This window comes from Bacteroidales bacterium, from assembly GCA_023229505.1.
Classification (GTDB): domain Bacteria; phylum Bacteroidota; class Bacteroidia; order Bacteroidales; family JAGOPY01; genus JAGOPY01.
Window position 1 is genome coordinate 1 of record JALNZD010000028.1, and the last position, 55,180, is coordinate 55,180.

At 42.9% G+C, this 55,180-nt stretch carries 43 protein-coding genes and 1 CRISPR repeat array; of the genes, 18 read left to right on the top strand and 25 right to left on the bottom strand.

Features of this window, described 5'->3' with window-relative positions; translation table 11 throughout:
* The first annotated feature begins 349 nt into the window (after positions 1–349).
* The 5 genes from M0Q51_10750 to cas2 are packed head-to-tail and all read left to right on the top strand — an operon-like array spanning position 350 to position 4,165.
* The gene (locus M0Q51_10750; protein ID MCK9400455.1) at positions 350–571 is read left to right on the top strand and encodes a hypothetical protein; all 222 of its coding nucleotides are present in this window, start codon (positions 350–352) and stop codon (positions 569–571) included.
* Positions 572–626: 55 nt separating this feature from the next.
* On the top strand, positions 627–2,369 hold the full coding sequence (locus M0Q51_10755) for a hypothetical protein (GenBank protein MCK9400456.1): 1,743 nt from the start codon (positions 627–629) through the stop codon (positions 2,367–2,369).
* A complete protein-coding gene (gene cas4, locus M0Q51_10760; GenBank protein MCK9400457.1) occupies positions 2,362–2,901 on the top strand; it encodes a CRISPR-associated protein Cas4 in 540 nt (179 codons plus the stop codon). Before M0Q51_10755 ends, cas4 begins: the two co-directional genes overlap by 8 nt.
* A complete protein-coding gene (gene cas1b, locus M0Q51_10765; protein MCK9400458.1) occupies positions 2,898–3,902 on the top strand; it encodes a type I-B CRISPR-associated endonuclease Cas1b in 1,005 nt (334 codons plus the stop codon). Before cas4 ends, cas1b begins: the two co-directional genes overlap by 4 nt.
* The gene (cas2, locus tag M0Q51_10770) at positions 3,902–4,165 is read left to right on the top strand and encodes a CRISPR-associated endonuclease Cas2 (protein MCK9400459.1); all 264 of its coding nucleotides are present in this window, start codon (positions 3,902–3,904) and stop codon (positions 4,163–4,165) included. Before cas1b ends, cas2 begins: the two co-directional genes overlap by 1 nt.
* Before the next feature lie 208 nt (positions 4,166–4,373).
* Positions 4,374–6,824: a CRISPR direct-repeat array (repeat unit 30 nt; unit sequence CTTTTAATCGAACCATAATGGAATTGAAAC).
* A gap of 159 nt (positions 6,825–6,983) precedes the next feature.
* Here cas2 and pdxH read toward each other — a convergent pair.
* From pdxH to M0Q51_10795, 5 genes are all read right to left on the bottom strand, one after another.
* Positions 6,984–7,625 (bottom strand): pyridoxamine 5'-phosphate oxidase, encoded by a 642-nt coding sequence (gene pdxH / locus M0Q51_10775; GenBank protein ID MCK9400460.1) that lies wholly within the window; start codon positions 7,623–7,625, stop codon positions 6,984–6,986.
* Positions 7,626–7,698: 73 nt separating this feature from the next.
* Positions 7,699–10,968, bottom strand: a complete 3,270-nt coding sequence (locus tag M0Q51_10780) for a PDZ domain-containing protein (protein MCK9400461.1) — start codon at positions 10,966–10,968, stop codon at positions 7,699–7,701.
* A gap of 28 nt (positions 10,969–10,996) precedes the next feature.
* Complete coding sequence (locus tag M0Q51_10785) at positions 10,997–14,194, bottom strand: UvrD-helicase domain-containing protein (GenBank protein MCK9400462.1); 3,198 nt, start codon at positions 14,192–14,194, stop codon at positions 10,997–10,999.
* An 18-nt stretch (positions 14,195–14,212) separates the two neighbouring features.
* Positions 14,213–15,307: a T9SS type A sorting domain-containing protein gene (locus M0Q51_10790; protein MCK9400463.1), complete on the bottom strand. Its 1,095-nt coding sequence runs from the start codon at positions 15,305–15,307 to the stop codon at positions 14,213–14,215.
* A gap of 35 nt (positions 15,308–15,342) precedes the next feature.
* A complete protein-coding gene (locus M0Q51_10795; GenBank protein ID MCK9400464.1) occupies positions 15,343–19,731 on the bottom strand; it encodes a translocation/assembly module TamB in 4,389 nt (1,462 codons plus the stop codon).
* A gap of 62 nt (positions 19,732–19,793) precedes the next feature.
* Between M0Q51_10795 and tsaD the strand changes: the two genes are divergently transcribed.
* Together tsaD and M0Q51_10805 are read left to right on the top strand one after the other, a co-directional pair.
* On the top strand, positions 19,794–20,822 hold the full coding sequence (tsaD, locus tag M0Q51_10800) for a tRNA (adenosine(37)-N6)-threonylcarbamoyltransferase complex transferase subunit TsaD (GenBank protein ID MCK9400465.1): 1,029 nt from the start codon (positions 19,794–19,796) through the stop codon (positions 20,820–20,822).
* A gap of 68 nt (positions 20,823–20,890) precedes the next feature.
* A complete protein-coding gene (locus tag M0Q51_10805; GenBank protein MCK9400466.1) occupies positions 20,891–21,895 on the top strand; it encodes a zinc-binding dehydrogenase in 1,005 nt (334 codons plus the stop codon).
* A 5-nt stretch (positions 21,896–21,900) separates the two neighbouring features.
* On the opposite strand, the gene M0Q51_10810 is transcribed toward M0Q51_10805, so the two are convergent.
* The 5 genes from M0Q51_10810 to M0Q51_10830 all read right to left on the bottom strand — a co-directional run bounded on the left by M0Q51_10810 (position 21,901) and on the right by M0Q51_10830 (position 29,509).
* The gene (locus tag M0Q51_10810; protein ID MCK9400467.1) at positions 21,901–22,752 is read right to left on the bottom strand and encodes a hypothetical protein; all 852 of its coding nucleotides are present in this window, start codon (positions 22,750–22,752) and stop codon (positions 21,901–21,903) included.
* Between the two features lie 2 nt (positions 22,753–22,754).
* Positions 22,755–23,969, bottom strand: a complete 1,215-nt coding sequence (locus M0Q51_10815) for an FprA family A-type flavoprotein (GenBank protein ID MCK9400468.1) — start codon at positions 23,967–23,969, stop codon at positions 22,755–22,757.
* 56 nt (positions 23,970–24,025) lie between these two features.
* Positions 24,026–26,797, bottom strand: coding sequence for a DNA gyrase/topoisomerase IV subunit A (locus tag M0Q51_10820; GenBank protein ID MCK9400469.1), 2,772 nt, complete (start codon positions 26,795–26,797; stop codon positions 24,026–24,028).
* An 18-nt stretch (positions 26,798–26,815) separates the two neighbouring features.
* On the bottom strand, positions 26,816–27,358 hold the full coding sequence (locus M0Q51_10825; protein ID MCK9400470.1) for a hydrolase: 543 nt from the start codon (positions 27,356–27,358) through the stop codon (positions 26,816–26,818).
* A 78-nt stretch (positions 27,359–27,436) separates the two neighbouring features.
* Complete coding sequence (locus M0Q51_10830) at positions 27,437–29,509, bottom strand: BatA domain-containing protein (protein MCK9400471.1); 2,073 nt, start codon at positions 29,507–29,509, stop codon at positions 27,437–27,439.
* A 178-nt stretch (positions 29,510–29,687) separates the two neighbouring features.
* On the opposite strand from M0Q51_10830, the gene M0Q51_10835 reads away from it, so the two are divergent.
* Genes M0Q51_10835 through mscL form a run of 3 tightly spaced genes read left to right on the top strand, consistent with a single transcriptional unit; the run spans position 29,688 to position 31,635 of the window.
* Positions 29,688–30,077: a hypothetical protein gene (locus tag M0Q51_10835; GenBank protein MCK9400472.1), complete on the top strand. Its 390-nt coding sequence runs from the start codon at positions 29,688–29,690 to the stop codon at positions 30,075–30,077.
* Between the two features lie 39 nt (positions 30,078–30,116).
* Positions 30,117–31,217, top strand: a complete 1,101-nt coding sequence (corA, locus tag M0Q51_10840) for a magnesium/cobalt transporter CorA (GenBank protein MCK9400473.1) — start codon at positions 30,117–30,119, stop codon at positions 31,215–31,217.
* 10 nt (positions 31,218–31,227) lie between these two features.
* Positions 31,228–31,635, top strand: coding sequence for a large-conductance mechanosensitive channel protein MscL (gene mscL / locus M0Q51_10845; protein ID MCK9400474.1), 408 nt, complete (start codon positions 31,228–31,230; stop codon positions 31,633–31,635).
* 23 nt (positions 31,636–31,658) lie between these two features.
* Here the strand turns inward: mscL and M0Q51_10850 are convergent, their stop codons facing one another.
* Positions 31,659–32,855 (bottom strand): class I SAM-dependent methyltransferase, encoded by a 1,197-nt coding sequence (locus M0Q51_10850; GenBank protein ID MCK9400475.1) that lies wholly within the window; start codon positions 32,853–32,855, stop codon positions 31,659–31,661.
* A 54-nt stretch (positions 32,856–32,909) separates the two neighbouring features.
* Between M0Q51_10850 and M0Q51_10855 the strand changes: the two genes are divergently transcribed.
* Entirely contained in the window at positions 32,910–33,494 is a 585-nt protein-coding gene (locus tag M0Q51_10855) for a Mut7-C ubiquitin/RNAse domain-containing protein (protein ID MCK9400476.1), read from the top strand.
* On the opposite strand, the gene M0Q51_10860 is transcribed toward M0Q51_10855, so the two are convergent.
* The 3 genes from M0Q51_10860 to crtI are packed head-to-tail and all read right to left on the bottom strand — an operon-like array spanning position 33,484 to position 36,287.
* Positions 33,484–34,155 carry a fatty acid desaturase gene (locus M0Q51_10860; GenBank protein ID MCK9400477.1) on the bottom strand — a complete coding sequence of 224 codons (672 nt, stop codon included), beginning with the start codon at positions 34,153–34,155 and terminating at the stop codon, positions 33,484–33,486. The two genes, M0Q51_10855 and M0Q51_10860, sit on opposite strands and share 11 nt — an antisense overlap.
* The gene (locus M0Q51_10865) at positions 34,156–34,806 is read right to left on the bottom strand and encodes a carotenoid biosynthesis protein (GenBank protein MCK9400478.1); all 651 of its coding nucleotides are present in this window, start codon (positions 34,804–34,806) and stop codon (positions 34,156–34,158) included. It abuts the gene before it with no gap.
* A complete protein-coding gene (crtI, locus tag M0Q51_10870) occupies positions 34,806–36,287 on the bottom strand; it encodes a phytoene desaturase family protein (GenBank protein MCK9400479.1) in 1,482 nt (493 codons plus the stop codon). Before crtI ends, M0Q51_10865 begins: the two co-directional genes overlap by 1 nt.
* A 72-nt stretch (positions 36,288–36,359) precedes the next feature.
* Between crtI and M0Q51_10875 the strand changes: the two genes are divergently transcribed.
* From M0Q51_10875 to M0Q51_10885, 3 genes are read left to right on the top strand one after another with little or no spacing between them, the layout of a single operon-like run.
* Positions 36,360–37,844, top strand: a complete 1,485-nt coding sequence (locus tag M0Q51_10875) for an NAD(P)/FAD-dependent oxidoreductase (GenBank protein MCK9400480.1) — start codon at positions 36,360–36,362, stop codon at positions 37,842–37,844.
* Positions 37,825–38,661, top strand: a complete 837-nt coding sequence (locus M0Q51_10880; protein ID MCK9400481.1) for a phytoene/squalene synthase family protein — start codon at positions 37,825–37,827, stop codon at positions 38,659–38,661. Before M0Q51_10875 ends, M0Q51_10880 begins: the two co-directional genes overlap by 20 nt.
* Positions 38,662–38,666: 5 nt before the next feature.
* Positions 38,667–39,350 carry a lycopene cyclase domain-containing protein gene (locus M0Q51_10885; protein MCK9400482.1) on the top strand — a complete coding sequence of 228 codons (684 nt, stop codon included), beginning with the start codon at positions 38,667–38,669 and terminating at the stop codon, positions 39,348–39,350.
* 98 nt (positions 39,351–39,448) lie between these two features.
* Here M0Q51_10885 and gdhA read toward each other — a convergent pair whose 3' ends face one another.
* The 11 genes from gdhA to M0Q51_10940 all read right to left on the bottom strand — a co-directional run bounded on the left by gdhA (position 39,449) and on the right by M0Q51_10940 (position 51,357).
* Positions 39,449–40,786, bottom strand: coding sequence for an NADP-specific glutamate dehydrogenase (gene gdhA, locus M0Q51_10890; protein ID MCK9400483.1), 1,338 nt, complete (start codon positions 40,784–40,786; stop codon positions 39,449–39,451).
* 135 nt (positions 40,787–40,921) lie between these two features.
* Positions 40,922–41,674: a toxin-antitoxin system YwqK family antitoxin gene (locus M0Q51_10895; GenBank protein ID MCK9400484.1), complete on the bottom strand. Its 753-nt coding sequence runs from the start codon at positions 41,672–41,674 to the stop codon at positions 40,922–40,924.
* On the bottom strand, positions 41,616–42,995 hold the full coding sequence (locus M0Q51_10900; GenBank protein MCK9400485.1) for an ABC transporter substrate-binding protein: 1,380 nt from the start codon (positions 42,993–42,995) through the stop codon (positions 41,616–41,618). Before M0Q51_10900 ends, M0Q51_10895 begins: the two co-directional genes overlap by 59 nt.
* Positions 42,996–43,026: 31 nt before the next feature.
* Positions 43,027–44,556 carry a glutamine-hydrolyzing GMP synthase gene (gene guaA / locus M0Q51_10905; protein ID MCK9400486.1) on the bottom strand — a complete coding sequence of 510 codons (1,530 nt, stop codon included), beginning with the start codon at positions 44,554–44,556 and terminating at the stop codon, positions 43,027–43,029.
* A gap of 25 nt (positions 44,557–44,581) precedes the next feature.
* Complete coding sequence (locus M0Q51_10910; GenBank protein MCK9400487.1) at positions 44,582–45,427, bottom strand: hypothetical protein; 846 nt, start codon at positions 45,425–45,427, stop codon at positions 44,582–44,584.
* Positions 45,428–45,496: 69 nt separating this feature from the next.
* Complete coding sequence (locus M0Q51_10915) at positions 45,497–46,012, bottom strand: hypothetical protein (GenBank protein ID MCK9400488.1); 516 nt, start codon at positions 46,010–46,012, stop codon at positions 45,497–45,499.
* Positions 46,013–46,031: 19 nt separating this feature from the next.
* Positions 46,032–47,777 (bottom strand): M23 family metallopeptidase, encoded by a 1,746-nt coding sequence (locus M0Q51_10920; GenBank protein MCK9400489.1) that lies wholly within the window; start codon positions 47,775–47,777, stop codon positions 46,032–46,034.
* 135 nt (positions 47,778–47,912) lie between these two features.
* Positions 47,913–49,643 (bottom strand): hypothetical protein, encoded by a 1,731-nt coding sequence (locus M0Q51_10925; GenBank protein MCK9400490.1) that lies wholly within the window; start codon positions 49,641–49,643, stop codon positions 47,913–47,915.
* Between the two features lie 60 nt (positions 49,644–49,703).
* Positions 49,704–50,648 carry a carbohydrate kinase gene (locus tag M0Q51_10930; GenBank protein ID MCK9400491.1) on the bottom strand — a complete coding sequence of 315 codons (945 nt, stop codon included), beginning with the start codon at positions 50,646–50,648 and terminating at the stop codon, positions 49,704–49,706.
* Positions 50,649–50,812: 164 nt separating this feature from the next.
* On the bottom strand, positions 50,813–51,130 hold the full coding sequence (locus M0Q51_10935; protein MCK9400492.1) for a type II toxin-antitoxin system PemK/MazF family toxin: 318 nt from the start codon (positions 51,128–51,130) through the stop codon (positions 50,813–50,815).
* Positions 51,127–51,357 (bottom strand): hypothetical protein, encoded by a 231-nt coding sequence (locus tag M0Q51_10940; GenBank protein MCK9400493.1) that lies wholly within the window; start codon positions 51,355–51,357, stop codon positions 51,127–51,129. The genes M0Q51_10935 and M0Q51_10940 overlap by 4 nt, the downstream gene beginning before the upstream one ends.
* Before the next feature lie 483 nt (positions 51,358–51,840).
* Here M0Q51_10940 and M0Q51_10945 point away from each other — a divergent pair, with 483 nt between their 5' ends.
* From M0Q51_10945 to M0Q51_10960, 4 genes are all read left to right on the top strand, one after another.
* The gene (locus tag M0Q51_10945) at positions 51,841–52,182 is read left to right on the top strand and encodes a hypothetical protein (GenBank protein ID MCK9400494.1); all 342 of its coding nucleotides are present in this window, start codon (positions 51,841–51,843) and stop codon (positions 52,180–52,182) included.
* A gap of 131 nt (positions 52,183–52,313) precedes the next feature.
* Positions 52,314–52,661: a helix-turn-helix domain-containing protein gene (locus tag M0Q51_10950; protein ID MCK9400495.1), complete on the top strand. Its 348-nt coding sequence runs from the start codon at positions 52,314–52,316 to the stop codon at positions 52,659–52,661.
* 2 nt (positions 52,662–52,663) lie between these two features.
* On the top strand, positions 52,664–53,968 hold the full coding sequence (locus M0Q51_10955) for a type II toxin-antitoxin system HipA family toxin (GenBank protein ID MCK9400496.1): 1,305 nt from the start codon (positions 52,664–52,666) through the stop codon (positions 53,966–53,968).
* A 677-nt stretch (positions 53,969–54,645) separates the two neighbouring features.
* A complete protein-coding gene (locus M0Q51_10960) occupies positions 54,646–54,864 on the top strand; it encodes a hypothetical protein (GenBank protein MCK9400497.1) in 219 nt (72 codons plus the stop codon).
* Positions 54,865–55,180 lie beyond the last annotated feature (316 nt).

Here is a 55,180-nt window from a genome sequence, read left to right on the forward strand (position 1 = left end):
GCGTGATTAAATACATTAATAATCAATCTGTTCACCACATAACAAAAACCTTTAAGGAGGAATATCTTGAAATGCTGAAAAAATTTGAGGTGGATTATGATGAACGTTTTGTTTTTAAACCGGTTGAGATTGATTATACCGTGCCTGACGGCACTTAATGATTACGTGAATGATGAATTTCTACCGATATAAAGCCCCTGACGGGGCTTGAACCTTGAACCCAATTGACAAATGAATATCTACCGATATAAAGCCCCTGACGGGGCTTGAACCTTGAACCCAATTGACAAATGAATATCTACCGATATAAAGCCCCTGACGGGTCTTGAACCTTGAAACCAATTAACAAATGAATATCTACCAATATTATGTCCCTGACGGGACTGAAGAGCAGAGGCGGAATCGTCCGAAGAAACTGCATAACCGGACCAGGATATTGTTATCCACATTATGGAATGGATATATATCCGTAATCCAAGGTTTTGAAGGCTGTGACACATTTTCCAGCACATTGCCGGCCTGTCCCGTCAGGGACAAAATATCGGTAGAAAACGAAATATTGATGAATTAAAAGTCCCGTCAGGGACGATATTAAAATAAATTTTATACACAAACATGGAAGACCAATGAAGCTGAAGAATTTTGAATCTGACGTGGAACCTGTCATCGTTGAACGAGGACTGGATTACTTTGCATCCGGCGCAGTAGAAGACCTCGCCGAAGACATGCCCGGCTCCTGGAGCGCTGTAGTCATCGGATCTGAAGAATATGATGTATCAGTCGAATTTGAAAATGACTATGTAATTTCATGGGAGTGCGATTGCCCTTACGAATATGGCTTGATGTGCAAGCATGTCGCCGCCACCCTCTTTGCCATCCGGGATGAAATAAAGGGAGGCATGACATCCGATAAAAATAAAAAAGTCAAACATGACACTAACAGTAAATCATCAAAAAAAACAAAAACATCCCCGGAAAGCATCATTGACCGGCTTTCCGAAATAGAGTTAAGGAACTTTGTCAAATCACAGTTAGCTGAAAATGAAGAGCTCCGTAATGCCTTCACTATTGCCTATTCTCACTATTTAGAAGGTGATCCCGTAGAAAAATACCGCAATATACTGAAGTCAATTGTCAATAAGGCTTCAGGACGACATGGCTTTATTGAGTATAAAAACACCTACAAGGTTTCCGATCCTATGTTTGATCTTATTTCAAGATCAAAGCAATTTCTTGCAACAAATAACCTGTACGATAGCCTGGCCATCACAAAGGTTATCATTGAAGAATTGCCGGAAATTCTCCAAATGATAGATGATTCTGATGGTTTTGGATACCAATTCATCCAGGATGCATTCGATATTCTCGATCAGATTTCCACTGAAGCGCCACCGCTGCTGAAAGATGAATTGTTCAATTACTTCATCGAAGAAATGCCAAAGGACAAATACCGGGAATTCGCGTGGGACACCCATTTCCTTGATTTAATCCCGCAAACCATCAGCACTATAGAACAGGAAAAACTGTTCTTTAACCTGATTGACCGGAATATTGAATTAGCAAAAAACAATGAATATGGCCAATACGGGATCATCAGGCTTTTGGAAGCGAAGATCCATTATCTGGAAAACAGCGGCCATGCGGAACAGGCTGCTGATATAATGTCAGAGAATATCGACATACCTGAATTCAGAATTAAACTGATTGATAAAGCCATGATGGAAATCGACCTCATTCAGGCCCGGCAGCTTTGCGAAAACGGAATCTGGCAATCCGAAACTCACCGGAAATATCAAAACTCCGGTTTGAGATTTAAAGAAATCATGCTTGATATTTCTGAAAAGGAAAATAATACTGCTGAGATAAGAAAATGGGCAGAAACGCTCTTTTTTGAAGAATCATTCAATATGGATTATTTCAGGAAGCTGAAAAAATCATGTTCACCTGCCGAATGGCCGGAAAAAGCAGAAGAAATCATCAACAAAATAAAGAAACCAGAAGCCACCGGAGATCATTATCATGCCCAGGCATTGGCAGATATCTTTGTTGAAGAAGATTACCCGGAAAGGCTGCTAACCCTGATGAAGATAAACGCCACGCATCTTTCTTTCATTGACAGGTATTCCAAACATCTTGAAAACATTTATCCATCTGAAATGATCGCTATTTATGAGAAAAACATAACAGACCTGGCTGATCAGACAGGGCGTTCGGTATATGAAAATGTGGCAAGATACCTGATCAAAGTCCGGAAAATTAAAGATGGCGAAACAACAGTTAAAAAGCTGGTGCAAAATTTCAGGCACCAATATAAGAACCGGCGCGCCATGATGGAAGTATTAAACAAACATTTCCCGTATGATGAATGACAAGACCGTTACCGGCACTCAATTTAATTACTTCCTCGTATGCCACCGCAAGCTATGGCTCTTTTCACGCGGCATCACTATGGAGCATGAATCCGATCTTGTGTTGGAAGGAAAGCTGGTCCATGAAGAATCATATCCCCGCCGGAATGAAAGCTTTGAGGAAATTGAAATTGACGGGATAAAAATCGACTTTTTCGATCCGAAAAATAATATCATTCATGAGATCAAGAAATCAAACCGTTTTGAGCAAGCACATGTCTGGCAATTAAAGTATTACATCAGTATTTTAAAGGATCACGGGCTGAATAATGTTACCGGGCTGCTCGAATATCCACGGTTACGGCGAACTGAACAGGTAATCCTGACCGAAGATGACAGAACAGAGATAAACGAATACTTAGCGGAAATCAAGAAAATATTGGCTAATGATAAGTGCCCGGACCGGAAAAAGATCACAGCATGTAAAAATTGCAGTTATTTTGATTTTTGCTGGAGTGGTGAAAGTGATGAACCCATAAGGAAACCCTCATGAAAAAGACCTATTATCTATTCAATCCGGGTCGTTTGAGCCGGAAAGACAATACCCTGAAATTCACCCCGGTGAATGAAGAGGGGGCTGAGCAGGAACCACGTTACCTGCCCGTTGAAGGGGTGTCAGACTTGTATGTTTTCGGCGAACTGACGGCAAACAGCGCGCTGTATAATTTCCTGGGCAAGAACGGGATTCCTGTCCACTTTTTTGATTATTACGAGAATTACTCCGGTTCTTTCATGCCCAAGGACCAGTTGCTTTCCGGCAAATTGCTGGTGAACCAGGTGCTTCATTATCATAGCCGCAAGAAAAGAACGGCATTGGCTTTGAAATTCGTGGAAGGCGCTGCCTTCAACATGGTAAAAACACTCCGGTATTACGATAATCGAGGAAAGGACACGGCATTTATCATCAGGGAGATTGAGCTTCTGGCGGAAAAAGTGCCGGAAATTATGAGAATCGATGAATTAATGGGACTGGAAGGCAATATCCGTATGAAATACTATGAGGCCTTCGATACCATAATTGATGGTTTCGAGATGGGCAAAAGAAGCAAGCGCCCTCCTGAAAATGAAGTCAACGCCCTGATATCATTCGGCAACATGATGTGTTATTCACAATGTCTCAGGGCCATTCATCAGACCCAACTGAACCCGACCATCAGTTTCCTGCATGAGCCCGGCGAAAGAAGGTATTCCCTGGCGCTCGACCTGGCGGAAATATTTAAGCCTGTTTTGGTTGACCGGTTGATTTTCAGGATGCTTAACAAGAAAGAGATTAAACAGGAGGATTTTGAATCATCGCTGAACAGGATTGTATTGAAGGACAAAGCAAGGAAGAAATTCGTGCAGGCTTTTGAAGAGCGGATGAATGAAACCATTGAGCACCGCAAATTAAAGCGGAAGGTGAGCTATCAGCATATGATGAAGCTGGAATGCTACAAACTCATCAAGCACCTGATGGGCATAGAAGAATATAAACCATTTAAAAGTTACTGGTAATGTATGTAATCCTGGTTTACGATATTGGTGAAAAACGGGTAGGCAAGATGTTGAAGTTGTGCCGTCAGTACCTGCATTGGATACAGAATTCAGTCTTTGAAGGTGAGATTTCGCCTGCAAAGTTGAAAGAACTGATTGCCAAGGCTAAACGAATCATGAAACTAGAGATCGACAGCCTGATCATTTTCAAATCCCGCCAGCAGGAATGGCTTGATAAGGAGATCATTGGCGTTGAAAGATCGGGTCTGGAGCAGATTATTTAGTTGTCGTTGTTGAGTTTACCCTGCGCATAAACCAGGAAAAAACAACATCAGGTTCTTTGACATACTGATTTTAAACGGATTCAACAGGTTGTCGAAACCCATACAAAAATACCTAATTGGCGATCGACAAAAATTTTCACCTGAAAAACAGGCTTCATGAAGATCATAAAGCCTGTTTTTCAGGATTTTTAATTATTTTTACAAACGGCTTTTAATCGAACCATAATGGAATTGAAACAGAAAATTATGGATGCGGCTCCGGATGATTATGAGCTTTTAATCGAACCATAATGGAATTGAAACTGATCAGATGGTTTTAGGAGTCCATTTCAAAGCGTTCTTTTAATCGAACCATAATGGAATTGAAACATTGGAGTAAAAGCTCAGCCCGGTATTCGCCGGGCTTTTAATCGAACCATAATGGAATTGAAACACTATTCCCTGCGCATCAAACATGTTCTTATACGTTCTTTTAATCGAACCATAATGGAATTGAAACAAAATACCGGCGTCTTTCAGCCTTTCTTCATAAGCCTTTTAATCGAACCATAATGGAATTGAAACAAGAGTGCCCGACTTCTGGAATTTATTGTCGCAAAGACTTTTAATCGAACCATAATGGAATTGAAACAGACCAACGAGATCCGGATGTCATACCTGATGGACTTTTAATCGAACCATAATGGAATTGAAACGGAGGATCCTACCTCGCTGAGCTTGCCGTCCATTCCCTTTTAATCGAACCATAATGGAATTGAAACCTCTTTTACTTTAAGCTGATTTATTAAAGCATAGGTCTTTTAATCGAACCATAATGGAATTGAAACTACTGAAAGTAGATCTTCAGGCAGTTGGCCATGAAGCTTTTAATCGAACCATAATGGAATTGAAACATGCTATCTTGATCTGGTTGGCTACTTCCACGAAGCTTTTAATCGAACCATAATGGAATTGAAACTTCTTTGGTGGCGTTGCGCACATTTCCCAAAAGGACCCTTTTAATCGAACCATAATGGAATTGAAACTATCCACGAATTTGCCATAGTAATTAAAGGCAAACTTTTAATCGAACCATAATGGAATTGAAACAACTATGACCAGGCAACGACCATTTACGCCGATAATCTTTTAATCGAACCATAATGGAATTGAAACCAAAGAATTCAAGACCTTCAACCAGTGGAAGGAACCTTTTAATCGAACCATAATGGAATTGAAACACGATATCAATGGCTACCTGCTTGAGCAACTCACCGCTTTTAATCGAACCATAATGGAATTGAAACGGGGAATCTCAATGAATGTTCAAACCCCGGTTTATCTTTTAATCGAACCATAATGGAATTGAAACATGAAGAGGTTAAATGTCCCTACGGCAAATCAGGCGATCTTTTAATCGAACCATAATGGAATTGAAACAAAATAGCTACAATAAAGCCTTTTACAAGGTCTTTCCTTTTAATCGAACCATAATGGAATTGAAACATTGCTATTACTGTTACAATACTATCCTTATGCAGTCTTTTAATCGAACCATAATGGAATTGAAACTTAACTTGAACTTCAGGTAAAGCATACAAATCTTTTCTTTTAATCGAACCATAATGGAATTGAAACTTAACTTGAACTTCAGGTAAAGCATACAAATCTTTTCTTTTAATCGAACCATAATGGAATTGAAACCAGAAAAAACAATGATAGGTTATTTCAGGTATTGGCTTTTAATCGAACCATAATGGAATTGAAACCAGAAAAAACAATGATAGGTTATTTCAGGTATTGGCTTTTAATCGAACCATAATGGAATTGAAACATCACATGGCCGAAATTGGATGATACAGGTTATACTTTTAATCGAACCATAATGGAATTGAAACCACGGGCCCACGGTGTTTTCAAGCCCGGCCTTGTGCTTTTAATCGAACCATAATGGAATTGAAACCACGGGCCCACGGTGTTTTCAAGCCCGGCCTTGTGCTTTTAATCGAACCATAATGGAATTGAAACATTTTAACTCAGGATGTAACTCCCGGAAATAAATTACCTTTTAATCGAACCATAATGGAATTGAAACATCTGCCCGGGATATCACGCCTCATTTGCTGAAGGCTTTTAATCGAACCATAATGGAATTGAAACGAACCAATCCGTAAGATGATCAACAGCGAAATGTTCTTTTAATCGAACCATAATGGAATTGAAACTGCTTGCACTGCTTGGCATTGACCTGGCCGCGATCTTTTAATCGAACCATAATGGAATTGAAACTTAAGTTCGAAGTTCATAAATGTCTGGTTCATTGCTTTTAATCGAACCATAATGGAATTGAAACGCTATTATAGCTCCGATATAAATGTATGTTGTTGTCCTTTTAATCGAACCATAATGGAATTGAAACATGCCTCTAAGGCATTGATCTCTTTTTTGTAAAGTCTTTTAATCGAACCATAATGGAATTGAAACTTTAAATAAAAAGTCGGATATCCTGCCGATTTATACTTTTAATCGAACCATAATGGAATTGAAACTTGATAATAAACCATTTTCCCAGACAACCACTTCAGCTTTTAATCGAACCATAATGGAATTGAAACCTCTCCAATCGCCATTACTAAAGCTACCACGCCGTCTTTTAATCGAACCATAGGTAGCCAGTGCGGGCACAACACCAGAATTAGGGCAAAGTTGTCATTGTTTATTCAATTTAACCTGACGGGTTTGGCGACGCCATCAGGTTTTTCATTCACCGCGACCTGTCAGCGTCCGACATAAGGAGGACCTGACAGGGTCGAAAACACACTTTGAACTTTGAACTGATTTATGGCGCCAGCCGTTCTATAACCCATTCCGCTCCTTTTCGTATGTACCGTATTCTGTCGTGGAGCCGGTTCGGACGGCCCTGCCAAAATTCAATCATTTCCGGAACAACTTGGTAACCGCCCCAATGAACAGGCCTTTTGTGCTCACCGGTATGATCTTTAAGGTATTCTTTCCTGAGGTTTTCGAGATGCCGGCGATCGGGAATTGATGTGCTCTGGGGCGAGATAATAGCGCTTACCTGGCTTTCGGCGGGACGTGAATGAAAATAGTCATCTGATTCTTTCCCGGAGGTTTTAATGACGAAACCTTCAATCCGCACCTGGCGTTCGAGTTCCTTCCAGTAAAATACCAGGGCGACCCGGTGGTTTTTAGCTATCTCTCGTCCTTTCCTGCCTTCGTAGTTCGTAAAAAAAACAAAGCTGTTTGAGTCAAAGCCTTTCAACAGCATCATGCGGGCTGATGGTTTTCCTTCAGGGGAAACAGTGGCCAGCGTCATGGCCGTAGGTTCATCAATTTCTGCTGAAAGCGCCTGCTCCATCCATATACCGAATTGTTGAACCGGATCGGGATGGACATGGAAAATATCCAGTTCATCCCGAAGGTACTCATTCCTGATTTCAGAGAGGTCGTTCTTTTGCATGGAGCAAAGATCGGGAAAAAAGTTGGCAGTTGGCAGTAGGCAGTAGGCAGTAATAATTACTGCTGTCAACTGCCTACTTACTCTTATCCGGCGGAACAGGAATCGGCGGAACACCTTTATAATCCTTTAATTGCTCCAGGATGACCTCAATGGCCTTATCAAGCTGGGCATCTATACCTTTGTATTCCTGGGCGGGATCGTTGTCGATCATGATATCGGGTTCTACCCCGATGCCTTCGATGATCCAGTCGCTGGTTTCGGAAGAATAGGAAGCAAATTCGGGCTTGCGCAGGTCCATGCCATCGATGAACGGCAATGATCCGCGGATGCCCACGACGCCGCCCCAGGTCCTCATACCGATCACTGTGCCCAATTCATGCTTCTTAAAAGCGTAAGGGAACAAGTCGCCATCAGAGGCAGAATACTGGTTGATCAGCATCACCATCGGGCCCAGCATCATCTGGCGGGGCGTATAGCCGGGGATTTCGACATTCCTGGCCATGTTCGACCGGGTGATCTCCCTGCGCAACCTTTCGATGATCATCGGGGAGACATTTCCGCCGCCATTGCCGCGGTCATCGATGATAAGAGCTTTTTTAGACAACTGGGGATAGAAGTACTTTACGAATTCATTTAAGCCACCGGTCCCCATGTCGGGAACGTGGATATAGCCGACTTCGCCATTGGTTTTGCTGTTGACATATTCAATATTGTGCTGGACCCAATTGTAATAATAAAGATCAGATTCATCTTCGATTGGCAGTACAATGACCTTTCGGCTCCCGACTGTCGAAGCTGTCCCATTGACAGTCAGTTCAACCGGTTTGTCAGCCTTTCCCAGGAGGGCGGCATAAAGGTCCGGCATTTTATCAGCCGGCTTTCCATCGACTGCCAGGATGAAATCGCCTTCCTTCATGTTAACGCCCACCTCTGTAAGCGGGGAACGCAACGATTTGCTCCAGTTCTGGCCTTTCAGGATCTTATCGATCTTAAAATAACCAGACACATCCTTGCTGATTTTAGCCCCTAATAATCCCGTTTTAATCCTTTCCGGTGCAGGTTTGTCGCCACCAGACACATAAGCGTGGCCGACATTCAGCTCGGCGATCATCTCCCCTATCAGGTAATTCAGGTCATTGCGGTTATTGACGTAAGGCAGCATCTGCCCGTATTTCACTTTCATCGCGGGCCAATCCAAACCGTGCATATTTTCGACATAAAAGAAGTCCCTCATCTGGCGCCATGCCTCATTAAATATTTGCTTCCATTCCATATCTTTATCAACATAAGCTTTCATGTTGGAGAGATCGACATACTTCGTAAGGTTGATCTTTCCGGAAGGCAAATCGATGACGGCATATTTATCGCCCTGGACCACCAACATCTTTTTACCATCTGCAGAAATGGCGTACATCATACCTATTCCCAGCTCTGTTTCCTCTTTCTTTTTCAGGTCGAAAAACTTCAACGTAATGCCATCTCCGCCTGAAAGCATTTCATTATAATAAACCTTGTCGTCCAGTGCCGTGAGATTAAAGTAATTGGACGGCCTCAGCGGCAGGCCCAGGATACGATCGCCAATGCCAAGCGTATCTATTTTGGTTATTTTACTTTCTACCGGTTTATCTTTATCTTCTGATCCGTCTTTTTTCTTTGCATCAGGTTTCGCCGGCTCATCCTTTTTAATTTCAACCTCATCATTTTTCGGAGAAAATGGATTCGGGGTATCAGCTGCAAGAATGGCTACATAGATCCTGTCCATGTTCTGATAAGCATGGTTCCATTCGGTCTCACTGTAAATCGGGTTAAAATCCCTGCCGGAAGTAAAGAACAGGTATTTCCCATCCATGCTGAAAACCGGGCTGTTTGAAGAATACCAGTCGTCTGTAATACCATATTTCTTCCCGGTTTCAGTATCAAAAAGCAAAATCTTGCTGAAATTACTTGGCAACTGGGTGACATAGGCAATCCAGCGGCTGTCGGGCGACCAGCTAAAATCGTCAAATTCCCAGATCTTCGACTGGTCAACCTGTTTAACCTCTCTGGTTTCTATATTAACATACAGAAGCCTGAGCTTTTTATCGCTCCAGAGGATTTTTTTATTATCCGGCGACCAGCGGATGGTGAATTTGTAAGTATCAGCATTGCTGGTAAGCTGCACCGCTTCCGCACTGCCATCCTGCGCCTGCATATAGATCTCATATTCCCCGTTTTTGTCTGATAAATAAGCAATATATTTTCCATCGAACGACCAGGCGGCTTCCCTATCATGAGCTCCGGAGCTTTCTGTAAGATTTCTCGTAATCCCCTCTTCAGCGGGAACCGAAAAGACCTCCCCTCTTGCAGAAAACACCACCCTTTTCCCGTCGGGTGAAAGATCAGCATTGCTGATTGATTTCGAAGCGTCTTTTAGTTCATTCCTGCCGCCATAGAAATCCTCTGCAATGGTGATATTCATCTTTGAAGTCTTTTCCGTCTGTAGGTCGAAAACATTCAGAAAGCCGCCGTTTTCGTATATGATCGCATTATTCCCCAGGGATGGGAATTTGATATCATAATCGGTATAGTTGGTGAGTTTACGGATCTGACGTGTTCCGGTATTGTAAACGAAAAGGTTCATGGTGCGGTCGCGATCCGACAGGAAATAGATATTATCCCCATGCCACATCGGGAAGATATCCTGCACATCATTTTCGGTAATATTTTCAACCTCTCCGGTAGTGAAATCATAGATCCGGATATCATCGGCCATGCCACCCCTGTAATATTTCCAGGTACGGAATTCCCTGCAAACCCTGTTGAATGCCAGTTTTGAGCCATCGGGAGACCAGGAGCAAAAACCACCGGTAGAAAGCGGCAGTTCGGCGGATAAGCCGCCATCCACGGAAACCTTATATAATTGCCCTACAAAATCATTAAACGTCTGTTTCCTTGACCGGTAAAAAATGCTTTTCCCGTCAGGGGTCCAGGTCATGACGATATTATTGGGGCCCATCCTGTCAGAGATGTCATCTCGTCCCAACGTGGCGGTATAGGTAAGCCTCACCGGCACGCCGCCTTCCGAAGGCATCACATAAACCTCCGTATTGCCATCATACTGGGCAGTGAATGCAATTTGCTTACCATCAGGAGAAAACCTGGCAAACATTTCAAAACCTTCATGGTTGGTCAGTTTTCTAGCCATCCCGCCGGCTCTTGCTACGGTATACAGGTCGCCCGCATAGGTAAAAACAACCTGGTTACCGTGAACAGCCGGGAATCTTAACAGTCGTGCTTCTTCCTGCGCCTGAATCAAAAATGGCAAAAAAATGAGTGATAATAAAAATAATTTGATCTTTTTCATGTATCAGATATTTAAAAATATTTTTACACTAAATCACTTTCACCACTTCAGGCTGACGGTTGAGGTAAAGCAAATAAGCGCCATCAACCTTATAATTCATCTCATTAAGCAGCCCGGCATACTTTAATACCTGATCGAGGTACTCAGCCCGGTGCTTTCCTGTTTTATAATCAATGATGGTAACACGTTCCCGTTGCATCAGAATACGGTCAGGCCGATATAAACGGCCATCAAGCGTCAGAATTTCCGGCTCGTTCCTGACTTCAAAAGCAGGGTCGAAAAAGCACGAGATTTCAGGATTTCTCAGGATCCCGGCCATCAAAACAGATAACTCATTCTGTTGTTCAGAAGTAATTAAACCGCTGATCAGCAGTTCCTGCAGAACTATCCCAACCTGGTCTGCACGGCTGGTCATTGACATGGCCAGGTGGACCAGGTTGCCCCATTCACGGTTTTTCCCGGGTTCATCCATATCCCAGGCCATGGGTGCATGACGGCGCAGCAGCATCTTTAAAGAGGCACCACAGACAGAGGGCTCTTCAGCAGAAACATCTTCTCTTGTTTCTTTTTCACCAGGTTCAGCCCGCTGCCACCTCTCGCCATATTGATAAAGATCACGGCCTGGCGACCAAGTGCCTTCTGATTGGAAAAATTGGCTGAGCAACTTAGGAACTGAAATGGCCCCGTCCGACTTCTCCGGAAAATCTTTTGTGAGGACATACAACCGCTCTTCAGGCCGCGTGAGGGCGACATACAGGACATTAACCATATCGACAATCGAACGGTCGATCTCATCATCGTACAATGCTTCATAAATAGTTTCTTTCATGGATTTCTGCGTCAGGAGGTATGCCGTTTTCAAAGGCCTGGCGAAGTCTTCATCCAGAGGAACCCAAAGATTCTTTCGGGTTGCCCGGACTTGTTCATCGGCATGGGGAAAAATGACTGCAGGAAACTGTAAACCCTTGGCTTTATGGATGGTCATGATCCTCACCGCATTGATACCTTCGGGGATGACCACGGAGGCTTTGAGGCTTTTTTCTTCCCACCATTCCAGGAATTCAGGCAAACCACCTCTGTGATCTTTGACAAACTCCAGTACAATATCCTGAAAGAATCGCATGTAACTGTCATTCAGTCTATTCAATTTAAAATGCAGGATAAGATACTGGGTCAGGCCAAATATTTCCAGGCTTTTCAGACGGTTAATATCGATAAAAGGAAAATGCCCGGTAATGATTTCAGAGAATCCTTCACTCAGCTGTTGGTCATCTTTACTGAAAAAATCTTCCAGCCGGACCCCGGTCATCAATCCTTTATCGATAATATATCGAAGGATGTGGGCCATTTGAATCCCATCTGTCCGGTCGACCAGATGTTTCATCCATGCGACCAGGAAATTGACCTGTTCCGATTGGGTAAGCAACAGTGATTCGGATGATATAACGGGAATCCCGTTGCGGATAAGGAAAGAGGCGATTTTAGCAGCTTTTTTGTTTTCGCGGCATAAGATAGCCATATCCTTCAACAGGAAGTTATCGGCTTCCAGTTCATGGATTATGGTAAGTATTTTATCATGGACGATATCTTCATAATTCCTTTCATCATCTTCACCTTTAACTATCCTTTCAACCCTGACCATCCCTGGTTTATCTTTTTTTGCTGCCTCCTGTGTGGCGTGTTTAAAAACTTCACCGTACCGTTCCGGAAGGAACGGGGCTATGCAGGCGAACAGGCGGTTATTAAAATCAACGATAACCGGGCTGGATCGGTGGTTCCTGCCGAGGTTTTCCTCTTTATAATGATTGATCAGGGCGCGCTCCCTGCTATCGAGCAACGGGTCAGGCTTATCTTTTAACAACCGGGGCAGAAGCCCGAACTGCTCAGCATCGCCTGAACGCCAGCGGTAAATAGCCTGCTTGGCATCGCCTACCACCAGGTTTATCCGTGAGGAAGCCAATGAGTTTTCAATCAACGGCAGCAAATTATGCCATTGCAGGATGGAAGTGTCCTGGAATTCATCGATCAGGTAATGATGGTATTTTTCACCAAGCCTTTCATAGATAAACGGGGCTGGCTGCTCTTTTACAACCTGTGCAATCCTCCGGTTGAACTCACTGATCAGCAGCTTATTATTCTCCTGGCAAAGAGCATTCAGCGTTTTCTCGATCTCACTGAGCAGGGCTGTGGAAAACAATTGGTTCAGCAACAGCCTGCAAAGAGAATAGCGCGGCAATTCATTTTCAGTCATTTCGAGCAAACTCTTTCCAAGTTTCAGCAATTCGGTTGCAATCCCATTAAAAGCCATTCTATCCCGGGCTGGTGCTTTTAAACTGACCCATTCACCGGATTCCAGTGACTTAAGGGCATAGCCGGTCGGTTTAATTTTGTCGAATTTTCCTTGAGCCAGGTTTTGCAGGTAAGCCAGGAGGCTCTTGCTTTTGCCTGTAAATGAATCCGCACCGATTTGCTCCCGGTTAATCAAGGCAACTGCCTCCACGGCAAGTTTTTTTATAATATTTTCCCAGGTCGATTTCCACTGAATCAGGTTGTTTCGGACTTTCATGAAAGTTTCGAGGTCATAGCCCCTGATCTCCCCGAGAGCGGAAATACTGGATTCGGAAAGCAGTGTGCTGCCAAACTCGTTCAGATCCTTTTCGATCTGCCAGCTCAGCTCATCACCGGCTTTTTTCTCCACAAAGTCAATCATCACGCGGGTAAGCTGCTCGTCGCTGCCGACCTGGCTGATCAGCAGGTCAACAGATTGTGAGAGCATTGTTTCCGCGTCCAGCTCGACTTCGAAGTTCATGGGGATTTTCAGGTCGTGTGCAAAGGTCCGGATAACTCTGTGGGTAAAGCTATCGATGGTACTGATAGCGAATTCGGCATAATGATGCATGATGAGGCGTAAAACAATGGAAGCCCTCAAGCTGATCTGCGGTTCAGTGAGGTTGAGCTGTTTCGCCAGCTGTGGCAAGAGATGCTTTATAGCATCTTCCTGCCGGTTGTTCGCCGGGTCAGTCAGGAAGATAAGGTTGCGGACCACCCGTTCCTTCATTTCATTGGCAGCCTTGTTTGTAAAGGTGATGGCAAGAACCTGCCGGAACTGGTCAGGGTTTTGCAGGACAATTTTCAGGTATTCCCTGACGAGGGTGAAAGTCTTTCCCGAACCGGCAGAAGATTTATAAACGACGAACTTTCCATTTTGCTCGGCCATATCAGGCATAAAAATACAGGGAAAGATTTAATTCAGCAAGATTCTTTTGACGTAAGGAACATTGTCAATGGTAAGACGGATCAGGTAAACCCCGGGCCTGAAACCATTTTCTTTCAGGTATAGAACCCGGTTATATAAACCCCTTTCCTGGCGGGTTTGGGCAAAACGTTTCATTTCAGTTCCATAAATGGAATAGACCGATAGTTTTACATCAGCATCTTCAAAAAGCTCATAGCTGACTGACAGGTAATCTTTGCTTGGGTTCGGGTAAACAGAGAAATCATACATGCGGTTTTTCACTTCCGGGACATTCAGGAAACCGGACCTTATAGAATCAATATAAGAGGCGGTGATAATAAACCCTTCTTCGGTCACTTGCAGGACAGGCTCCGGGAAGCCATTTGCCAGCCATTTGTATTCGATGATATTCCGGATCAGGGGCATTCCCATTCCCAGTGAGTCACTGTAAAGGCTGTCGTATTCTACAATTTCCGTTTTCACCCTCAGAGTCTGAAATTCGCCATAAGGCGTAGTGAGCGTGCCCCATCCATCCACAGTATTCTTCCTGAATTTTGAAATCATCAAATAACCCAGGTCTGGAACATCAATTGAGAGCAAGGAATGTGCTGAATCCACATCGCCATATTCAAGCGGAAAGCGGTAAATCGTATCGATTTGCTGAAACTGTATCGGTAACGGAACCCCTTCTAATGTTACGCCATAACCAACTTCACGCATATCTTCATCCGTAACTTTTATGAACAGGTATGAATCAGTTAACTCCACTGTCGGGATAGCTGTAAACTGAGCCATTTTTAAGGCTACGGTCGATTTGTAATCCGGATATATGAACTGGTTATTGAAAAAAATCTGGTAAATAGCGGGGGTTTCACTGACATTGACAAAAGTATCGACCTGTTGCGACACGACTGTTAATTCATCGAACAGCCACGTTTGGTCAGGTCCCCCTTGCTGGTAGTTGATACTGTCAAGGATAGCAGTATTACTTTTCCTGACTGTATCACCAGGGACAGGCATATCATCGCTGGTAATAACAATCTGGGCATTTATTTGAAAACCAAACAGAAATATTATGGTGAATAAAGTAATAGCCCGTATCATTCAATAATTTTTTTACAAAGATAGGATGAATTAAATTAGTTTTTGGCTTTTTTCTGTTTAGCTGAACCGGATCGTTTAAATAATTCCTCCATATTGTTAAATTCCTTACGGTAGAAAACTCCGACTCCCTGGGTATAAGGAGAATAGTCATTAAAAAGCGAAAGATCGTTCGAACGGTTGAAGGCTTTGACACGAAACCTTCCGTCTTGCGTCAGCTTGTATTCGACATTTATATCACCTACGATGGAACTGGTTTTCTGAGAACTGGCATTGCTCCCGGACACATCAATATTTCCATCGATAATGAGACGGTCATCTAAAAGTTGTGTTGACAAGGCCACTTCAAGCTGTTCGTTTGTCACCCGGTCCCCTGGCATATAATTTATCCCGATATTAAAATCCTTGCTGATCTGTGACAGCATATTGCTGAGCGTATTGGAGACGATAGCTGCGGGGTTGACCGGGTTTGAACCTCCCGAGCCCGTACTGCTGAAACTCCCTAAAACCAATAATGAAATAGCTTGCTGGTTCATCAATCCTTTATCATTTGTATCGAGCACAGAATAAACAGCCTGCCTCGTTTGCTCCTGCATATTCGGAAATGAGATGCCAAAACTCAGGTCGGGATTAAACAAATTTCCCGTCATCCGGATATCAGTGTTCACGATTACTTTTTGGCTTGCTGCATCCGGGTCGAGCATGGCAATGCCAAGGCCGCTGAGTGCGGTCCTCAGCCTGTAACGGGCAATAATGCTGACTTCAGCGTCATAGATATCACCGGTCCAGCTGATCTTGCTCCCCTCAAGGATTTCAAAACGCCGGCTCACCAATTGTTCCAAAGAAAAGACAAATAACCCTGATTGGATAATATAAGAACCATTCAGGGTAAGGTAACCATTTCGATTAACCCCCAACCTCAGTTTACCAGCGCCATTTGCACGGATATTCCCGATATTTCCGGGCAGGAATATCTCTATATCTGCATCACGTGTAACGTCCATTGTGATATCAAGGCTAACTCCGACAATCTGCACATTCTGATCATTCCTGACCTTACTGGTATCATTCTCGCTGGTAAAGACAATAAAATCGTTTTGTGAAACATCCACGGAATAATTAATCGGGATGGACACTTTTGAACCTTTATCCGTCTTAACATCGACAACAATGGAGAGGTCAGTGAATGGTCCGGAAAGTCTGACAGTGCCGGTAGCAAAGGCCCTCCCGTAAAACACCTCGTTCTGGTAACGGTTAAGATCCATGGCCATGAAGTGGTCCGGTTTGATGGTCAGATCAAGGCTCATGTCCCGGAAATAATTGTGCTTGATTCCGCCGGTCAACACAGCGGTATTGGAATTGGGATCATATACTGTCAACTCGTTGAACTTGATTTGGTTCTCATCAAAAACCACTTCATTTGAGAAGGAGTAAACCACATTCAGATAGTCCACTTGCATTTCAGCACGTTGGAGCTTCAGCCTGCCCAACAGCAATGGTTTAGCATTTGAACCATGAAGAGTCATCTTCCCGGTCGCAAAACCTGCCAAGTGAGAGCTGAAACTTCTCAAAAGCGGCTCAAGAACTGAAATATCGAGGTTTTGAGATACGATATCAAAGTCAAAATTCCGTTCTTTATCAAATGGATAGTAAAAACCATTCACACCCAGGATCTTGTATGGATTTTCCGTTGAGCCTTTGGAAAATATATTCAGATCCATGGCTAATGCCTGGTCAGATTCGAGCCAGCGAGTCCTGAATTCGGCATCCCCAAAGAAAACTTCATTAAAACTGAAATCAGAAATTTTTATTCCTGCAAAAATGTTGGTAATGCTTTCATTTCTGAAAATACCGAATCTGCCATTGATTATCCCGGACAATTCGAGCGAGATGCTTTCAAGAAATGGATTAAAGTTTGCCAGGGACCAATTTTTAAAATAAAGACTTAAAGTATCCGCAGCATGGTCAGTCAGCTTTCCATCGATGACGAAATTCTCATCGCCTTTGATAATATTAAGATTTCGTATACCGATACTGGATGAGTCAAGGGTGAATAAGTTTTCTTCTTTCACCTGCCAAAGATTACCGTTAAAATTAGCTTCACCATTGAAAATGCCTGCTTCCAGGCTCTTCATTGAAGCAAACCTGACAAATCCGTCCACCGCGCCTTTAATAGGAGACTCGGGTAATTTATTGTCCCATTTAATTGTATAATTAATGCTATCATTTCTTGAGGCGAGCAGGGCGGTGAAATTATCCAGGTCAAGACCGGTCCCATCTTCATTTTCCTGAAGAATAATCCGGCTTATTACAATATTAAAGTCAAATTCATCAGCCTTGGTTCGGCCCGTAAAACTCACTCCTTTAAACTTGATACCGCTGACCGAGATTTCATTAGTTGAACCGTCGACTTCCAGCGATTTTTTACCTGAATCAAATTGGCCTGTTATGACTGTGCCGGGTGAAATTCCAAGAAAAGGCAGGAATAGCCCTGTAATCGGGCTGATATCTTTCATACTGAAATCAAAGGTCACATGCTGGGGACTCTCCACATGAATTTCTTTATTTGCAAGATCATCTTTTGTACCGAGGACAAGGCTGGTTACCTGGGAGATCAAATCATTCAAAATGAATTCTCCTTCGACATCCCCATCGATATAATCAGACCTAAGCCTGATGCTATCAGGCTGGCCGGGATAACTTGTCCTGGTAAGGTCAAGGTGATGAAGCCAGTATTTCACATCATTTTCAATATACTGAAGGTTATCTATTGAAATTTTCCCATAGAATGATTCCGGGTCAATTCCTTTAAAGTCACCGCTGACATGTCCTTTCAGGTCCATATCTTCGCTCCTGTCCGACAGATTGAGCTGATAAAACCGGGCTTTTTCAACATCAAGTTTAAAATCGAATTCAGGAACATCTCCGTTGAAATCAACCAACCCGTTGAAACCCAGATTAAGTGAAGAATCGTTGATCATCAGCCGCCCATTGAAGGAAAGTGCAAGGATCTCGCCACCGATGATTATTTTTGCGTACTTGTAATTCCTGAATTCCAGATCTTGTATCCAGCCATTGACAGTCATTTTGAGATTATCGAACGTCGAACCATTTCCGCTAATCTCCAGTTCCAGGCTAACCGTGCCCAGGTCATCACTGCCTGAGAGTTTACCCAGTTCTATATCTGTCCCCTGGATATAACCATCAAGAATCATTTCCCCACCTGGATCTTTTGAAGATAAACTGCCATTTATCTTTAAACTTCCCGCCTCAGAATTCACTGCCAGATCTGCTTTAAAATCATTAAAATACCCTTCATATTTGCCGCTAATGGTTGTTAAGCCCAATTGATTGACAGGAGGAGGCAGCACAATATTGGGGTTTTCAAGCGGAAGACTGAATCCGGTAATATCTTCAGGTGTTGTTATTAGTTTTTTAATATCAAGCTTTATGTATGTGGAAGTGATATCGGGCAATCCTCTCATGCTGACATCACCGTTGAATTCCGTAAAATCACCATGGCTGATGATTAAATCCCGCGCTGCAAAATCGCTGATCGGTCCTTCGACCAGGCCGGCGATCATAACGGGATCATCCATTTTAAATAATTCCGGGGCAAAAAAGCCAATATCGCTTAAAGTGACCATTGAGCTTCTGATTACAGAATTAATGTACACACTATCAAGAAATTCGGATAAGCCGTTATAGCTTCCGTATAAGAATTCCAGGTCAAGGTCAAGATTGGATTTACCCATAGTTATCAGTGCATTTTTAACCCTTATTCCGGACGAACTTACGCGAGCATCACCGGAAAGATCAAGAAGTTCAATGCCCGATTGTTCCTTGCAGGAAATGTGGTCAACAGAAGCGGCAACAGAATCCCCGATTATTGCAATATCTTTAAGGTTTAAAAATATTTCGGAAAATAAAAGGTTGTTATATTCTATCCCTTTGGTTAAAGATTCCGGTTGATTGCTGCGATATCCGAATGAAAGATCATCGACAGCAAGCTCATTGCAAAAAAAACTCCAGGTTACCACTGTGTCGGAAGTAACTAAAGTATCAGACTGAAAACCCCGAAGGAAGTAAGCAAAGTTAACCACGCTGTCACCCGGATATTTTTCGAGGAATAAACCTGCGCTGTCAAGACTCACCCGTTCGAATTTAATAACATGTTGCTTTAAGGATAACCGGTTAATTTTCACTCTTAAATCATTAACCCTGATCATTTCCTGGCGACGATGATCATTTACCTGCAGTCCATGTATTTCTATAAATAAGAAATCGGATATCCTTAGTTTTTCAAGGTAAAACTCAGTATGGAATTGCTTTGATAAAAAACTGGCTGCAAGCCGGCCGGCCAGTTCCTGAAACGAAGGTGTCCGCAGGATGGAAACCAGTGTTAGAATTCCCGTGAGAAGGATCACGATGACTAAAACTGTGGATCTCAGTATTTTTTTGATAATTTTGCCCGTAAGAACAATATTTAATGAGCATCTATATCCTTGGCATTGAATCCTCCTGTGATGATACATCAGCCGCTGTCATCCGCGACAGGGAGATACTTTCCAACCTGATCGCGAACCAGGATGTTCACCGGGCTTTTGGCGGGGTGGTCCCTGAATTAGCATCGAGGGCCCACCAGCAGAACATCATCCCGGTGGTTGAACAAGCCTTGAATATAGCAAAAGTAAACAAAAATCAATTGCACGCCATTGCATTCACCCGTGGCCCGGGATTACTCGGCTCATTGCTTGTGGGAACCTTATTTGCCAAATCCTTCGCTCTATCGCTGGGGATACCGGTTATCGAGGTCGACCACATGGAAGCGCACATCCTGGCCCATTTTATAGAAGAGCCGGGAAACCCCCGTGAAGCCCCCGGATTTCCTTTCCTTTGCCTGACTGTTTCGGGAGGCCATTCCCAGATCGTGCTGGTCAGGGATTATTTTGACTTCACCATTGTTGGAAAAACGATCGATGATGCAGCCGGAGAAGCATTCGATAAAGCGGCCAAGATCCTTGGGCTTCCATACCCCGGCGGGCCATTGATAGATAAACTGGCCCTGGAAGGCAATGAAAATGCATTTCCTTTCCCCGAACCGGTAATACCTGGATTGGATTACAGCTTCAGCGGTTTAAAGACCTCATTTCTGTATTTTATCAGGGACCGGCTGAGGGAGGACCCTCAATTCATTGAAAAGAACAAGACAGATCTGGCTGCATCGATTCAGAAAGTGATCGTTGATATCCTGATGAAAAAGCTGGTCAAATCATCCATTGAATATCACGTCAATGATATTGCCATAGCAGGTGGAGTTTCGGCCAACTCAATGCTTCGCCGAACTTTACAGCAAAAAGCACTGGAACTGGGCTGGCGCGTTTTTATTCCCAAATTTGAATTTTGCACAGATAATGCCGCCATGGTTGCGATGACAGGATATTTCAAGTACCTTAGACAAGAATTTGCGAGCCAGAGATTGTCGGCGTATGCACGGGGCGGAGAGCGAAGAGTTTAAAACATGGAGGCAGGGAAGCGGGGAAGTGGGGAATTTTGAAATTTGAAATTTGAAATTTGGAATTACAAATGAAAGCTATCATTCTACCCGAATACAATGCCAACGTCATCCGGGCGATGAAAAGCCTGCAGGTGAGCGATTTGGACATTCCAAAGCCGAAAGGGAGCCAGGTATTGATAAAAGTAGCGGCTGCTCCCTGCAATCCGTCCGATATTGCCTTCATGAGAGGGGGATACAATATCCAAAAACCCGTTCCGGCAGTAATGGGGTTTGAATGTACCGGAACCATTGTGGAAACCGGGGAGGATCCATTTGCCCGTCAAATGAAAAGTAAAAGGGTCAGTTGCTTTTCCCAGGGCACAGAAAACGGCACATGGGCAGAATATTTTCTGACTGATTATAAAAACTGCCTGCCTGTCAGAGATGAACTCGATGATGAGCAGGCGGCAGCGTTTTGCATCAACCCTTTTACAGCCTTTGCCTTATTCAACATGGCCATTGAAAAAAAGGCCGGGGCAATCATCCAGAACGGCGCTTCCGGCCAGGTCGGCATTTTTATAAGAACCCTCGCTAAAAAGAGACAAATACCCGTTATTAACCTGGTCAGAAAAGAAGAACATATAAAAGAACTCAGCGAAGCCGGGGAAAAGTATGTGCTTAACCTGAGCGATCCGCAATGCGAGGCCAGCTTGCAAAAGCTTGCACTTAAAAATCACGCGACTATTGCCTTTGATGCAGTAGCTGGTGATACTTCCGGAATGATCCTCGGTGCCATGCCCCCGGGATCGGAACTTATCGTTTACGGCGGGCTGTCAGGAAAACCTGTGGGCATGATCAATCCGCTCGACATCATCTTTAAAGGGAAGACCATCAGTGGTTTTAACCTGGGTGACTGGAAAACTGAGGTTGGAGAAGATCATTTCCAGAAAGTATCGGAAGAATTGCAGGATCTGATGATCTGGGGGATACTGGCTACCCGCATCCAGGGGGTGTTTTCACTGGAAGAAGTCCAACAGGCCATGGAACAATATATTCGCAATATGTCGTCAGGAAAGATCCTCTTCCAGCCCTGAAAAGATCAATACCCTTCCAGTTCAATGATCCTTTCTTCATCCCCGACCGGATAAATTATATTTCGCAGGGGATCATAGTGATAATAATATCTATCATAAGGATAATCTTCAGGAATGTTTTCCCAGATATAGTCATTCATCAGGTAATCAAACAAATACTCAGCAGATTTTTTTCCGAACCGGCGGGCAAATTCATATACCTGCGGCATAGTAATCGTATCGATCGTATAATCAAAGCTCATCTTGCCGGATAATAGACTTTGCTTTAATGTCCCGCCCATTGCATCAAGCAGGTAATCTGACACAAACAATACTTTGTTCTTTTTTTCGGTATTCATCCGGCCCAATTCTAACCATACATTAAAATTGATCGCATTCAGGTCGATCCCGTCGATCACGATGATCTCATCATAGACTTCTTCTTCGCTGCTGTATGGATGAATATATTCTTCAAGGGAAAACTGAGCAATATTAATGATATAGGGGGTTCCCCCGTTTTCCATCAGGGTATCGATGGAATTTCCAGGTATAACCCTGCTGTTGTAACTTTCCAGCGTTTTTCCAAAACCGGCGGTGAATTGCTCAATTAAAAGTGAATCTGTTACAGCTCTCAAAAAAAGGCTGTTTTCTAAAAGCATACTTTCTTTCCGGAACCCTTCCATGGTGTCGAGCCCGGGTATCTCAAATTCTTTAAGATTGTATTTATAGATGATGGATGGGCGGAGAAGGAGAAATTCACGAGGTTTGTCAGCTTCAACAAAAGACCTTGCAAGTTTTTGCTCCAGGCTACAACCAGTAAACAGGAAAAGGATCAGCGCAAACCGGTATAAAGACCGCATCAATATTAGTAATCGCATATTTATTTTTCTAATGGTTCAGCCAGGAGCGCTTCACCAAAAGCTTTCCCGTAAGCGACGGCTTGCTGCTGCTCTTCGAGGTCCGGTGTGAATTTCACAAAAACGCCTTCCCCAAAATACTTAAGCTTAAGATTATCCAGGTTTGATTTGATTAGATTCCTGCTCTCACCGGACCATCCGTACGACCCAAAACCACCGGCTAATTTGCCTTTATCCCTTAACGGATTGATTACTGAAAAAAGCTTGTAAACAGGTAAAAGGATATTCTGGTTTATGGTTGTGCTGCCCACAATAAGGGCGGCGCTTTCGGCAACCTTTTGATCCAGTTCGCCAATCGTCGATTTCTCCATATCAAAGACTTCAGCCTCGATATCACCTGCCATCCTGATCCCCTCTGCTATTTTCTCTGCAAGCAGGCCTGTCTTATGATAAGCCGAAACAAAGGGAATAAATACTTTGTGCCTGATTGGCAGTTCTAAATGTTCATTGGCATATTTTTCCGATAAAGTGACATATTTAAACCAATCAGTCCGTAAGACAGGACCATGGCCGGTTGCTATAGTCTTAATATCCAACGTTTTAATTCTATCAATAGCTTTTAGCATGAATTTACTGAATGGCTTTAATATGACATCAAAATAGTATTTGAAATCTTCGTCAAAATCCCCGACCAGGTCATCGAATATGGCTTCATGGCAATAATGTGCCCCGAAAGAATCGCAGGTAAAGAGAACTTTCTCCTCCGGCAGGTACGTGTACATGGTATCGGGCCAATGGAGGTTCGGGGCGCTGATAAACTGCAGGATCTTGTCACCCAGGTCGAGCATATATCCGTCTTTCACAATGATATACGGAAAGTCAGTATAAATCATATCCTTCAAATACCTGATCGCATTGTTTGTCCCAACCACTTTTGCATTAGGCGCGGCTTTAAGCAGATGAACCAGGCACCCGGAATGGTCAGGTTCAGTATGGTTCAAAATGATGTACTCGATTTCGGATGGGTCTGTGACCTTTTTCAACTTTTCAAGGTAAACATCCCAAAAACCTTCCTTAACGGTTTCAATGACAGTTTTTTTCTGTGCATTGATGAAATAGGAATTATATGTAGTCCCATGCCTGGTTTCCATCACCACATCGAAGGTTACGAGGTCGTGGTCCAGGACACCGATCCATTGAACTGAAGGACTGACGGTCAATATTTTATCGTCTTTCACTGGTAAATAATTATTGGTTATTGGTTAATGGTTAGTGGATAATTTTTAATTTTTAATTAATCAAATTCCAGCCTGATCTGTTTACCTGGTTCGTCCGGTTCCTCGGGCTCAGGTTGTTCATCTCTTGGAATTTCATCACCTGGGATTTCTAAAGATGGAATTTCTTCGGATGTGATTTCTTCTGATAAAATATCAGTTTCCGGGATATCCTCATCCACTTCCCCGGCAGGCAATTCCATTTCATCAAGAAGTTCTTCAGCAACCGGTACTTCTTCTTCCTGCTCATAGGGCAAAGGTTCCAGCCATTTGATCCTATCAATGGCATGAGCGGAAAGCCTTCTGCCTTTTGCACGGTAACTCTTCACACCGATAAATTCCGCCACATTCACTTTTTCGTCATCCCGCTTTTTACCATTTTTCTCCTCGAATGAAAGTCCAAGCTGAGGCAGCCAGTCGAGACTAACCTCCACAAGCCGGGAATCCTTATGATCATTAAGAAAATTGACTGCTTTATCGGATAAATCGATATTGAATCTTTTCAGATAATAGTTACTCGTATTACCATCAAAATAGACCACGGAAACGACAATTTTCGGATCATATTTCAGGATGAAAAACATATCTTCATCAAAATGGGTGGAAAGATCGTAGTTGTAAAGCTTATAGACACCCGACTTATGAATGGTCATTATTTTATCATCGCCTTCAAATGCGCCGAGATAAGATCCTCTTTCATCAGCGCTGAGACGCTTGACGGATTCATCAAACCAGATGCCACGGGCGCCAAGGGTTGATACACCATGCTCTTTCTTAACAATCTGGCGGACCGGGTTTTTGGTCAGGATGTTACCCAGCGAACTCCTCCCTTTAATGGTAATCCGGCTGAAGTCGAACTCGAAAGTGGTCTTTTTCATCCTGGGTTTTGGACGCAGGAAAACCTTGAGCATCTCAGCTTCCCCGTTTGGATTGGCAGAAAAATAGATCACCTTCGATCCCGGGGACCCCTTGGTAAGATCGTATTCCTTATCCCGCGTAACGCCAACTACAGCAAATCTTTTCACATAGCAGGCACCCTTTTTCCCATCGCGGTAAATCATATTGTATATCGTCCGCTCATCATTCTTTTTATAAACATTGATGTAGACGATATCTTTACCGGCAAAAAATTTGCTTTCCACCTTTCTGACCAGGAAAGAGCCATCTTCCCTGAACAGGATGATATCATCGATATCGGAACAATCGCAGATATATTCATCTTTTTTTAGTGAAGTCCCGGCAAATCCTTCCTCCCGGTTGATATAGAAACGTTGGCTGGCGGCGGCCACCGAAGCGGCTTCGATCGTATCGAAGCTCCTGATCTCTGTTTTTCTCTCTTTGCCTTTTCCGTACTTCTTTTTGATCTGCTCGAAATAAAGAATGGCATAATCGACCAGGTGTTCCAGGTGGTTCTGAACTTCTGCGATCTCGTTCTCAATAGCAAGGATCTGCTCATCAGCTTTTTGCGAGTCAAACCTGGAAATCCTTTTAATTTTTATTTCGGTCAGCCGGATGATATCATCAAGGGTGATGTCCCGGAGAAGCTTCTTCCTGTGTGGCGCTAATCCTTTCTCAATAGCATCAATCACCTCTTCCCAGGTCTCACTGGTCTCTATTTTACGGTAGATCTTAAATTCGATGAATATCTTTTCGAGGTTTGAATAGTGCCATTGGTCCTTTGATTCGGTCATCCTGATTTCAAGTTCCCGGCGGATCAGGTCGAGCGCATGCTGCGTTGAGATGCGCAGGATCTCTTTCACATCGAGAAATTGCGGTTTGCCATCTTTGATCACACAGGCATTTGGTGAAACTGGCACTTCACATTGGGTGAAAGCATAAAGAGCATCGAGGGTCTGGTCGGGCGAGGTGCCCGGCACCAGGTGAACCATGATTTCCGCTTCAGCGGCCGTGTTATCATCGATCTTCCTGATCTTGATCTTTTTCTTATCGTTAGCCAGGACGATTGAATCGATGAGGTTAGAAGTCGTAACCCCGAACGGGATCTCATGGATGACCAGGGTTTTGTTATCCAGTTTCCTGATCCTTGCCCTGATCCTGACCTTTCCTCCCCTGACTCCATCATTATATTTAGAAACATCAATTAGCCCGCCGGTTTGAAAATCAGGATAGATCTCAAAGTCATTTCCGCATAGAATGTCTACGCAAGCATCGATCAGTTCGAGAAAATTGTGAGGAAGTATCTTGGAAGCAAGGCCGACGGCGATCCCTTCCACTCCCTGGGCAAGTAAAAGCGGGAATTTTACCGGAAGCGTGACAGGCTCCTTGTTTCGGCCGTCGTAAGATAATTTCCAGGGTGTGGTTTTTGGGTTAAAGACAACCTCAAGGGCGAATTTCGACAACCGCGCCTCGATGTAGCGGGGCGCTGCAGAACTGTCACCGGTAAGGATATTACCCCAGTTTCCCTGCGTTTCGATAAGAAGATCTTTTTGTCCGAGCTGCACCAAAGCATCCCCGATCGAAGCATCACCATGAGGGTGGTACTGCATCGTATGCCCTATGATGTTGGCGACTTTATTGAAACGCCCATCATCCAGCTGTTTCATGGAGTGAAGAATCCTGCGCTGAACAGGCTTTAGGCCATCAATTACTTCAGGGACGGCACGTTCAAGGATAACATAGGACGCATAATCAAGGAACCAGTTCTCATATAAACCGGAAACTTTGATAATACGGTGCGTATCAGGTGACACAGTCATATCCTCGCCGGAATCCCCCGATTGAGGATGGATTTCCTCTGATTCATCCCTGATTTCATCCCAGTTATCTTCCATCAGATCTTATCCTGCTTATTATTTAACCAGCTTTGAAATGGCCTTGAACTCTTCCGTTCCGGAATACCTGAGCAATTCAAACAAAACAGATTCATAAGTTGTGATGACAGCACCCATCCTCCGCATCCGGTTTATCGCCATGTGCTTATCATTCAGCCGTCTCGATGAAACGCAATCTTCCACTATAACGGGAATAAAATCATGTGCTAAAAGGTCGATGGCAGTCTGTAAAACGCAAACATGCGCTTCTATTCCTGTAATGATGATAAATTTTTTATTTAAGGAATCCAAATGATCCATAACTGAGGGGTCGTCACAACAACTGAAAGCAAACTTCTCTAATGGATGTCCGGTATCGAACAATTCCTGAATCTGCTGAATCGTTGGGCCTAAGCCTTTTGTATACTGCTCGGTAACAAGAATCGGAATTCGAAGGGCCTGTAAACCCTTGATCAGTATGCCTGAATTCAGGGCAAGGTTTTCATGACCGGAAATGAATGGAAAAAGCTTTTCCTGCATATCGATCACCAATCCGGCAGCCTGGTCTCGTAATATTCTCATGTTACAAGTTAAAATTAATTACATTTCCTGTATATTAAGTGGTAAAGGGCAATCATAAAAAAAATAGGATATCCGCCTTCATCTCGTTTCATTCCAGACTCTTAGAAGAAAAATTTCAATCGCTAAAAAAACCAGGGCTAAAATAATAAATAACTTCCAAAGTCTGGTACCCTGGTTTATATCTTTAATGGTATCTGATAAGGGTTTTCCCCTATCAGCCAGTATCCTGAAATTATCAACGGAATAGCGCAGGACAAGTTCTTCCAATTCTGACTGGCCAGCAAATTTCATTGCCGATTCCTTCCGGTTATAGTTAAAACTTAACCCTTTCAGTGTTTCATTACTCTTAAGCAGTTTATAATGGCCCGCTTTTTGGATCTGGTTATAAATCCGGAGGTTTAGTTTTTTATTCAGATTTTGCTGGCCCGGAATAAATTCGAAATCACCGGAAACAGAAGCAATCCTTAAAGTATTATCCCCGTTGATATAGGTATTGCTCAATTCAATCTTATTATCACGACTGATAATGTAATAAAGCGGATCGGTAGCAGCGCTCAGCAGCGCAATACGGTATAAGGTGGGGACAAAGACAGCATGCCTGGCAAAGTTACCAAATGGCTCCTCCAGTGGGACAGCGAGCAGAAAAACCTGCCCTTTTCCCGCTGATTCACAGGTCAGAAAAGCTTTTCCATTCAGCATGGACATGACCATCATCTGTGATGATTGCATTTGCCGGGAGATATCATAGAAAGCTTTCACCGCCGGCAGGTCCGTGTTATCCAGGTTACGGTCACCCGCTCCGGTTTTCTCGAAAACATCGGCAAAGACAGGGTTATTAAGATCAAGTGCAGTAACACGGGTTTCTTCAGTCAATAAACCGGTATAATAATTTGAGCCCACTGAAAATAAAAAATCCCGGTAACTTGCCATATCCGCTTTAGCGGATGGTATAATTAAAAGTGTTCCGCCATTTTCAAGATAGACCGACAGTTCCTGTGCAAGTCCTGAAGAAAGTTCATTTAATTCATTGAGGATGACAAGTTCATAATCCCGGAGCCGGTTATAATCAATGTTTTTCAAGGAATTGTTCACAAAAAGAAAGGCAGAATCCCTGCCAAACAAAGAATTAAGATAAGGGCTCTCTTCCTGGCCGTTAATGGAAAGTATCGGAATGGAACCTGCCACATTATAAGTCAGGAACATCTGATCATCAAAAATAACAGGGTAATCTGAAATTTCCAGCGTTCCTGACTGGATCCCTTCTTCATAATTTGTAAATGGCAGTTCCACATCATAAAAAGTACCAGGCTGGATATTAAAACTGGCCAGGGCTTTTTGTTTCCCGTGAACCGATAGCTTCAGCGGGACTTTTTCATAATTTGTTTCAGAATCATTTACAATCCTGGCAATTAGTTTCACGCCCTGGTTCAACTGGTGAACAGGAGAGATGAACCAGCAGCTGTCGATATAAAGGTTTTCAGTCCTGACTGCCTTCAATGGAATAAGCCAGACAGTTACCATGCTGTCGGGTTTAATATGCTCAAAATCAGCCATAGATAATTGGAAATCAGATATAAGATAGCTTATTTTAGCCTGGCCAGGCGCGTCAATGTAGCTTTCTTTCTGCCTGCCTTTCACTTCAGATATCATCCTTACGGCAGGTGTAACCTGAATCTCATCAATCATCTGCAAAAATTCCTCCTTGCTCACCCAACGCTGGTGCCGGCCTTCAAATTCATTGGTCGTAAGCATAAAGAGGTCGGAAGACCTGTAGGCTGAAGCGATTTCCTTTGCCTTGGTCCTGGCTGCTTCAAGCAGCGGTCCGGTAGTTGTCAGGGCCTCCATACTAAAAGAATTGTCAATATATACATTAACCTGGCTAATGGCATCCGGCCTGGTTGCATTCCTGACATGAGGGATGTAAGGCTGGGCAAAAGCCATAATAAGGGCAGTAATGGCCAGCATCCTGGCGATCATGACCAGCAGGTGTCTTAGTTTTGATTGTTTCCGGGTTTGCTGCTTCAACTCTTCCAGGAAGCGGACATTGGTAAAATATACCTTCCTGAACTTCCGGAAATTGAAAAGGTGGATGATTACAGGGATGGCAACCGCTAATAATCCCCAGAGCATATTTGGGTAAAGAAAACTCATGGTATTTAAGGAAAGCGCAAAAATAAGCATTATACACCAAGAAACAGGTTCATGGTCAACAAATGACTTTCATGCCCGGATATTTTAACATGAAAAATAAAATTTTGTTTTAAAGTGTTGCAGGTAAATAAAGGACAAATATATTTGCATCCGCTTTTTAAACCAATAATATTATAAAATGGACCAGAAGAAGCTCGAAAAACTGGAGAACATCAAGAATTATCTTGAAAATGATGACATTGGCGGCCTGAATAAGTACATCGAAAGGATCAAGCCCATTGTTAAAGATGATGAAGATTTTCTGGAAATTTTCGAAGAATTTAAGAATAAAAATTATGACCAGACACTCTTCCTGACAGAAGAAATCATCTTCGACGTCAATGATTCCGAATTTGTGGATGACTTTGATAAGGTGGACCTGGATGAATTCAGCGAAAAGCATGATTTGTTGCCTGAAAACCCCGAGGAAAATTTTGAGGATTTTACCGATGATTTTTCTGAAGATCTTACTGAAGATCGGTTCGATGACCTGCCTTTCTATGAAGATAAAGATGATGATTATTATTGATATTGGCCGGTCCTTTAAAAATGTTGTAATTTCGGGATCATGAAATCCCGAAAAAAAAATAATCATCCCAACAGGCGGGATCCGGCATTAAGAGGAAAACGAGTTTCCGGAAAAACCGGCCTGCCTCCAGGATCGCTTATCCATATTGGAAAAGTCCTTACTGACAGCGTTAAGATCAATTTAACGGAGTTCAATTCTGCCGAGATCTATCAGAAAAAAATAAACAACCTGGATGGGTTGGATGTTAAAAATGAATTCTTTAACAGCTGGATTGAAATCAGCGGGTTGCACGACACTAAAATCATTGAATCTGTCGGGCAAACACTTGGCATTAACCCCCTGATACTTGAAGATATTCTCAATACCGAGCACCGGCCTAAATTCGATATTCAGGACGGGCTTTTATTCCTGACTTTGAAAGCTTTTTCATTATCAGAGAGCAGGGAAATACAAATCGAACAGGCAAGCTTTGTCCTTGGTAAAGGATTTCTTGTATCTTTCCAGGAAAGTAACCATTCATGGTTTGACCCGGTCAAGTTCAGGTTAAATAATTCTGTGGGTAAAATCAGGCACCGGGGATTGGATTTTATCCTTTACTCCCTTATTGATGTCATCGTCGACCAGTATTATGCTGTCGCTGAAGAAATCGGCGACAAGCTTGAAGAACTTGAGGAGATGATTTTTGAAAATCCCAGCCAGCAGCTGATAGAAAAGAACCGGTTAATCAAAAAAGAAATTATTACCATCCGTAAAGCTCTCACTCCTTTGCTCGAAGCGATCAGTAAGCTGAACAGGGATGAACCTGAACTGATAGAAGAGGAGGTCATGCGGTATTATGATGACGTTCATGATCACATCGTTCAAATCATCGATTACATCGACACTTACCGCGAATTAAGTGCAGAACTCAAAGAAAGTTACCTGTCAAATATCACCCTGAGGATGAACCAGATCATGAAATTATTGACGATCATTACAACCATTTTTATCCCCCTGACATTTATTGCAGGGATTTATGGTATGAATTTTGAAAATATGCCCGAACTTTACTGGAAATACGGGTATTTCTGTGTTTTGGCTGTCATGTTTACCATCATGGCAGGAATGGTCATTTATTTCAGTCGAAAGAAGTGGATTTAAACCAAAAACTATGGGCATCATAAAGGATTTTAAAGCATTTGCCATGAGGGGCAATGTCATTGACCTGGCTGTGGCGGTGGTAATTGGCGGTGCATTTGGGCAGATCGTAGCATCTTTTGTCAACGATATCCTGATGCCACCTCTTGGACTTTTAATGGGTGGTGTTGATTTTAAAGACCTTAAAACCACCTTAAAAGAAGGTACGGACGCCATTCCTGCTGTTACATGGAATTACGGTATGTTCATCCAGAATATTATCGATTTCCTGATCATTGCATTTGCGATTTTCATAATGGTCAGAGCAATTGCGAAAATCCAGCGGATGAAAGCTCAGGAACCAGCACCACAACCTCCGCCGCCTGAACCGACCAATGAGGAAAAACTGTTGACGGAGATCAGGGACTTATTAAAAAAATGAAAATTCAATCAGAACTTTAAAATCTAATTCACCCTGCAAACCATTCCCTTGAGGTACAGTCCTTCCGGGAAATTAAGCGCGACCGGGTGGTCGGGTCCTTGCGAAAGGTATTCCAGCACATAAGCTTCCCGGCCGGCATCAATGGCAGCATCGGCGACAATTTTCTGGAAAAGATCGGGTTTAACATAACCGGAGCAGGAAAAGGTGATCAGGATGCCACCGGGACGTAATAGTTTGAAAGCAAGCAGGTTGATATCTTTATAGCCTCTTGTGCCGCCGCTTAACTGGCTTGCTGAAGCCACAAACTTAGGCGGGTCAAGGACGATAAGGTCAAACTGACGCCTGCTATCGCGAAATGTCCGTAAAAGGTTGAATACATCTTCCTGGATAAATTCGATGTTATCCATATCGGCCTCATTCAATTGGAAATTCTGCCTGGCAAGATCAAGGGTTTCCTGAGAAGTATCAACATTAGTCACATGGGATGATTTGCCTACGCTGGCTGCTATACCAAATCCGCCTGTATAGGAAAATGCGTTAAGGACTTCTTTATTTTCCGCATATTTCATCAACAGGGCCCTGTTTTGCCTCTGGTCAAGGTAGAAACCCGTTTTATGGCCATTATAAACGTCAACCAGGAAATGGAGTGGGCCTTCTTTAATCGGGATAAGGGGCGGAGGCGCATCGCCTGTCAATGTCATGACACTGTCCTGATATCCTTCTTTCAGCCGGCTATCCGAATCCGACCGCTCAAAAATCCCGCTGCATGGCCATTGCGCTTTTAACTGGCTAACTATTTCATCCTTCCAATACTCGGCCCCCGCCGACAGAAACTGGCAGACCAGGAAATCATCATAACGGTCCACAATTACCCCCGGAAGGCCGTCAGATTCGGCAAAAATCAACCTGTATGCATTGGTTCCAGCAAGGTCAGCGATATCCTTCCTTAATGCAATGGCACCTGTAATTCGATTTTTAATAAGATCCTGATCGACATGCTCATCCAGGTTAAAACTCAGGATCCGGACCCTTATCTGAGATTTTGAAGAATAACTGCCCCTTGCCATCCATTGTCGGTCGATTGTAAAAACCTCAACTGTCTGCCCATCAACAGGACTGCCTTCCACACTTTTTATTGCTCCGGAAAAAATCCAGGGATGGCGGCGAAGAAGAGACCCTTCTCGACCGGAATTTAGTGTTATTTTTACAAATTGGTTCATCTACATTGGCTGGTTTTCAGGTTTTGCATCAAAAGTATCTAAAAACAGTGAACAGTGAACACCATTAATTCCGACCCCGTGCCTGATTCAATCACGATAAGGTTTTATGAGGAATTGAATGACTTCCTTCATTATTCCAGAAGGAAGAAAGCTTTTAATTTCACATTAACGGGAAAAAGGACTATCAAAGATATCATCGAAGCATTAGGTGTTCCGCATACGGAAGTCGATCTGATTCTTGCCAACCAAAAGCCTGTTCAATTCGATTACCATCCAAATAACGATGACTATATTTCTGTCTACCCGGTCTTTGAAGCAATCGACATCACAAGCATCAACTTGCTGCGGCCAAGGCCGCTCCGTGAACCAAAATTCATTCTTGATGTGCACCTTGGTACTCTGGCCAAATATCTCAGGTTACTCGGGTTCGATACCCTTTACAGGAATAACTTTGAAGATGCTGAAATAATAAACCTTTCTGTATCAGAACAGCGGATCATACTTACCCGCGACTTGCTAATCCTGAAAAACGGAAAGGTGACCCATGGTTATTTCGTGAGGGAAACCATCCCTATGAAACAGCTCCGGGAAATCGTCACGCGATTTGACCTGAAGGACCAGATCAAAATCAGGACTTGAGCTGATAAAGTTTCCACCATGGTGTTCTTGGGGATTCATGGTGCTCACGGTGGTATCCGAAGAAATAGCAGGACAACATGGCAAGCAAGTGAACCTTCCTGAGGGTTCGGGCCCTGTGAGGGCCCATCTTAGCAGTATGGGGCATCCGGTGCGGCACAAAAGTTCCAAAATAGAATAGTTGAAAGGTGCTGAGAACTGCTGGTATCACCCAGAAAAAAATAATGGACCAATCTGTGAACCATATCTTCAAAATATTATACAGGGCCGCCATGATCACCAGTTGTATCCAGGTAAGATAGTGAACCATAAAACGGAACCACCAGACAAAAAAGTTCTGCGATTTGAATGAATAGTCGGGGTCCTTTTCAGTACCCGGATACATGTGATGCAACCCATGGTAGCGTATCAGTGTCCTGTACCACATCCCTGCATATAAAAAAACAGAAGTATACCCGATGGCCTGGTTAACCAACCTGTTTCGTGAAACAGTTCCATGCATGGCATCATGTCCGGTTATGAAAAGCCCGGTAAAAAAGTAAGTCTGCAGTAAAATATGAAGGTAGAAAAAAGGTGAGAGATAATTTATTTCTACCAGTGCAAGCGAATATAAGAGATGCGCGGCCCAAATCAGAATGATGCTTATGGCAATCAGAATACCCATTCAGGAAAAATGAAAAATAATATTTAAAATGATGAAAAACATGAATTGAATGATAAACAGCGCCGGAGCAATTTTGTTCTTAATATTTCCCACACTTCTGTCAAGGATTATAAGCAGGATCATGGCAGTGAGGAACCATCCGGTATAATTCTGCATGGGGACCGCTTCACCATACCAGTTCCACATATCCAGCCTGATGGCAACCGGTTCGAGGGCTATGTCGTAAAGGACCATCAAAGCCGAGCCAAACAGGTATCTCAGCCAGCGATTACCTGTGAAAATACCGGTCAATGCCCAGCAGGAGTAAATCAGTAATAACCAGTTAATCCCGATCATCAGCGGTGTATTCCAGAGCTTGATCCCGAGGGTCTTCCCATAAACATAATCACCAAAAATGGCACCTGAGTTCACGCCGATCGATTCTATCGTGTAACCTATTAAATAGATCACCAATCCTGTCAGGTAAATCCTCAAATCTGCTTTTTCATGAAAAAGCCACAGAAAGTAAAGGCTGAACAGCAGGGTGAATGGCACCAGTGCCTGGAATAAGGGTTGTGTCTTGTTGATAGATAAGCCCATAAGACCGACCAGGTAGTAGACGCAAAGAATTAAAATAGTTGCTACCGGGTACTTTCTTACATTTTCTATCATCAGTTTATTTTTTTTATTGAAGGAATCATATCGGCCACGATTTTTGCGGAAGAAAGGCACAGCGGGATACCGCCGCCAGGATGAACGCTCCCGCCTGTATAATACAATCCCCTGATTTTCGAAAAGTTAGGATGACGCTGGAAAGCTGCCCAAATCGTATTGGAGCTGTTCCCATAAAGCGAACCCCGGTAGGAAGCCGTTTTCTCTTCGATTCCACGAGGATCCAGGATAAATTCAAATTTCCGGTGTTGACTTATGTCAATTCCTGTTATCCTTTTTATCTTCTTTTCAATCTGGCCTCTTACATCGTTAATCATAAGATCCCAATCCTGGCCGACATTTTCCGGTGTATTGATCATAACGAACCAATTTTCGCAGCCCGCGGGCGCATCTTCAGCCACTACCTTGCTGCTGATGAAAATATAAACGGTCGGGTCGGAATGAAGGGTTCTCAGGTTGAAAAGACAATTGAATTCCTGCTGATAATCAGCTGAAAAAAGGATATTATGCAGGTCTAATCCGGGTGATTCCGTTTCCATGCCCCAGTAAAATATCAAGGCAGAAGTCGACCGTTCATGCCGAAACCATTTCTCAGGGAAAGGCAATTTCTTTAACAGCTTTTTATAAAGAAAATAAATATCCAGGTCACTGACAATTATCTTATAATCCAAAAAATCTTCACCGTTGACACGTAACCCTGCCACCTTATTCCCTGAAAGCAGGATTTCCTGTACTTCACAGTTAAAATAAAATCTGACGCCCATCCTTTCATACAAAGATTTAAGCGATTGGGCTATTTCGTACATTCCTTTTACCGGGAAATATGCACCCAGGTTATGCTCCAAATGCGGGATCACCATCATGGTAGCAGGAGTCTTGAAGGGATCCGATCCGTTATAGGTGGCAAAGCGATCGAACAATTGGACGGTATTCGGATGAGTGAAACTTCGCTGATTGATCTCGTGAAGGGTTTTAAACGGCTTTAATTTTGGAAGAAGGAACAAAGCCCTGATAAAATCTTTGGAATAATAGTTCCTGAAACGATGAAGGGAGTTGTTGATGAATACCGGGTATGTGAAATCATAGATCCGGCTGCTCTCCCCGAGGTATCGGATCACATTTTTGCTGTCCTCACCGGCCTTGCGGTGCAACTCTTCTGCAAACTCTTCCGTCTCGCCATAAGCATTTATGATCATGCCGTCCTCATAAAAATAACGGCAAACTACAGGCTGCTTTGAATATTTGAAATGACTTGCGAAATCATCATCCACGAGTTCAAACAATTCCCCGATCAAATTGGGCAAAGTGAACAGCGAAGGACCCGTATCAAAACGAAATCCTTCATGCCTGATTTCCGACATTTTTCCACCCGGACGGTCATTTTTCTCAAAAACATCAATCTCGTAGCCTTTTGCTGCCAATCGTGCAGATACTGCAATGCCACCTATACCGGCTCCTATTACTGCAACTTTTTTTGGCATCCGGAAACATTTTAAACAAAGATATGTTATAAAGGCTGATGATTATTGTAATTTCGTAAACCAAACCTGATAATGAAAAAAGTACTTATCGTTGGGACTGGTCTTGGCGGGTTGACTACCGCGCTGCGCCTTGCCAAACTCGGTTACCAGGTCGAAATGGTCGAGAAATACCACCAGCCGGGAGGCCGGCTAAACCAGCTTAAAAAAGACGGATTCACCTGGGACATGGCGCCCACCTTCTTCAGCATGAGTTATGAATTCAAGGAATTCGTCAAATCAACCGGTATCAAAATGCCTTTCGAATTTGTGGAGCTCGACCCGCTGTATGCTGTCAATTTTGAAAACAGTGACAAATTTTACCTGATCCATAAAAACCTGAAAAAGCTGGCTAAAGAATTTGAAGCGCTGGAGCCTTATTTTGAAGCTAAAATGACACGTTATCTTGCAGGTGCCGGAAAGCTTTTTCACGATACCGAAAACATCATCATCAAGCAGAACTTCAACAGCATGGCCCATTTCCTGATGCAGATGGCAAAAGTACCCTGGGGCCATGCACCAAAAATGATCCGGTCAATGTGGAAAGAAATGGACCGCCATTTTGAATCCTATGAGGTTAAAGTGATATTTTCACTCGTGGCATTTTTCCTGGGAGCAACGCCATTCGACACGCCGGCGGTTTACAGCCTTCTCTCTTACACTGAAATGGTTCACGACGGCTACTTCAATGTCAAAGGAGGTATGTATAAAATCGTTGAAGGTCTTCTGGAAGAATTTAAAAAGAATAATATTAAGATCACCTACAACACCGAAATTATTGATTATGTTGAGAAAGAAGGGAAACTTGATCACCTGGTCGATAAAGAAGGGAAAAGATGGGACGCTGATATCTTTGTGATCAACGCAGATGCGGCAGGTTTCCGGTCGCAGATCTTCAAAAGATCCAAATTTACCGAAGAAAAGCTTGACCGGATGAAGTGGACCCTGGCCCCTTTCACCATGTATGTGGGGGTTAAAGGAAAAATCAATTCCCTGCACCATCACAATTATTTCCTTGGAAGCAATTTCAAAGAGTATGCTGGTAAAATATTTAAAAACTCTATAAGCCTTTCAAAGCCTTATTATTATGTAAACGTTAATTCAAGGTACAATACCTCCTCTGCGCCTGAAGGCTGTGAAAGCATCTTCATTCTCTGCCCGGTTCCCGATCTGCGCTACAAACCCGATTGGTCGGACCGTGACGAGCTGGCCAACAACATCCTCACCGATCTTTCGAACCGCATTGGCTATGATGTGAAAGGCAACCTGATGTCGCTGACCGTCATGGACCCGATAGAATGGGAAAAGACCTTCAACCTTTACAAGGGCAGCGGACTTGGGCTGGCTCATGACCTCAACCAGATCGGCGGTTTCAGGCCGAAAAACTACGATGAAGTTTTTGGAAATGTTTTTTATGTCGGAGCATCCACTACACCGGGAACAGGCTTACCGATGACCGTCATTAGTTCCAGGCTGGTGACAGAAAGAATTCAGAAGAAATATGGACTTGTACTTGGATAATGCGCTGGATTGCAGCGAGAAGACAACTAAGAATTACAGCACCTCTTTTTCACTAGGGGTTCGTCTTCTTGGCAAGCCTTTACGCAGGCCTATTTATGCCGTATATGGATTTGTCAGGTTCGCCGATGAGATCGTCGATACCTTTCATAATCAGAATAGAAAAGAGCTGATCTCCAAATTCGAGGCAGAAACATTCGAAGCCATTAATAAAGGTTTCAGCAGCAATCCCATTCTGCATAGTTTTCAATGGGCAGTGAAAATGTATTCCATTGAAGATGACATGATCAAGGCATTTCTCCGGAGCATGAGGATGGATCTTTGCCCGAACAGTAAAAATTTCAGCCAGAACAAATACCATAATTACATTTACGGATCAGCTGAAGTGGTAGGATTGATGTGCCTGAAGGTTTTTACTCATCAGGAAAAAAACTATGATGAACTGGTGCATCCTGCTCGGAAGCTGGGAGAAGCTTTTCAAAAAGTAAATTTCCTGAGGGATATCAAATCCGATCTCGAAGAGCGTGACCGGTTTTATTTTCCCGGTGTTAATTTCGACCAATTTAATAATGCATCCAAAAAGCTTATCGAAAAAGAGATCCAGGCTGATTTCGACCAGGCACTTACCGGGATAAGAAAACTCAATAAAGATGCTAAGCTTGGGGTATACCTGGCATATATTTATTATCAGAAGTTGTTCGACAAAATCAAACGGACTGACGCCTCGCAGATTTTAAAAAAGAGATACCGGATTTCTAATTCCCGGAAGATGGTGCTCCTGGCAGAGTGTTATTTGAGGGTGAAACTGGGTAAAATCTGAATCAAATGGAAGTGCAGAAGTTCACCTATGCCCTTCTCCTTGCCGGCTCCGTTGCAATTCCTATTGCCCTGAGTTTCGATCGGAAGGTTGCCTTTTACCGCAACTGGAAAGTTCTATTTCCGGCTACTTTCATCACTGCGATCATATTCATCATCTGGGATATTTATTTCACCCGTCACAACGTCTGGTGGTTTAACGAAGACTATGTTACCAGCTTTTTTATTGCCGGCCTGCCCGTTGAAGAATGGTTATTCTTTATCATTATCCCGTATTGCTGTATTTTTATTTATGAAGTTTCGAGGGCTTATATCAAAAGAGACTGGAAGCGATTTATCATACCGCTGAATATCATCCTGTTCATATTTTTCCTTACAGTGACGGTCCTTAATTTCAACCGGACTTACACTGCAGTGAACTTCGGTATCGCGACCCTGCTGATCGGGCTTCAGTTCTTATTAAAAACCCATAAAACATATCTTTTTCATTTTTATATCGCATACGCGTTAAGCATCATCCCTTTCCTGCTGGTGAACGGCGTTCTGACAAGCTTTCCAGTTGTAGGGTATAACGATGAAGAAAACCTGGCGATCAGGCTTTACACCATACCCGTGGAGGACTTCGCTTACCTGGTGAATTTACTGCTGATGAATTTAAATCTTTATGAATTTTTTAAATCGTTACATCGTTAAATCGTTAAATCAAAAAAAGGCCACCGTTTCTGGTAGCCTTTAGGGTTTCGTCTGTTTTAAAAGCCTTGATATGATCAAATCATACCGGTTTTAAAGCATTACAAAATACCCTGGTCGATCATGGCGTTGGCAACTTTAAGGAAGCCGGCCACATTAGCGCCTTTCACATAGTTGATATAGCCGTCCGGCTCTGTACCGTATTTTACGCAGGAAGCATGGATATCACGCATGATCTGTTGCAGCCTGGCATCTACTTCATTTTTAGGCCAACCAAGTTTCATAGAGTTCTGCGACATTTCGAGGCCGGAAGTAGCAACACCGCCGGCATTGACAGCCTTCCCGGGTCCGAAAAGAAGTTTATTTTCCTGAAATATTTCGACTGCTTCCGGTGTGGAAGGCATATTAGCGCCTTCAGCAACACAGACACATCCATTCTTCGCGAGGTTGCGGGCATCTTCTGCATTTACTTCATTCTGGGTAGCGCATGGTAGGGCAACATCGCATTTGACTTCCCACGGATGCTTGCCTTGGTGGAACTGAGCGCTGGGGAATTCATAAGAGAAGGGTTTCACAATATCCTGGTTTGAAGCGCGAAGCTCGAGCAGGTAATCGATCTTTTCACCTGAGATACCGTCCGGGTCATAAATATAACCATCAGGACCGGAGATAGTGACAACCTTGCCGCCGAGTTGGTTAACCTTGCTGACAGCGCCCCAGGCCACGTTCCCGAAACCGGAAATACAAACTGTCTTCCCTTCGAAAGACATGCCACGGGTAGCAAGCATTTCCTGGGCAAAATACACTGCACCGAAACCGGTGGCTTCCGGACGGACCAGGCTGCCGCCCCAGTTCAAACCTTTGCCGGTCAAAACACCGGTATGCTCATGGGTGAGTTTTTTATACATACCGTAAAGAAATCCGATCTCCTTGGCTCCTACACCAATATCGCCGGCCGGCACATCGGTTTCAGGGCCGATAAGTTTCCACAGCTCCAGCATAAACGCCTGGCAGAAACGCATGATCTCAGCATCGGACTTGCCTTTGGGGTCGAAATCGGAACCACCTTTGCCACCACCCATCGGTAAAGTGGTCAGGGCATTCTTGAAGATCTGCTCAAATCCGAGGAACTTCAGAATGCTCAGGTTAACACTCGGGTGGAATCGTAATCCACCTTTAAAAGGGCCAATGGCGTTATTGAACTGAATACGGTAGCCCAGGTTAACATGCACTTTACCCTGATCGTCAACCCAAGGCACCTTGAAAGTCAGTATACGGTCGGGTTCCACAATCCGGTCGATGATCCCGGCAGCTTCAAATTGCGGATTTTCATTGACAGCCTCTTCGATTGATTCCAATACCTCGCGCACTGCCTGCAAATATTCGGCTTCACCGGGGTGCTTCTTTTCGAGGTCACTCATTATCTTCTCTAAATTCATCATGGATTAATTTAATTATTATTACTGTTAAAATTTAACATTGTTAAAAGATTAACAGTGCAAATCTAGTGCTTATTCTTTAACAAAAAAGAAAAATCAGGAAGTTTTAAAAGATTTTTATTTGACGTCAGAATTTCACTGCTGACCAGGTAGTATTATTCTTTCCGAAACTATTTCACCGGAAATATAAGTGCGGACCCTGATCTTTTGACCAAATTCATCATACCAGGTCTCGCTGCCATGAATTAAGTTATCATGGTATTCCGTTGTCATAGCGGTCTTACCATTTGCATTCCATGATTTCCTGATCCCGCTTCCCCGATTAAAATCCGCTTTCCCGATCAGATTGCCAAAGCGGTCATAGTAATTCCATTCTCCCTCAAAATAGCCATTTTTGTAATTTCCTTCCTCAGTAACCTGCCCGATTCCGTTAAACTGGCGGCTGATTCCGTTCAGCGTGTCATTCACATAAGTCTTTTCAGAAAAGACATTTCCATTTAAGTCCATTTCCAGTGAAAGACCATTCAATCTGCCTTGCAGGTAGCTGTCTTCAGTCTGTTTATTCCCATTTTCATAAAACCTGGCAAGTTTTCCGTTTAGTTCGCCATTTTTATATTCTGCGGTTAGCATCGGTGACCCGTTTTCGTACCACCACTTCGCTTCCCCATCCATCTTGCCCCGACTGTCTTTAGGGATAATAAATTTAGGCTGGCCATCCCGGTAATAAGATTTATCTGCCTTCTGACATGATACAAAAAGGATTAATGGTAAAAGAAAAACAGGGATTAACCGCATTCCATTTTCAAAGAATCGTTTAGCCGGTAATAGCTTATTTTCGAAGCAAGGAATATTCATAGTATTGTAATATATTCCAGTTAATGTTGTCATAGCCGCCGTTTTCCCTGCGTTTAAAATGGAACTGGTTTTGAATTAATGGTATCCCGGTTTCATTCAGGCATCTTTCAAAATCATTGCCATAATATAATAATGCACCCAGGAAAAAATAACCGGCATCGAACCCTGAAAATGCATAATTCAAAGGCTCATCAATATACCTTGCCCGGTAAGCCAGAATAAAGGCTTTAACCTTATCAGACTGATAATCGATATAGGAAGACATAAAGATATGGGCATTTAGTGCTATAAGGTAATTTGATTCAATATTGCTGAATTTTTCCCACTCTGGTAGTCCGATTACTGTAATGGCATAATCATTTTTGAACGCACTGAGCTTACTGAGCAAGGCTGCAGGCAAAGCTTCATTTTCAGCATAAATGATGACCAGGTTGGGCTTGACCATCGAAGCATGATCTATGAATCCATGGGTGCTGTCGGTAGCATAATCCACGAACCTGACTTTTTCCTTCCCGGCCTTATTGTCCCCTTCTAATGCCTGCCTGAATTGTTCTATCAATTCATTATTCTGAAATTTATTGGCTATATAAAAAATGATCCGGTGATCCGGAAAATCCTGCCTGACCAATTCAGCCAGCAAAGCAGGCTGCGATTCAACCGAAGGCAGCAACTTAAAAACATACGGATTGCCTTGCAGGATATCTGGACGCGGTGACAAAGGATTAATCAGATGTATCTTGTTTTCAAGGGCAAATTCAGCCACATGAGAAAAAGTGCTTTTAAAGAAAGGCCCGAAAATCAGGTCCATTTTTTTTAAATCCGGGTCCTGAATCGCTTTTAATACCTTGGAAGTCTGCTGATCTACGTCATATACATTGATTTCAACGTCCAGCCCTTCTTGCCTGAGAGAATCCGCCGCCATCATAAAGCCGTGATAAAACTGGATGAAACGGAAGGAGCTTATTTCGTTGATTTTAGATGGTTCAAGGCTTTCTATCCACGCTGTATCTGCAACCTGCTCAAGGGAAAGCGGGATCATCAGGGCTATCCTGTAAGTTTCATGCCTGTTTTTCTTTAACTTTGCACAATCTTTTTCACCCAATTCTTCCTTCAATGAGCCTTGCACCGGAATGATCAATATATCGCCCGGTTTTGGGTTGGTAATGTTCGGGTTCTCATTTCTCAGGTCACTAATGCTTACATCGTATTTCAACGACAAACTATAATAATTATCGAGCGCCTGAACAACATGTTTCCTGGTTTCTTCCTGCGCACAAAGTGTATTTGTTGTTATAATTATACAAAGCAGAAAGCTTTGGATTAATAAACTGATTATGAAGGGTCTCCTTTGCATTTGGCTGGTTATGATTAAGTATTGACTGGCTTCACTCCCATTCTATGGTTGCCGGGGGTTTTGAACTGATGTCATATACAACCCTGTTCACCCCCTTGACTTTATTGATGATCTCATTGGATATTTTTGCCAGGAATTCATAGGGCAACTGCGACCAGTCGGCCGTCATACCATCAGTAGAACCCACTGCCCTCAAGACAACAGCATTTTCATACGTCCTCTCATCACCCATCACACCGACAGAATTTACCGGAAGCAAAACTGCCAGCGCCTGCCATACCTGATTATACAAATCATTCTTTTTCAATCCCTGGATAAAGATATCATCCACATCCTGCAGTATTCTGACCCTCTCTTCGGTTACCTCGCCCAGGATGCGGACACCAAGGCCGGGACCAGGAAACGGGTGGCGGTTCAGCAAATCTTTTTTCATTCCAAGTGCTGCACCTATCTTCCTGACTTCATCTTTAAAAAGGGAATGCAACGGCTCAACCACTTTCAACTTCATGAAATCGGGCAATCCGCCAACGTTATGGTGAGATTTGATCGTAGCTGAAGGTCCTTTTACCGATGCCGACTCGATCCGGTCAGGGTAAATCGTTCCCTGGGCCAGCCACTTCACATCCTGGATGCGATGGGCTTCTTCATCGAAAACTTCAATAAAGTTGCGGCCTATGGCTTTTCGTTTCAGTTCAGGGTCAGAAATGCCTTTCAAAGCAGAATAAAAACGCTTTTTCGCATCCACTCCCCTGACATTCAATCCCATATCTTTGTAGGAATGCAGGACCGACTCAAATTCATTTTTCCGCAACAAACCATTATCCACAAAGATACAGTGCAGGTTTGTCCCGATTGCTTTATCCAGCAGGACGGCTGCAACCGATGAATCGACACCTCCTGATAATCCCAGCACAACCTTATCATTTCCCAACTTCTCCTTTAACTCATGGACCGTAGATTCAATAAATAAAGAAGGGGTCCATGCCTGTGAGCAACCGCAAATGTCGACGACGAAATTCTTCAGTAAAATCATCCCTTCGGTCGAATGATATACTTCAGGATGAAACTGAATGCCATAAGTTGCTTCCCCTTCAACCTGGAAACCGGCTGCGGGAACATCCTGCGTACTCGAGATAATCTTAAAATTTGGCGGAAGGCGCAGGATGGTGTCGCCGTGCGACATCCAAACCTGGCAGCCGCTGCTCATTCCTTTCATCAATTCGTTCCTTGTATTGATAAAAGAAAGGTTTGCGCGGCCATATTCCCTGTTTTGTGAAGCGGCGACTTCGCCGCCATCGGAATGGGCCATGAACTGGGCACCATAGCAGACGCCCAATACCGGTACCCTGCCCCGGATTTTTTCCAGGTTTGGAACAGGCGCTTCAGGATCACGCACCGATGCCGGGCTTCCGGACAGAATAACCCCTTTGACCGATTCCCCGATCGTGTTGATTTTATTATACGGATGAATTTCACAGTAAACATTAAGCTCACGCACCCTGCGGGCAATCAGCTGGGTATATTGAGAACCGAAATCAAGGATCAGGATAGTTTCTTCCATTTGGCAAAGATAGAAAAAAGGTCTGTCAGATTATCCGTCGTTGGGCATTTGAAGGATCTTCAAGGTCGAAATCCACCAGGGCCAGCTCCGGGCCATCCCAGGCTGCGGAAAATGAATGGGTTTGCCCGAAAAGCTGTCGCCAATGCCCGGTAATCCGTGAAGATTCATGGATATGCCCGTGCATCGTGAGCCAGGGCTGCCTTTCTTCAATAAAACGCATGATAGCAATGCTTCCAACATGGACATCCATAGGGACATGGTCGACTATCAGGCCATCCAAAGCTGCCCTGTCAAGAAAGGTCCTGTATGGAGGTGAGTGAAACAGGAAAACGGATTTTTTCATAGGTTCGTCACCGGTCAATTGCTTTAATTCATCCAGGATTGTGGCATAAGCAAGATCTGCCGTTGGCTCTATGGTCCGGAAGCCCTCCTCCGGGGGAATGCATCCCGGGTCGACATACCTTGAAACGTCATAACGCTCCCAGTCTTTGAGACGGAAAGGAGTGGGAGGCACATTTGCATAACCGTAAAAGTTGAAGCCGGCAAAGTTATCTTTCCGGTCATGAAGATAATGCCAGACGCCTGTTTCCCCAAGTTCAACGAACATTTTTTCCTCTGCCCGTGGGTCGTCATTCCCAAGAATCAGGTAAACGCGGGGATAGTCCTCCCCCATTTCCTGCATCAGCGAGCTGAATTGAAGAAAAAGAAAATCCTCAGTAAAATCCTCTACAATATGACGGTGCATTCCATGAGGAAGCAGGTCGCCACCAAAAAATACCAGTTGGGGCTGATGTTTGCGGATTTCCCGTATCAGTTTTTCATAACGATCAACATGTCCGTGTAAATCTGAGATGAAGAAACTCCTGGTCATTTTATTGTTTCCTTGATCGTAAAAGTGTGGCTGAATTATCCACAGAGCTAATCATGGCCGCATAGCTTGTCACACATGGTAGCGCCATTTCCAATGTTCGTCAGATTCATAATTTAACAATGAACTATCACCATTAGGTTCTGCACCATGTTCGGAAGAAAGGGATAATTCCAATGTTTTCTTTAACCGCCGGTGAAAGATAAACCGGCTTAAGTGATCGGCAATGGCGTTGAGCAATTTCTGTTCTTCTGGAAGAAAAGTCAGGGAACTTTCAGCTACTTTCTGCACGTAACAAACCTGGATTTCACCCGATACGTGGTTATCGATAACAATCTCAGCCCGCTGCATCCAGGGTGTTTCAATAAAATCGAGTGATGCATATTGTTTACCTTCCAGGATGATACGGGCCTCACAAACCGTCGGGTGTTGGTATCCGGGAGGAATAGCTTCCTGGATAGACTTAAAAATAGTTGTCAGTTCAGCGGATTCATCCTTCAAAGCTTCAATGACGTTGTACATGCATTTCAGCTCCTTGGCCCTTTCCGTCAGTTTCTCAAGTTGTATGTCTCTTAACTGGTTATCCATTTTATTATTATATCGATTTTTATCTCACCAGGATTGCCTGGTATATCTTACGGTTGTTTTTCATATCAACGACCTCGAGTTTCATATTATTTTCCCCTTTTAATAATTGCTCGTCAATGGTGTAAAATAACAGGTCATTCTTCGCATCATACTCCATGAGTACCCATTTTCCGTTCAATGTACCACGGTAAGTGGATATGCCGGACATTTCATCACTGATAATAAACTTAATTTTTTTTTGCCCGGTCAGATTTTTAAATGTTTCCGCTTGCACAGGGTTGATCTTAGGTGGCATTGTATCCACAGAAACGCTGTAATTGCCAAATTCCCGGATTTTAGCCCTGACATAACCGTTGCTTTCCCATTTTCCACCGACAGATGTAAAACCTTTTCCATCATCATTTATTTTGACTATCAAAGCTTTATCTCTCAATCTTTCCGGAAGGTCACGGGGCTTGATTGACAAAGTGATATAATCATGGACCGGTGTGAATTTGTCGTGTATCCTTTGGACGGCAGAAAAAGTACCAGTAACCCGGCGGGTTGAATCATATTTGAAATGAAAGGAATCATAAAAGACCCCTGCTGGAGCATCCAATATTACTGAAGTGTTTTCAAAATGATTAGATGTATTGTAATTGAAATTTGAAATTGGAAAATTGGAAGTTGAAGATTGCTTTGAAACTAATATTTCTGGTTTCTCTGATTTTACTTTAAAAGTCAGTAACGCGGTATTGCCTATCACATCCTTCACTTCATAAGTAATGCCGTGCTGAAGTGTATCATTGAAGGAGAAAGTTCCATGGTCCCCGGTTTTGTTATAAATTCTGAGTTTGTTCCCCGGATCGATCCTGGTCCGCTGCAGGCGCACACCACTTTTCATATACTCGGCATAATCCAGGAGGCTGTTGACATAACGGGTTTCATCAAATGAAAAGGTTTCCATCCTGTACTGATAAGCCAATTCTTTATCGATATAAAGGGCTATCGAATAAGGGCCGTTTTTGTTATCCGTATCATTTTGCTGGTCGCTCACCTGGATGGCAAAAGAGACTTTCCCGCTAAGATGTATGGGCTGGGATACATTCAACCGGTGCTTTTCTCCCCACCCTTCCACAGGATAACTATAACTCCGGTTATTTCCATTAACCCGGGCATTTTCATCCTCAGGATAAATTTTTAAGAGCGAGATGCGTGGCCGGAAGATATCTTTCACAACATAACCGAACAGAAGCGGGTTAATTATTTTTTGTGAGGCGCCATCGCGGATTTCGAAATGCAGGTGTGGCCCCCCGGAAGAGCCGGAATTACCGGAATATGCAATGATTTCACCCTTTTTAACTAAAATTTCCCCTAAAGACGGGAACAGTTCAATTTCAAAACTCTCCTCACTATATTGCTCTTTTCTTACATAATCTTCAATAACCTTGTTATACCGGTTCAGGTGGGCATATACCGAAACATAGCCATTGGAATGGGTGACATATAACGCTCTCCCGAATCCAAGAGCCGAAACCTTGATCCTTGAAACATACCCGTCAGCTATGGCATAGACCGACGAGCCTTCCACTCCCCCGGTTTTAATATCAATCCCTGAATGAAAATGGTTTGCCCGAACCTCGCCAAAAGTTCCGGATAAAAGCATACGGAAATCGACCGGCGGCTGGAAGTAGCCAGTGGGATAGGATTTCTGAGAGAAAGTAACTTGAGTAACAGTGATGAGAAATATAATGATAATAAGTTTCGGAAATGATCTGAAAAGCATGGTATAAAGTGATTGTTGAGGTTTAAGTTTTAAGTTCGGGAATTTTTTAATAACTATTCTTTGCGATACTTTGCGCCTCCTTTGCGCAACTTTGCGTGACAACTTCAAAAAAAAATTTAGTTCTTCCCCACAAAGTTACTCAAAGGTTTCCGGGTTGAGAATGATTTCAATAAGTTGTTCTTCTGTTTTGGTATTATGATAAAGCACCTTTCTTGTGACAGAATCTCTATCCAAAACCTGCCAGATTCTGTTTTCAATGACTGCCAGATCCTTCCCTTTATCTTTACCGATGTATATGTAGAATGAAGATTTGGTTTTATCAAGAATATCTTTAAAATCAACAAAATCATCCCAGAAATAGAACTTATCGGACCATGTCACATACTGATAGCTTTCAGGAAATTTTTCCTTCAGATATGATTGAAAACCGAATTTAAGGTGGTATGTCATGATAAAACCATTAAAGTGGGCAAATTCGATAAAAGGTGCGCCATAATACGGACATGTCATGATTACTGGTTTGTCCGTTTCAACCAGCGAAACTATCTTCTTATATTCCTCCTGAAGGATTTCATTCCTCTGGCTGTAACTTGTAATTGAAGATCTGACCTGAAGTACCTGTCCATAAGTCACATAAAGTATGAAAATTGAGAAGGAAATCAAAGTGATGATTTTATATCTTTTTGATCCTGAAATCTTTTGATATTGGATGATCAATAAGATGCTTAACAAAACAATTAAATATTTGAATAGATAGAAAGGCATAAAATAATAATGCTCAAAATGCTTTAACGTAAAGGCAATGCTGATAAGGATTGAAAGATTTACGGCAAATATTGCACGAATGATCTTTGAATTCGTAAATCCTTCATTTTTAAATACTTTGGAAGAAAAGACAACACTTAGCAACAAGGAGAAAATCGCAATAAAGAAAAACATTTTATCATAATTGAACAAGTATTTAAAATTTTCGGGTATTGTCGAAAAATTTATAAAGTCTTTTGCCCCGGCGCCATACTTCCCGCTATGAATTAACAGGCCGGATACCCATTGCCAGAATTTGTGAAAATTAAAAACCACAGGATATGCAAAAATGGCAAAAAACAGGATGGTGTATAAAATCAGCTTAATCTTTTGCCTCAGTGATGTATGCAATAAAACCAGGGGTATTAATATGACCGGAATAAAGGTAAGTTTACAGGCGATCCCGAACCCGATTATGAGACCATAAAGAACAATATCAGTAAAATGGCCAGCAGTTCGATCTTCATGATAAATCGTTTTTATTATCATTAAACCGGTCAGAAGCAGGGGAATCATCATGATTGCCTCCGGCATCAGGCGTCCGGACACGCCAAGCAATGATGCGTTGCCAAATGGGCTTAACTGCAATAATAGCCCTGCAAAATGAGAACCGGAATACTTCTTTGTATAAATGCCGCAAATGACCAGGACGATTGCGATCAGAACATTCATGAAGAGGTTTGCTGCATGAATATATTTTTCAGGGTCGTCAATGAAGTCCTTTGCATAATCTCCGGGCTGGAACAAATTGATAACCCTGGAAGAAATGGCTATTAAAAATTCCAGGGGTATTCCGGGGGTCGCAATGAACTGGACACTTAAGTTGCCCCCACCTATTAGTATACCGTTGTATAAGTAAAAATACTCCGGATCGACGCTACTAAGGAAGAATGCGCCCAGGTAATAATGAAATACCGAAGCATTTAAAAGAAAGATAATTGGTATAATTAAAAAAATAAGTACGCTAAAATGTTTTCGTGAAATTGATTTGAATACTATCAGGATGGGGTTAAATAAACCTGACAGGTAAATTTGTAATTTAGTTTGCTTAAGTTTTCCCATTGCATTTCATTACTTAAAAAAAACTGATGATCTAATCCGTGTAAATCCGTCGCATCCGTGTCATCCGTGTGCCATTCTTCCTCTTTCATTTGAGATGTAATTGTCATAGGTCTGACAAACATCTGATGCAAAAATTATCCCGGAATTAATTACTTCATTCCAAGTATCCAGGCTGATAAGAGTCGGGTCGGAATTTGTCAGTCCTCTGCCAACCAACCCAACGATAATCCCTGCATTAAATGCATCCCCTGCACCGATGGTGCTTTTTGGCCGGATTGCCGGTACATCTGCATGTAATTTAATGGAAGATGTCATAAGATCAACCCCTTTTTTATTCCGGGTAATGATAACCGCTTTGGATCCTGCTTCCCGGATACGGGCAAAAACATCATCGTTGTTATTTGTCCCGAAGAGATTCTCAAAATCCTCATCCGACCCGCGGACAATATCCGCCAGGGCGATATTTCCCTCAACAAGATGCATCAGTTTCCTGATCTCCCCCAGGTGGTTTTTTCGGATATTAGGATCATAAATGATGATTGCTCCGTTCTGCCTGGCTTGTTTAACGAAGGAAATGATCTTTGAACGGATTGCCTGATCCAGGGAGTAAAACGAACCGAAGAGTACCACGTCTCCCCTGCCCGCTTCCGGCCATGCCATATTAAGCCGGTTCTCCGGGTAGTGTTGGTAGAACGAATACTGTGCATTCCCTTGTTCATCGAGGAAAGCCAGTGACACCGGCGTTTTAAAACCCTCAACCGGCCGGGTGAACGAAGTGAAGACCCCATTTTCAGCCAGGAAATCCAGGACCATTTGTCCCAGTTGGTCACGGCCCAGTTCTGTGATCATCTCCACCTTCATACCGCACCTGCCGAGGGACACGGCTGTATTCAGCATCGACCCGCCCGGCCTGGCTGCCTTAGGCTGGCCCTGCTCAAAGATGATGTCATATATCGTTTCGCCGAGGGTGAAGATGGTGGGCATGGGGAATGATTTAATCTTCATCAAAAATAGTTTATTTTCGGATTAGCGGGGAGGCGGGGAAGCGGGGAGGCAAGGGGGCGTGGAACTCTGCTGCTCAACGCCTCAGCGGTAAATAAAAAAAGGCTGGATTCCTCCGGCCTTCCGAGCGGTAAATAATATCAAGCTGCTCTTCTGATATAAATCGATTAAAGGTCAAATAGCCTGATTAGATTCAAATTAACATTATCCAATGTTTTTTTATCGACTTCTCCCAATTTCCCTAATACAATATCTTTATCTATCGTGGCAATTTTATTCAGCCTCAACAGAGATTCTTTCTTTAGTCCTGTCAATTTACCCGTAGGAAGAATTATATCAGAAGGTTCTTTCAGATTAGTTTGCGTAGTAATAAAAGAAACAATTACATCAAACTCCGTTTCCATCAATACCAATGCAGGTCGGGTCTTTGCTCCGCTCAAACCGGTAAACGGGAATGGTAATAATATGATTTCTCCTTTTTTCATTTATATTTTTCCTTCAAATCACTTACAGAATACAGGTCCTCTTCATTATCCAGGAATTTAAATGAATCCGAGTGTTCAATCATCTTCTCAATTCCTTTCTGAAGTATAACCTCTTCCTGATATTTTTTCAGGAGAAATTCAATATAATCATCAGCTTCCTTAAGCTTATCATCAGGCAATAATCTCAGTCGTTGGACGGTTCGTTTGATTATTTTTTCTTTTTCCATATCGTTTAAATCTGCATTATTCAAAGATAAGTATTATTAAAATTCATCAAATGAAATATCCATCCACTCAAAGTTTTTCCAGCTGTAGAAATTATAATGCCACCATTCAGCATCGTATTGGATGAATCCATGTTTGATCATGATATCCTTGAGCAATTGCCTGTTTTGCAAAACCTATGCTGGCAAATACATATATAATTGTCCCCCTTGTTCGATTTTTATTTAGGAACTAACGACAAACGACTGACGATTGAGTAGCAATGTGATCAAACCCGGATGACAAAGTAGGCATTTAAGTAAATAATTTCTTTTTGGAGTGTTCAATTTTAGGGAGCAATATCTTATCTACCTAATGAAAATTCAATGTTTATTTTTTTATCTTACAGATAAAATCCTATATTGGTAGGCAAAAGTGTAAAATAGCTTTTTCCTCACTCTTGTAAGCAAAAGTATCTTAATAAATGGTAAATAAAATAATGTAAAATGATTAGCAGAATCTGGCACGGTTATACAACATTCGAGAATGCAGATGTTTATGAAACCCTGTTAAAAGAAGAGATCTTTATCGGCATTCAGAATCGGGCAATAAATGGCTACAAGGGAATCCAGCTCCTTAGACGTAACCTTGCAAACGAGGTGGAATTCATAACCATCATGTGGTTCGATTCCATTTCGTCAGTCATAGAATTTGCAGGCACTGATTATGAAAAAGCTGTGGTTCCGGAAAAAGCTCAGAAGGTCCTGTCAAGATTTGATCAACGGTCCCAGCATTATGAGGTGCGGAATCTACAAGTATCCTCTTCTTTCCACAAAAATTTCAAGTAGATTTTTTCCTCTTTCATAAATTCTGCCGGAATCATTTTTTTCAAGATAATTCATATAAAAAATTGACTTATCAGAATAATTAGCCTATATTTGCATGGTAAATCATGCATTAACATCCAATAAACCACTTTATGACTGAATTATCATACAAGAATTGGATTGCGATGAGCGATAAAGCATTGGCGGAACATATCGGGGCGTTTGTGAAGCATCATCGGCTGGAGCAAAACAAAACCCAGGATACGCTGGCAAATGCCGCCGGCATCAGTCGTTCTACCCTGAGCCTGCTCGAAAGAGGTGAAACCGTAACACTGGCCACGCTGATACAGGTCCTGCGGGTATTGGACCAATTGCACGTGATGGAAGCCTTTGCCGTTGAAAATACCATTAGTCCTCTGGCGCTGGCGAAACTGCAAAAAGAAAAAAGGCAAAGAGCCAGGGGGAAACAATCAGACAAGAAGCAGCAAAGTGATTGGTAACTATGGACGTAGCGGAAGTTAAAATATGGGGCAATTTAGTCGGTGCCGTTGCCTGGAATGAAGCTACAGGCCTGGCTGTCTTTGAATACGATCCGGCATTTAAAAGCCTTGGCTGGGATCTGGCTCCCTTGCAGATGCCGGTAAGATCAGAAAAAACGAAATTTGAATTCCCTGCCTTACGGAAAAAACTTGATCCGTCATGGGACACTTTTAAAGGGCTGCCGGGCTTATTAGCAGATGTGCTGCCGGATAAGTATGGTAATGAGCTTATCAATATGTGGCTGGCACAGCAGGGACGTGCGCCGGACAGCCTGAACCCGGTTGAACTGCTTTGTTTTACCGGCACCCGGGGAATGGGAGCGCTGGAATTTGAACCGGCCACTTTAAAAGAGCAGAAAAGGACATTTTCCATCGAAATGGAAAGCCTGGTGGAAATTGCTCAAAAGATGCTTTACAAAAAAGAGGCTTTCACCACCAACCTGCAGAAGGACGAAGAAAAGGCCATGATGGAAATCCTGCGGATAGGTACCTCGGCCGGTGGGGCAAGGCCAAAAGCTGTAATTGCCTACAACGAAAAAACCGGAGAGGTCAGATCCGGGCAGACCAATGCACCAAAGGGATTTGAACATATGCTGATAAAGCTGGATGGCGTCAGCGATGTGCAATTGGGAACGACTCATGGCTACGGAAGGGTGGAAATGGCCTACTATAACATGGCAACAGCCTGCGGCATTGAAATGATGCCATCCCGCTTACTGGAAGAAAACGGCAGGGCGCATTTTATGACCAGGCGTTTCGACCGTGAGGGCGGCGACATAAAGCATCATATACAAACATTTTGTGCCCTTAAACACTTCGACTACAATGCGGTAACCAGTTTCAGTTACGAGCAACTCTTCCAAACCATGCGCGAGTTAAAACTGCCTTATCCAACCGCAGAGCAAATGTTCAGGAGAATGGTATTCAATGTGCTGGCGCGAAATTGCGATGACCATACCAAGAACTTTTCTTTCAGGCTCAGGAAAGATGGCCTTTGGGAACTGGCTCCGGCTTATGATATCTGCCATGCCTATCAACTCGGGCACCAATGGGTGAGCCGGCACGCGCTTAGCATCAATGACAAAAGGAGTGATATAACCAGGGAAGACCTCCTGACCCTTGGCCGGTCGATAAAGAATAAAAAGGCCGAAGATCAGGTGGAGGAAATTAACAATACCGTAAATCACTGGAAGAAATTTGCCGATGAGGTAAATGTATCACCCGGGCTTCGTGATGAAATTGCAAAAACCCTCATAAACCTGAAATAACAGGCCAACCAGATACCTATTTGCCATCGTGGAGTCTGAAAAGACTGCGGTCACGGCATCGGCTTATTTCCCTGAATTGTCATGGATGGCTACGGGAGGGATTTAAAATTTGACTTATGAAAAACTTCAACCCATCATCGAAAGGGAAATAATCCTGATTCCGGATCAAGGTTGTGCGGACCTTTGGGTGCAGATTCAAACGCCAGCCAAGTTTTAAAATTCAACTGACCTACAATATTATTCGAAAAAAGTCCAGATATATAAGATCAACAGATTCACTATCCATTGTTTTCATGATTTCCAGGTTATCGCCCAGAATCAGCTTGTTAATAATCATTTGGCGGGAACTTTTAAATTAAGTTTTAAAATTACAATTAAACTACAACCCTAAATTACTATATCGCAGAATTCTTATTATTGCAACCCATAATATTATTCCGCATTCTTGTTATCGGGCTCTTCTAAGGCCTCTCATGTACTTTGAGTAATGTTTATTATTGATGCCATTTTGTGCGTTTTGAGGTTATAAAATGAAATAGCCGGGGAATTTTGAAGTATAAAAATTTTTCCAAAACGAAAAAAATTAGAGAAATGTGAAACTATATCCTTTCAAAATTTGCATATCACATTGGATTACTGTATATTTATGGTTTTCTAAAACAATAAAAAACATCTTTATGAAACCTACTTACGAAATCATTCAAATTGCTGGAACTGGGGTAAATCTTATTATTGATGCCGCCGAAAAACCAACTCATGAGATAATTCAAATAATTGGGTCAATTGGATTAAAGAACAGCCATATCACAATTAAAAATGCGAATTCTAAACCTACACATGAGCTAATTCAAATAGCAGGAGTATATTCAAAAAATATAACATTAGACCTTACATAAATCTTTGATGAAAGCCCTAACAGGCCAATATTCATTATTTAAAGCTGCTTCGCAAGACAGTTCAAAAACCAGTCCTGATAGCAAATTTTGCCAATCCAGGTAGGGGGAAAATCAAAAATTATAAGGTGTTCGGCCTGACCAACCAAATAACACGTGCCAAGCACTTGCGCCCTTGATTTAGAGTACATTTAACCGTAACTTTTCACTTTTTAGGCACAGTTATTCACAAAATATTGTTTAAAAGATTTTAAATCAGATGGATAAATAGGATAATGTTGATTTATTTTTGTGCCTAAATAGGCATATATGAAATCAT

What these genes read in the sequence shown, in the direction of transcription:
- M0Q51_10750 (MCK9400455.1), top strand. Translation starts at nt 350, where the DNA reads ATGAATATCTACCAATATTATGTCCCTGACGGGACTGAAGAGCAGAGG.
- M0Q51_10755 (MCK9400456.1), top strand. Translation starts at nt 627, where the DNA reads ATGAAGCTGAAGAATTTTGAATCTGACGTGGAACCTGTCATCGTTGAA.
- cas4 (MCK9400457.1), top strand. Translation starts at nt 2,362, where the DNA reads ATGAATGACAAGACCGTTACCGGCACTCAATTTAATTACTTCCTCGTA.
- cas1b (MCK9400458.1), top strand. Translation starts at nt 2,898, where the DNA reads ATGAAAAAGACCTATTATCTATTCAATCCGGGTCGTTTGAGCCGGAAA.
- cas2 (MCK9400459.1), top strand. Translation starts at nt 3,902, where the DNA reads ATGTATGTAATCCTGGTTTACGATATTGGTGAAAAACGGGTAGGCAAG.
- pdxH (MCK9400460.1), bottom strand. Translation starts at nt 7,625, where the DNA reads ATGCAAAAGAACGACCTCTCTGAAATCAGGAATGAGTACCTTCGGGAT.
- M0Q51_10780 (MCK9400461.1), bottom strand. Translation starts at nt 10,968, where the DNA reads ATGAAAAAGATCAAATTATTTTTATTATCACTCATTTTTTTGCCATTT.
- M0Q51_10785 (MCK9400462.1), bottom strand. Translation starts at nt 14,194, where the DNA reads ATGCCTGATATGGCCGAGCAAAATGGAAAGTTCGTCGTTTATAAATCT.
- M0Q51_10790 (MCK9400463.1), bottom strand. Translation starts at nt 15,307, where the DNA reads ATGATACGGGCTATTACTTTATTCACCATAATATTTCTGTTTGGTTTT.
- tsaD (MCK9400465.1), top strand. Translation starts at nt 19,794, where the DNA reads ATGAGCATCTATATCCTTGGCATTGAATCCTCCTGTGATGATACATCA.
- M0Q51_10805 (MCK9400466.1), top strand. Translation starts at nt 20,891, where the DNA reads ATGAAAGCTATCATTCTACCCGAATACAATGCCAACGTCATCCGGGCG.
- M0Q51_10810 (MCK9400467.1), bottom strand. Translation starts at nt 22,752, where the DNA reads ATGCGATTACTAATATTGATGCGGTCTTTATACCGGTTTGCGCTGATC.
- M0Q51_10820 (MCK9400469.1), bottom strand. Translation starts at nt 26,797, where the DNA reads ATGGAAGATAACTGGGATGAAATCAGGGATGAATCAGAGGAAATCCAT.
- M0Q51_10825 (MCK9400470.1), bottom strand. Translation starts at nt 27,358, where the DNA reads ATGAGAATATTACGAGACCAGGCTGCCGGATTGGTGATCGATATGCAG.
- M0Q51_10830 (MCK9400471.1), bottom strand. Translation starts at nt 29,509, where the DNA reads ATGAGTTTTCTTTACCCAAATATGCTCTGGGGATTATTAGCGGTTGCC.
- M0Q51_10835 (MCK9400472.1), top strand. Translation starts at nt 29,688, where the DNA reads ATGGACCAGAAGAAGCTCGAAAAACTGGAGAACATCAAGAATTATCTT.
- corA (MCK9400473.1), top strand. Translation starts at nt 30,117, where the DNA reads ATGAAATCCCGAAAAAAAAATAATCATCCCAACAGGCGGGATCCGGCA.
- mscL (MCK9400474.1), top strand. Translation starts at nt 31,228, where the DNA reads ATGGGCATCATAAAGGATTTTAAAGCATTTGCCATGAGGGGCAATGTC.
- M0Q51_10850 (MCK9400475.1), bottom strand. Translation starts at nt 32,855, where the DNA reads ATGAACCAATTTGTAAAAATAACACTAAATTCCGGTCGAGAAGGGTCT.
- M0Q51_10860 (MCK9400477.1), bottom strand. Translation starts at nt 34,155, where the DNA reads ATGGGTATTCTGATTGCCATAAGCATCATTCTGATTTGGGCCGCGCAT.
- M0Q51_10865 (MCK9400478.1), bottom strand. Translation starts at nt 34,806, where the DNA reads ATGATAGAAAATGTAAGAAAGTACCCGGTAGCAACTATTTTAATTCTT.
- crtI (MCK9400479.1), bottom strand. Translation starts at nt 36,287, where the DNA reads ATGCCAAAAAAAGTTGCAGTAATAGGAGCCGGTATAGGTGGCATTGCA.
- M0Q51_10875 (MCK9400480.1), top strand. Translation starts at nt 36,360, where the DNA reads ATGAAAAAAGTACTTATCGTTGGGACTGGTCTTGGCGGGTTGACTACC.
- M0Q51_10880 (MCK9400481.1), top strand. Translation starts at nt 37,825, where the DNA reads ATGGACTTGTACTTGGATAATGCGCTGGATTGCAGCGAGAAGACAACT.
- M0Q51_10885 (MCK9400482.1), top strand. Translation starts at nt 38,667, where the DNA reads ATGGAAGTGCAGAAGTTCACCTATGCCCTTCTCCTTGCCGGCTCCGTT.
- gdhA (MCK9400483.1), bottom strand. Translation starts at nt 40,786, where the DNA reads ATGAATTTAGAGAAGATAATGAGTGACCTCGAAAAGAAGCACCCCGGT.
- M0Q51_10895 (MCK9400484.1), bottom strand. Translation starts at nt 41,674, where the DNA reads ATGACAACATTAACTGGAATATATTACAATACTATGAATATTCCTTGC.
- M0Q51_10900 (MCK9400485.1), bottom strand. Translation starts at nt 42,995, where the DNA reads ATGCAAAGGAGACCCTTCATAATCAGTTTATTAATCCAAAGCTTTCTG.
- guaA (MCK9400486.1), bottom strand. Translation starts at nt 44,556, where the DNA reads ATGGAAGAAACTATCCTGATCCTTGATTTCGGTTCTCAATATACCCAG.
- M0Q51_10910 (MCK9400487.1), bottom strand. Translation starts at nt 45,427, where the DNA reads ATGACCAGGAGTTTCTTCATCTCAGATTTACACGGACATGTTGATCGT.
- M0Q51_10915 (MCK9400488.1), bottom strand. Translation starts at nt 46,012, where the DNA reads ATGGATAACCAGTTAAGAGACATACAACTTGAGAAACTGACGGAAAGG.
- M0Q51_10920 (MCK9400489.1), bottom strand. Translation starts at nt 47,777, where the DNA reads ATGCTTTTCAGATCATTTCCGAAACTTATTATCATTATATTTCTCATC.
- M0Q51_10925 (MCK9400490.1), bottom strand. Translation starts at nt 49,643, where the DNA reads ATGGGAAAACTTAAGCAAACTAAATTACAAATTTACCTGTCAGGTTTA.
- M0Q51_10930 (MCK9400491.1), bottom strand. Translation starts at nt 50,648, where the DNA reads ATGAAGATTAAATCATTCCCCATGCCCACCATCTTCACCCTCGGCGAA.
- M0Q51_10935 (MCK9400492.1), bottom strand. Translation starts at nt 51,130, where the DNA reads ATGAAAAAAGGAGAAATCATATTATTACCATTCCCGTTTACCGGTTTG.
- M0Q51_10940 (MCK9400493.1), bottom strand. Translation starts at nt 51,357, where the DNA reads ATGGAAAAAGAAAAAATAATCAAACGAACCGTCCAACGACTGAGATTA.
- M0Q51_10945 (MCK9400494.1), top strand. Translation starts at nt 51,841, where the DNA reads ATGATTAGCAGAATCTGGCACGGTTATACAACATTCGAGAATGCAGAT.
- M0Q51_10950 (MCK9400495.1), top strand. Translation starts at nt 52,314, where the DNA reads ATGACTGAATTATCATACAAGAATTGGATTGCGATGAGCGATAAAGCA.
- M0Q51_10955 (MCK9400496.1), top strand. Translation starts at nt 52,664, where the DNA reads ATGGACGTAGCGGAAGTTAAAATATGGGGCAATTTAGTCGGTGCCGTT.
- M0Q51_10960 (MCK9400497.1), top strand. Translation starts at nt 54,646, where the DNA reads ATGAAACCTACTTACGAAATCATTCAAATTGCTGGAACTGGGGTAAAT.